Consider the following 56,198-nt stretch of genomic DNA (forward strand, 5'->3'; position numbering starts at 1 on the left):
TCGAGGCCATTCCCGCCGAGGTTCGCGAGGCAGCGGCCTGTTGCGGCCTGTCTCCCTGGAAGGCGCTGCTGCGCGTGGAGTTGCCCCTGGCCTGGCCCGGCATCCTGACGGCCATGGTGCTCAGCTTTGCTCATACCCTGGGAGAATTCGGCATCGTCCTGATGGTGGGCGGATCCATTCCAGGTGAGACCCGGACCATCGCCATTGCCATCTATGATCGCGTCCAGGCCTTCGACGACGTGGCCGCGGGCCAGATGTCGGCGCTGCTGCTGGCCATCTCGCTGGCGACCATCGCGCTGACCTTCGCCTTCTCCCGCCGCCTGGGGCGCCGCCTCGGATGACGACGGAAGGTGGCCTTGCCGTCTCGCTGCACCAGCAGGCGCCGATTCCGCTGGCCGCGGACTTTGCCTGTGCGGCGGGTGAGGTGCTGGCGCTGGTGGGGCCTTCGGGCAGCGGCAAGTCCACCATCCTGCGGTCCATCGCCGGCACCTATCGTCCCCAGGCGGGCCAGGTGCAGGTGAATGCCGAGACCTGGCTGGATTCGGCACGCGGGCTCAACCGTCCCGCCCATCACCGTGCCGTGGGCATGGTTTTCCAAAGCTATGCTCTCTTCCCGCACATGACCGCGCTCGGCAACGTCATGACGGCGATGGCGAAGGCCGGGCGGGAAGAGCGGCAGCGCCGCGGCCGCGAACTGTTGGAGATGGTGCATCTCTCGGGGTTGGAATCACGCTATCCCGCGGAATTGTCCGGCGGACAGCAGCAGCGTGTAGCCGTGGCCCGGGCTCTGGCGCGGCGGCCCAGGGCGTTGTTGCTCGACGAACCCTTCTCGGCGGTGGACAAGGCCACCCGCCAGCGGCTCTATCGCGAGATTGCCCAGCTGCGCCAGAACCTGGACATGCCGGTCGTGCTGGTGACCCACGACCTGGATGAAGCAATCATGCTGGCCGACCGCTTGGTGGTGCTCCATCGCGGCCGAACGCTGCAGAGCGGCCCGCCCGAGGAGGTGATCAACAGGCCCGCTTCACCGGACATTGCGCGACTCGTGGAACTGCGCAACCTGTTCGAGGGACGGCTGGTCTCGTTGGAGGAAACAGGCCGGCAGGGCGTCCTGGACTGGGCCGGCCTGCGCATGGAGGTGCAGGTGCCGGCCGGCATCGGGGTCGGCGATCCGGTCGACTGGGTCATTCCGGACGGATTCGTCGTGCTGCACCGGCGCGACCGTCCTTCGCGCGGAGAGCACGAGAACCCGGTTCCCGGCGTGATCGGCCAGGCCCTGAAGGTCGGGCAGACGGCCCACATAACGCTATATCCTGACCATGCGCCGAACCTGCCGCTGCATTTCTCGGTTCCACAGCATGTGGCCGAGCGCAACGGCATCGAGGCGGGCGTAGGGGCGGCCGTCTCGCTGCTGACCAAGGGCATCCATCTGATGCCGCGCTTCAGCGAGCGCGGACAGGGCGAATAGAACTCAAGGCCAGGCCGCGAGCGGTGGCAGGGACATCAAGATAGCTTCCACATTGCCGCCGGTCTTGAGGCCGAACTGGGTGCCACGGTCGTAGATCAGGTTGAACTCGGCATAACGCCCGCGCTTGAACAGCTGGTGCTGGCGTTGCTCCTCGGTCCAGGGTCTTTGCATGTGGCGGCGGACCAGCTGGGGATAGATGTCCAGGAAGGCTTCGCCGACATCCTTGGTGAAGGCGAAGTCGCCCTCGTGGTCCCCGCTTTCCAGGTAGTCGAAGAAGATGCCCCCCACGCCCCGGGCCTCGCCCCGGTGCGGGATCATGAAGTACTCGTCACACCATTCCTTGTAGCGGGGATAGTACGCGGGGTCGTGACGGTCGCAGGCGTCCTTCAGGGCCTTGTGAAAGTCCGCTGTGTCCTTGTCGTCAGGGTACATGGGGTTGAGATCGGCGCCGCCGCCGAACCAGCTTTTCGTCGTGACGATGTGCCGGGTGTTCATGTGCACGGCCGGGACCAGAGGGCTCTGCATGTGGGCCACCAGGGAAATGCCGCTGGCCCAGAAGCGCGGGTCCTCTTCCGCGCCCGGGATCTGCTTGGCGAATTCGGGCCGGAACTTGCCATGGACACTCGAGATGTTGACCCCGACCTTCTCGAACACGCGCCCGTGCATGAGGGACATGACCCCGCCGCCGCCGGGCGTGCCGTCGTCGTCCTGGCGGTCCCAGGCCTTGCGTTCGAAGCGCCCTGGCGGTGTGTCGCTGAAACGTTCGGCGTTCTCGCCGGCGAGTTCGTCCTCCAGGGCCTCGAATGCCGCGCAGATGCGATCGCGCAGGTCGGCGAACCAGCGGCTGGCTTCCTCCTTGCGGGCGCTAACCTCTGTGATGTCCTGAAAAGCCGTCATCCGTCCTGTCCTTGCGTGCGGGGAAAGTTGTCGGTCTGGCGCAGAGCCTCGCCCAGTACCATTGCACCGGCCACGGCCACGTTCAACGAACGCTGGCCCGGGGCCATGGGAATCACGAGTCGTGCGGCGGCGGCCGCATGGACCTCCTCGGGCACACCGGCGGATTCGCGGCCCAGAAGCAGTGTGTCGCCACTGTCGAAGGTGAAATCGCTGTAGCGGGTATCGCCGCGGGTCGTCAGCAACACCAGCCGGCCAGGCGCGCTTTCGCGATAGCGCTGCCAGCTGGCGTGCCGCGTCACCAGGGTGCTGGCAATGTAGTCCAGGCCTGCACGACGCAGCCGGCGGTCGTCCCAGACAAAGCCGCAAGGCTCGATGATGTCCACAGGCACCGCGGTGCAGGCGGCCAGGCGCAGAAGCGTGCCCGTGTTCTGGGGAATGTCGGGTTGAAAAAGCGCCAGGCGCATGGCGAAGTGGTCCGCGTTGTGAATGAGGAAACCGCACGGCCATGAACGTGCCTGTCTGGAACACGGAATAAATTCTTGGCAGGGAGCAGGTGTCGTGGCCTTTACTTTGGGGCGGAATTTCCTCTATATGCAGCCGGTCATGCAAGGTGACCAGTGCGCCTCTGCGGCGATGCGCCGCAAGGACCGTGACAAATCGGGGGTATGGCGGGTTTATTTCGTTCCTCACCTTCGGTAGATATGATCCCGGTCGCCCCTATGCGACCGTGGCCGGTCATCGAGCGGTAACGACGAGGGGATACGGAGAGACATGGCAGACAGTGCGAATGCCGGGCAGGGTGGTGCCGGGCACGATGACGAGGGAACGTCGCGGCGCGACTTCCTCTATCTGGCGGTTGGAGCCGTCGGTGCAGTCGGAGCGGCCTCGGCCGTCTGGCCGCTGATCGACTCCCTGAATCCGGCAGCGGACATCCGCGCGCTGGCAACGAGCCGTGTAGACCTGAGCCCGATCGAGGAAGGCCAGGCCATCACGATCACCTGGCAGGGCAAGCCGGTTTTCATTCGCCACCGCACGGCAGAGGAAATCGAGACAGCCGAAGAGGTGCCTCTGGACGACCTGATCGATCCCGAGCCCGATGCCGAACGTGTCATCGAGCCGCAATGGCTGGTGATGGTCGGGATCTGTACGCACCTGGGCTGTATTCCGCTTGGCCAAAGCTCCAGTGATCCCAAGGGGGATTTCGGCGGCTGGTTCTGTCCCTGCCACGGGTCGCACTACGACACCTCCGGCCGGATTCGCAAAGGCCCGGCACCTCGCAACCTGGATGTGCCCACCTATGAATTCGCCGACGACACCACGATCGTGATCGGCTAAGGGATAATCGAAGCATGAGCGGTCTCAAGACAAACAACCGCGTGATCAAGTGGTTTGATCACCGTCTGCCGGTCTTCTCGTATGTCAACGAACACCTCGTCGACTATCCGGCCCCACGCAACCTGAACTACATGTGGAATTTCGGCTCGCTGGCCGGAATCGCGCTGGTCATCATGATTGCCACGGGGCTGCTGCTGGCCATGCAGTATACGCCGCATGTGGATCATGCCTTCGATTCCGTCGAGCGCATCATGCGCGACGTGAACTTCGGCTGGCTGATCCGCTACATCCACATGAACGGGGCTTCGTTCTTCTTCATCGTGGTCTACCTGCACATGTTCCGGGGGCTCTATTACGGATCCTACAAGGCGCCGCGCGAGATACTCTGGGGCCTGGGTGTGATCATCCTGCTGCTGATGATGGGCACCGCCTTCATGGGCTACGTGCTGCCCTGGGGTCAGATGAGCTATTGGGGCGCCACGGTGATCACCAACCTCTTCTCGGCCATACCCCTTGTGGGTGACAGCATTGTCAGCTGGCTGTGGGGCGGTTTCTCCGTCGACAACCCGACGCTGAACCGTTTCTTCGGCCTGCACTACCTGCTGCCCTTTGTGATTGCCGCGGTGGTTTTCCTGCACCTCTGGGCCCTGCATCGCTTTGGCTCCAACAATCCGCTGGGCATCGATGCCAAGGGGCCGCAGGACAAGATCCCCTTCCACCCCTATTACACGGTGAAGGACATGTTCGGTCTGGGGATCTTCCTGATCCTCTTTGCGCTGTTCATATTCTATGCGCCAAACTACATGGGGCACCCCGACAACTACATCGAGGCCGATCCGCTGGTGACGCCGGCGCACATCGTGCCCGAATGGTACTTCCTGCCCTTCTACGCCATGCTGCGTGCGATCACTTTCGATATCTCGATCCCCTTCACGGGCATCGTTCTGATCGATGCGAAGCTGGGCGGCGTGCTGACCATGTTCGGCTCGATCCTCCTGCTGTTCTTCCTGCCGTGGCTGGACAGTTCACCGGTGCGCAGCTCGCGCTTCCGTCCGCTGCACAAGCAGTTCTTTTGGGTGCTGGTGGTGGCCTGCCTGGTTCTGGGGTATGTCGGTGCCAAGCCGCCGGAGCAGCCTTGGGTGACCATCGGCCAGATCGCGACGGCGTACTACTTCGCGCACTTCCTGATCATCCTGCCGCTGTTGGGCCGTCTGGAGCGTCCCAAGCCTCTGCCGGCCTCGATCAGCGATCCGGTCCTCAAGTCAGACGGCAGTGGTGCCTCTCAGGCCAAGCCGATGGAGAAAGCCTGATGAAGAAGCTCGCTCTTTCCATAACGGCCGCAATCGGCCTGCTGCTTTCGGCCGGCGCGGCCACTGCCGCCGAAGGCGTCGAGATTCCCGAGCGGGACTGGTCCTTCCAGGGATTCTTCGGGACCTATGACCGCGGCGCCTTGCAGCGGGGCTTCCAGGTTTACGACCAGGTCTGTTCGTCCTGCCACAGCCTGCGGTTCGTGGCTTTCCGCAACCTGTCGGATCTCGGTTACGACGACGCGGAGATCCGTGCCATTGCTTCGAAGTACTCTGTCGAGGACGGTCCCGACGAGAACGGCGAGATGTTCATGCGGGATGCCGAGGCTTCGGACAAGTTCCCGCCGCCCTTCGCAAACGAGGAAGCCGCGCGTGCCGCCAACGGCGGCGCCTATCCACCGGATCTCTCGCTGATGGCGAAGGCCCGGCCGGCCGGACCCGACTACATCTATGCGCTGCTGACCGGCTATACGGAGGCGCCCGAGGATGTCGAGCTGATGTCGGGCATGTACTACAATGAGTACTTTTCCGGCCACCAGATCGCCATGGCGCCGCCCCTGAGCAACGGCATCGTCGAATATGCCGACGGCACCGAGCCCACGGTCAGCCAGATGTCGGCCGATATCAGCGAGTTCCTGATGTGGGCGGCGGAGCCCAAGCTGGAGGACCGCAAGCAGATGGGGGTCAAGGTGATCCTGTTCCTGCTGGTCTTCACGGGCCTGGTCTATGCCGCCAAGCGCAAGCTTTGGGCCAAGTTGCACTAGGCCTGGGGTATGCAGTAACGAAACCGGGAAAGGGCCGCCTGCGAGCGGCCCTTTCCTTTTTACCGCAGCCATTGCATGAGCTAGGCTGCGGCCTGCTATCGGGGCGCAGATATTATTTCAGGTACGGGGGGGGATGGAGATGAGCGAATCCGTGTCGTCGCCGGTCGTCGGCATAATCGGGGGCAGCGGCGTCTATGATATCGAGGGCCTGGAGAGAACCGAATGGCGGGAGGTCGAAAGCCCTTTCGGCCGTCCGTCCGATGCCCTGCTTTGCGGTGAACTGGACGGTCAGCCGGTTGTCTTCCTGCCCCGTCATGGCCGGGGTCATGTGCTGTCGCCCAGCGAGGTCAACTATCGCGCCAATATCGATGCACTCAAGCGACTGGGCGTAAGCGAGATCCTGTCCTTGAGTGCCGTGGGCTCCCTCAAGGAGGACCTGCCTCCCGGACATTTCGTGCTGGTGGACCAGTTCATCGACCGGACCTTCCAGCGCCAGAAAAGCTTTTTCGGCGAGGGCCTGGTCGCCCATGTCTCGCTTGCGCATCCGGTTTGCGGGCGCCTGGGGGACGCATTGGCGCCGGCAGCGGAAGAGGTGGGCATACCCTTTGGCAAGGGCGGCACCTACCTGGCCATGGAAGGCCCGCAATTCTCGACCCAGGCCGAATCCCAACTCTACCGCAACTGGGGCTGTGACGTGATCGGTATGACCAACATGCCGGAAGCCAAGCTGGCCCGCGAGGCGGAGCTTTGCTATGCCAGTGTTGCCATGGTGACGGATTACGACTGTTGGCACCCGGACCATGACCACGTCACGGTGGAACAGGTCGTCAAGATTTTGATGCAGAATGCCGAGAAGGCCCGCGCCCTGATCAAGGCGGTCCTGCCGCGTCTGGCCGAGCGCAGGCAGCCCTGCACGCAGGGCTGCCACAGGGCCCTGGACAATGCGCTGATCACGCAGCCCGAGCGGCGCAATCCCGAAACCTGCGCGCGTCTGGATGCCATAGCGGGCCGCGTGCTTGCCGGGGAGGCGAACTGATGAAGACGGCTGTCGAGGCACTGGATCACGCACTGATCGGCGTTGAAGATCTGGAAGCTGCGCGCAGCGGCTGGGAGCGCCTGGGTTTCACCTTGACGCCACGGGGGCGTCATGCCGGCTGGGGCACGGCCAACTACTGCATCATGTTCCCTTACGATTACCTGGAGCTGTTGGGCATCGTGGATGCGCAGCAGTTCACCAACAACCTGGACCGCTTCCTGGCCGAACGCGGCGAGGGCATGCTTTCCCTGGCTTTTGCTTCCTCGGATATCGAAGCCTCCGCCCGTCTGCTGAGCGACCAGGGTGTTGATCACGGAGGACCGAAGGACTTGAGCCGCGGCCTGGAGTTGCCCGAAGGCACCGTTGAGCCGGCCTTTCGCCTGCTGCATCCGGCCCCCGAGGCCAGTCCAGCCTTTCCCGCCTTCATCTGCCAGCATCTGACGCCGGAAATGGTCTGGCAGCCGCAGTGGACCAGCCACGAAAATGCGGCCACGGCTGTTCGCGAAGTCCAGGTTGCCTGCGCGCAACCAGGCGAAGCCGCCATGGCCTATGCGGCTCTGCTGGGAAGCGAAAACCTGGAGATATCGGATAGCCGGGCCATCTTGACCTGTGGCCAGTGCCGTATCCTCTTGCTGCCCCAGGCCGACACACCGGAGGCCCGCGAAGGCCTCTGCGGGCTGTCCCTACTGTCGGCGGACCTGAAGCGGACCGAGGCCTGCCTGCGGCGCAATGGGGTCACCTGTACCCTGGATGATGCAGGCATTCACGTTCCCCGCGAAGAAGCCACGGGCGTGCCCCTGAGTTTCGTCTCACACTAAGGCCGAACCTCACCAGTCCAGGGCGCGCCAGGCAATATCCCGCCGGTAGTAGCCCCCCGGCCAGTCGATGCGAGCGATGGCCGCATAGGCGCGGTTGCGTGCCGTTGCCAGGTCCGCACCCAGGGCGCAGACATTCAGAACACGCCCGCCGGCCGACAGGACGCTGCCGTCCGGTCCTTCGCTGGTCCCTGCATGAAACAGGGTCACGCCTTCCATGGCTGCTGCCGCATCCAGGCCTCTGATGGTCTCGCCCTTGGCATAGCTTCCGGGATAGCCCCTGGCGGCCAGAACCACCGTGATGGCGCTTTCCGGCCGCCAGCGGATCTCCGCATTGGCGAGCCTGTCTTGGGCGGTGGCCATCAACAGCTCGGCGAGGTCGCTTTCCAGGCGCAGCATCAGGATCTGGCATTCCGGGTCGCCGAAGCGCACGTTATATTCCAGCAAGCGGGGTTCGCCCTCGGGTGTGACCATGAGGCCCGCATAGAGCACACCCTGATAGGGATAACCCTCGGCGGCCATGGCGGCGATGGTGGGTTCGATGATTTCGGCCATGACACGGGCCTGCAGGGCGTCCGTCATGAGGGGCGCGGGAGAGTAGGCGCCCATGCCACCGGTATTGGGACCCGCCTCGCCATCATACGCACGCTTGTGATCCTGTGCCGATGCCAAGGGGCGTGCGGTCGTACCGTCGCAGAGGGCAAAGAAGCTGACCTCCTCACCCTCCAGGTATTCCTCGATCACCACTTCCCCCCCGGCGTCCCCGAAGCGACCGCTGACCAGGGTTTCTTCCAGCGCGGTCTCGGCTTCCTCCAGGGTCATGGCCACGGTCACGCCCTTTCCGGCCGCCAGGCCATCCGCCTTGACGACGATGGGCGCGCCCTGGCGATGCAGGTGGGCACGGGCTTCTTCCAGGTCGGTGAAACGTCCGTAAGCGGCAGTGGGAATGCCGTGCCGCGCACAAAGATCCTTCATGAAAGCCTTGGAACCCTCCAGCCGCGCCGCGGAAGCCGAGGGGCCGAAGGCGGCAATGCCGGCGGCCTTCAGGCGGTCGGCCAGTCCGGCGACCAAAGGCGCTTCCGGTCCGATCACCACCAGGTCGATGGCCTGCTTTCGGGCATAATCGACCAGCTCTTCGACCCTCTCGGCCGCAATCGCCACCGATTCGGCGCAGGCTTTCGTGCCTGCGTTGCCGGGTGCACAGTAAAGCGCGGTGCAGGAAGAGGACCGGGCCAGGGCCCAACAGAGTGCATGCTCGCGACCACCGCCGCCTATCACCAGAATCCGCATTTTTTCCAACTCGTCCCTTGTTCGCCGATCACCGTCTTGTAGCATGGAGCCTGGACCCATGAGTGATTCACGATCCACCAGACCCACCGCGCCCCAGGCTGAACTGCAAGGCAATCTTCCCGAGTTCAGCGTCTCGGAGATCAGCGGCGCCATCAAGCGCACCCTGGAAGGTGCCTTCGAGCGCGTACGCATACGCGGGGAAATCTCCGGATTCAAGCGCGCCGCCTCTGGCCATCTCTACATGACGCTGAAGGATGCCGATGCCGTCATCGACGCCGTGTGCTGGCGCGGACTGGCCGGGCGCCTGACCTTGAAGCCCGAGGATGGCATGGACGTGGTGGCCACGGGGCGCATCACTTCCTACCCCGCCCGCTCCAAGTACCAGCTCGTGATCGAGTCCCTGGAGCTGGCCGGCGAAGGCGCCTTGCTGAAGCTGCTGGAGGAGCGCCGGCGCAAGCTGGCCGGCGAAGGCCTGTTCGAAGCCGAACGCAAGCGCGCCCTGCCCTACCTGCCCCAGGTCATCGGTGTCGTCACCTCACCCACCGGTTCCGTGATCCGCGATATCCTGCATCGCCTGTCCGAGCGCTTCCCCCGGCATGTCCTGGTCTGGCCGGTCCTGGTGCAGGGCGAGGGTGCGGCCGAGCAGGTGGTGCGTGCCATCGAGGGGTTCAATGCGCTGGAACCCGGAGGGCCGGTGCCGCGGCCGGATGTTCTGATCGTCGCCCGGGGCGGGGGGTCGCTGGAGGATCTCTGGGCCTTCAACGAGGAAATCGTCGTGCGGGCTGCTGCGGCTTCGCAGATTCCCCTGATTTCAGCCGTGGGCCATGAAACCGACACCACCCTGATCGACTACGCTTCGGATCGACGGGCCCCCACGCCCACGGCAGCGGCTGAAATCGCCGTACCCGTCCGCGCCGAACTGGTCAGCATAACCCTGGATCTGGAGCGCCGCCTGCTGGGTGCGGCCCATCGCTGGACGGACGAACGCCGCCAGCGTGTCGAGGGCCTCGCCCGCGGTCTGCCGGACCCACGCCGCCTGCTGGGCGAAAAGCAGCAGCAGCTGGATGACCGGGCAGAACGGCTGGACGTCGCTGTGCGCGGACGTGTCAGTGGCCTGACAGCCGATCTGCGCGAGTATGCTGGCCGCTTGCCCCACCCGCGCCAGCAACAGCGCTTTGCTGCCCAGAGCCTTGGGGCGGTTGGCGAAAGGCTTGAGCCGGCCTTTCGCGCTTTTCTGACGGAACGCAGCTATACCTTGCAGCGCATGGCCCTGACGCCGCCGCGTCAGGAGTTGAAACAGGGGCAGCAGGCGCTTGGCCATCTCAGTGAACGGCTTGCCCCTGCAGCCGAACGCCGTGCGGCGGATGCGGCGGCTCAACTTGATTCAGTGGGGCGCCTTCTGGAAACCCTGTCCTACAAGGCCACGCTGGAGCGCGGCTATGCAGTGGTGCGGGGGGATGACGCAATCGTGACACGAGCTGAGCAGGTGACGGTCGGCCAGGAGCTGGAGATCGAGTTTGCCGACGGGCGCGTGCCGGTGGCAAGCGGTGCGGGGGGAGAATCCCCGGCTGGCAACGGTCCTTCTGGGGCCTCAAGCGGGAAAGGCAGCTCTGGTGCGAATAGCAAGGCCAAGGATAGAGGCACACTTGGCAAGGGCGAGACCGGGAGTGGGGAAGTTCGGCAAGGGCGCCTGCTCTAGGCGCCGTATGTCAGGATTGGCGCAGGGGGTCGAAGAAAACCTGCATCAATGCCCGGGCATCCTCGGGCATGGAGTAGCTTTCCGGGGCACTGAGGTAATCGGTAAAGATTCCGACCATATAGTTGTGGAACGCCAAGGCCAGGATGCCCCCGGAAACTCTGCTGCGGATTTGGCCGCGCGCCAAGAGTCGTTCGAAAAATGAGGTCAGCGCTGTGGTCAGTTCCTGGCGTGTCTGCCGATTGCGTTCACTGAGCGCTTCCATGCTGCTCGATTTCTCGCATTTCAGCAGGATGACGGTATAGACCTTCCTCAGACGCTCTTCCTCGTGGACCCTCGTCAGGGACTCCACACAGAAATTCTCGAGCTCATAAAGACTATCTTCACGATTTCCGTCCTGAATCACGCGAAAGAACATCTCGCGCATGGGCAGGTGGACTCGCTCATGCATCTCGGTGAAAAGATGCAACTTATTCTTGAAATGCCAGTAAATGGCGCCACGTGTCACGCCGGCTTCGCGTGCAATCATGTCCAGGGTGGTATGCGCCACGCCGCGTTCGTAAAAGACGTTTTCCGCAGCAGAAAGGATTTTCTGGCGCGTCTCTTCAGCTTCTTCCTTGGTGCGGCGTGCCATCGGTCTATCTTGTCAGTGAGAATTTTGAGCGTTGCAAACGATCGTGTATGTATGTAAAAGCCAATCGCAAGGCTGTTGCAAGTGTAAACTTCCTGTTATGCACGGGCTGATGGTTACGGGGGCAACCTTCAGACAATCCGGTGATCCGGCATTCAATATTTAAGAAAGACTGAGGCATGCGCACTTCAGCGATAGCGAGTGGTTTCCTAATGCGTGGATTGGCAGTGACGTTCCTGTCCGCTTTCCTTGCGGCCTGCGGCAACGAAGACAATGCGGGTGCCCAAGGTGGCGGTGCCGGAGAGCGCCCGCCGCCACAGGTCATGGTGGTCACGACGGAAAGCGAGGACACCGAGATTGTCCAGGACTATGCCGGCCGTGTGCGTGGCTCGCGCGAGGTCGAGGTTCGTGCGCGCGTCGAGGGCATCCTGCAAAAGCGCCTCTATGATGAAGGACAGATTGTCGAAGAAAACGACGCGCTCTTTGCAATCGATCCCGAACCCTTTGCCCTGTCGCTCCAGGCGGCCCGTGCCGACCGTGAGCGTGCCGAAGCGGAAGTGCAGCAGGCGCAGCGCGAGTGGAATCGTGTCTCGCGCCTGTACAACCAGAATGCCATCAGTGAACGCGAGCGTGATTCCGCCCTGTCATCGCTGGAACTGGCCAAAGCCTCCCTCGCTTTGGCCACGGCCCAGGTCGATCAAGCACGCCTGAAACTGGACTATACAGATGTGGTGGCACCGATTGCTGGTGTCACCAGTCTGGAAGCCCAGTCAGAAGGCAGTCTGGTCGAACCCGGCGCCTTGCTCAGTCGGATCACACAATTGGATCCGGTGCATGTCCGCTTTGCCCTGCCCGAGAACGATGCCGGCCTGCAGCGGCAGGCACGCGAGGCCATGAGCAAGGGGAATGGCGACAAGCACCGACGGGACGCCACCCTGATCCTGCCCGGTGGAAAGTCCTACGAGCGCAAGGGGCATATCGACTTCACGGCCAGCACCATTGACCCACGAACCGGCACGGTCTCGGCGCGCGCGATCTTTCCCAATCCGGACAATTCCATCGTGCCCGGTCAGTTCGTGCGGGTGCGTATTCTGCTTCGGACCCTGGAGGATGCCATTGTCATACCGCAAAAGGCTGTCGGCGAGAACAACCAGGGTGCGCGGGTCTTCGTGGTCGATGGCGACGGCGTGGCGCATGCCCGTACCGTGGAACTGGGGCCGATCGTCGAGAACCAACAGGTGGTGACTTCGGGGCTGAAAGCCGGCGAGAAAGTGATCGTGGACGGACAGGTTTCCGTGCAGGATGGCATGACCGTCAATCCGCAGGAGGCTTCGAACGATTCGTCCGGCGGACAGAAGGCTGAGCAAGAGGACGCCTCCGGGGAGGGCAACTGATGCTCCGCTTCTTTATCGACCGGCCGATCTTTGCCTCGGTCATTTCGATCATCATTGTCCTGTCTGGCTTGGCGGCCATCCGGATCCTGCCAGTCGAGCAGTATCCTGACGTTGTGCCGCCCCAGATCGTCGTACAGGCGAGTTATCCCGGGGCGAGCGCCCAGGCGATAGCGGACTCCGTGGCGGCGCCGCTGGAGCAGGAGATCAATGGTGTCGACGATATGATCTATATGGAGTCCACCAATACGGACTCCGGCAGCATGAGCCTGACGGTCACCTTCGAGATCGGGACCGACCCGGACCAGGCCACCATCAACGTGAACAACCGTGTCCAGGCGGCCATGGCCCGCCTGCCCCAGTCGGTGCGCGACCAGGGTGTGCGCGTCGAGGCACGTTCCAGCAGTATCCTGATGGTGCCGGTCCTGTTTTCCCCCGAGGGAACCTATGACCCGCTCTACATCAGTAACTATGCCCTTCTGAACGTCCTGGACGAGCTTGTTCGCCTGCCCGGGGTTGGCGATGCCTCTCTGTTCGGCGCGCAGGACTATTCCATGCGTATCTGGCTGCGCCCGGACAAGTTGGCGCAGTTCGACCTGACACCGGGCGACGTGGCAGCTGCCTTGCGTGAGCAGAATGCCCAGTTTGCGGCAGGCCTCATGGGCGCGGAGCCCTCGCCGGAGGACCAGGTCTTTACCTATTCCATCACCACGGAAGGCCAGCTTCAGAATCCTGAGGAATTCGAGAACATCATCCTGCGCTCGAACGACGACGGGTCCGTGCTGCGGCTCGGCGATGTCGCGCGCGCTGAACTGGGGGCCCAGAACTATGCCTTCTCGGCCACCTATAATGGCCAAGCGGCGGTGCCCATCGGGATCTACCTGCAGCCGGGCGCCAATGCCTTGGAAACCGCGGAGAACGTCAAGAGCCTTCTAACAGACTTGCAATCACGCTTTCCCGAGGATCTGGATTACGGCATTCCCTATGACACCACCGAATTTGTCCAGGCCTCGGTCGAGGAGGTGGTGACAACCCTTCTGATTGCGCTCGGGTTGGTGATTCTGGTCACCTATCTGTTCGTTCAGCGCCTGCGCGCCACGTTGATCCCGGTGATCGCCATCCCGATTTCCCTGATCGGGACCTTTGCCGGCATGCTGGCGCTTGGCTTCTCGATCAACCTTCTGACGCTGTTCGGACTGGTGCTGGCCATCGGAATTGTGGTCGACGATGCCATCGTTGTATTGGAAAATGTGGACAGGCTCATCAAGGAAGAGGGTCTCTCGGCCCATGATGCGGCGGTTGCCACCATGAAACAGGTGGCGGGGGCCGTGGTGGCTGCCACCCTGACCCTGATCTCTGTCTTTGCGCCAGTTGCCTTCCTGAGCGGCATGACGGGCGAGCTCTACCGCCAGTTCGCCGTCACCATTGCCGTTTCGGTCATGTTCTCGGGCATCGTTGCGCTGACGCTGGCACCTGCGCTGTCCGCATTGCTGCTCGGCAAGGCGGAATCCAAAAAGGAATCCTGGTTCTTCCGCTATTTCAATGCCGGTTTCCAGAAGATATCGAACGGCTACGCCAACACGGTGCACTGGTTTCTGCGCCATGCCGTGCTGGGCATCCTGGTCTTCGTGGTCGTGCTCGGATCCGTTGCCTTCCTGATCAACCGTCTGCCTCCGGGCCTGGTGCCCCAGGAGGACCAGGGCGTGGCCCTGGTGGCCTATCAGCTGCCACCCGTTTCGGCCCTGGGCCGCACGGAAGCGGTCCGGGACAAGGTCTCCCAGATGCTGTTGTCCATGGACGAGATCGAGGATTACACGACCTTCGCGGGCTATGACATCATCGCCAGTTCACAGCGTACTTCGGCAGGTGTCGGCTTTGCCAACCTTACAGATTGGGACGAACGCCAGGGTCCGGGCCAGGATGCACAGTCGGTGGCCGGAAAGATCATGGGGGCCGGGGCACAGGTGCCTGAGGCCACGGTTATTTCCTTCCTGCCGCCTCCGATCATGGGATTGTCCCTGACCGGCGGTGTCGAAGGCTATCTTCAGGTTCGTGGTGAAACCACCCCGGAAGAAATCCGGGCCCTGGGCAACAAGCTTGCCGGGGCGGCCAACCAGCGTCCGGAGCTGACCAATGCGCGGACCACGCTGGAGACCGATATACCGCGCTATGAGGCGAATGTGGACCGTGAGAAGGCCAAGGCCGCCGGGGTGCCCATCAATTCCATCTTCCAGGCCATGCAGAGCACCTTCGGGTCCATGTATGTCAACGACTTCACGTACCAGGGCCGGAACTGGCAGGTGAATCTGCAGTCGGAAGGCGAGTTCCGCAGCAAACCCGAAGACCTGCGTCGCGTCTTCGTGCGTTCCGAGGAAGGGAACATGGTCCCGCTGAGTTCGGTGGTGGATCTTGAGCGCCAGCCCGGCCCAGACATCATCAACCGTTTCAACGTCTATTCCGCCGCCAAGATCATGGCCGATGCCGCGCCCGGCTACACAACCGGCCAGGCCAAGGATGCCCTGGAGGAGGCCGCCAGCGGCATCCTGACGCCGCAAAGCCAGCTTGGCTGGACCGGCGAGGCCTACCAGCTGGATGCGGCCGCCGGGTCCGGGCAGACCGCCTTCCTGATGGGCATGATCATGGTCTTCCTGATCCTGTCGGCCAAGTACGAACGCTGGGCCCTGCCTATCGCGGTCCTTACCGCCGTTCCATTCGGTATTCTGGGGGCGGCCCTTGCGGTCTTCCTGAGCGGCCTGCCCAACGACGTCTATTTCCAGGTGGGCCTGCTGGTCCTGATCGGCCTGTCGGCGAAGAACGCAATCCTGATCGTCGAGTTTGCCGACCAGAATCGCAAGGAGGGCATGGAAACGATGGACGCGGCCATGGCCGCCGTTCGGCAGCGCTTCCGGGCCATCATCATGACGTCGCTGACCTTCATTATTGGCACGATGCCCCTGGTGTTCTCCACCGGAGCCGGTGCGGCCAGCCGGGTCGAGATCGGCACGGTGGTGGTCGGCGGCATGATCGCCGCCAGTTCCCTGGCGCTCATCTTCGTGCCGCTGTTCTACAAGCTGATTGTCGACGGTTCGGATCGCCTGTTTGGCCGCCATAAGCAGACCGGCAGCAAGGAAGGAAAGACCGAGAATGCATAAGAAGCTGCATCTGCAGGCCCTGTCGCTGCTTGCGGCAGCCTTTCTGACGGGCTGTGCAATGGGGCCGGATTACGAGGCGCCGGAAATCGACCTTCCACAGGAGCTGCCAGAGCACAGCCTGCTTTCGGAGGCAGAGCGGGAAGGCTGGGAAGACTGGTGGACGCGCTTTGGCGATCCCACGCTGAGTCTCCTGGTGAACCGGGCCATGGACCAGAACCTGGACATCCGCCTGCGCGCGGAGCAGATCCAGGAAGCGCGGGCACGTCTGGGCCTGGCCGAGGCCAATCGCCTGCCGACCCTGGACGGGCAGGCCGAAGCGACACGCCAGAGCCCGTCGGAACGCTCCACCATCCCGCCATCGACGGGAGAAGCCCAGAATCTCTATCAGCTTTCGGGGCAGCTTGGCTACGAAATCGACCTCTGGGGGCGCCTGGCCCGCAGTGAGGAGGCGGCGGAAGCCTCGCTCGAGGAATCGGTCTTTACCCACGATGCCATCGAACTCGCCACGATCACCGATGTGGTGACCACCTATACCAACCTTCGTGCGGCCCAACGCGAAGTTTTCATACTGGAAAGCACGATCGAGAGCCGCGAGGAAACCCTCTCGCTGGAACAGGCCCGCTATGACGCCGGCCAGACCGATGCGCTGGTGCTGCGCCAGGCGGAGTCCGAACTGGCGACGACGCGTGCACAGCTTCCGGGGGCCAAGCAGCGTGTGGAACAGTTGCGCAGCGCCCTGGCGGTGCTGGTTGGCATGACGCCGCGCGAGCTCATGGAAGAGTTGCGGTTTGGCCCGGGTGAATTGACCGACCTGAACCTGCCAAAAGAGGTGCCCTCCCTCTTGCCTTCGAACCTGCTTAAGCGGCGTCCCGACCTGAGATCGGCCGAAGCCAGCCTAAAAGCGGCAACGGCCCAGATCGGTGTGGCCGAGGCTGAGCGGTTTCCTCAGCTGAATCTGAGTTTCCTGCTGGGCAGCACGGCCATCGAGTTCGCCGATATGCTGACGGCACCGGCCACCACCTGGACCCGGGGTGCTTCGGTCTTGGGCCCGATCCTGGACTTCGGCCGCGGGGCGGCGCGCGTGGATACCGCCGAAGCCCTGCGCGATCAGGCAGAGACGCAGTACCGCATGACGGTTCTGACGGCTTTCCAGGAAGTGCGCGACGCCCTGACCCTCTATCAGACGTCCGCGGACCGCGTGGAGAGCGTGCGCCGTCAGGTCGAAGCCATCGAGGATACGGTGCGCATGGCGCAATTGCGCTATGACGAGGGCTTCGTCGGTTTCATCGATGTGCTGGACGCCCAGCGCAACCTTCTGGATGCCGAACTCGCACTGGTGGACGCCATGCGCGCCCGCCTGAACGCGACGGCATCGCTGTTCAAGGCCCTGGGTGGCGGTTGGGAGGAAAATCTCTCGCCGGTGGCCGGCGGCCAGCCAGAGGCGAACTGACAGCTCCGGCCCGTCTACTGACGACCGATCAGGCGGCGCCTGAGAAACCCGGAGAGGCTGTCGATCGAGGCGACGGCAATGATGATCAGGATGATCATCAGGCTGGCCTGACCGAATTCGTAGACGCGCAGGCGATCAGCCAGCTGGTAGCCGATTCCGCCGGCCCCCACGATGCCCAGGATGGTCGCCGAACGGGTGTTGGACTCCCACATGTAGAGCGTGGCCGAAAGTATGTTGGGCAAGACTTGAGGAAGAATGCCCAGGCGGATGCTGTCGAGCCAGGTTCCGCCGGCCGCCTGCACGCCTTCGGAAGGCTTGCGGGACGCGTTGTCGATAGCTTCCGAGTAGAGCTTGGCCAAGGTGCCCAGATCCACCACGGCGATGGCAAGGATGCCGGCGAAGGGACCCAGACCGATCGCCCGCACGAAAATCAGTGCCCAGATCAGGTAATCCAGGCTGCGCAGGGAGTCCGAGAAGCGGCGGAAGCCGAACTGCAGGATGCGGATGGGAAAGGTCGTGCGCGCGCAGAGGAGAGCCAGGGGAATGGCCATTAATCCGGCAAGCAGTGTGCCCAGGAAGGCCATGGCAACGGTTTCCATCAGCGCCCAGAGAAATTCCGGAAGGTGCTGAAAGCCCGAGGGAACCAGCATCATGAGAAAGGCATCACCAAGTTTCGGCAGACCGGTGAAGAGCTTCAAGCTGATGACGCCAGAGGCCCAGGCGGAGTAACCGAGCAGGGCGGCCGCTACTAGCCAGAATGCGAGCCGGCGTAGCCTGTCGGCGCGCGGGGGCGAGACGAGGTTCAGCAGGTCCTGGCTTCTCGTCTCCTGCTCGGCAGAAGCCTTGTTTTGCTCGTTGAATGCCATCGGTCGCTTCCTGTTCAGGCGTGATCGGACGAAATGCCGGCGAGCTTCAGACGGGCCCACTCGCTGAACATGTCGATCAACGCGACAGTGAGGAAGACCAGGATCAGGATGGCGCCGGCATCAGAGAAGTAGTTGAGGCTGATGGCCTGGTAGAGCTCCATGCCAATGCCTCCCGCGCCCACGAAACCCATAACCGTGGCGGTGCGCACGTTGAGTTCGAAGCGCCAGAGGGAGTAGGAGGTGAAGTTGGGCAGCACCTGGGGCAGGACGCCCAGGCGAATCTCGTCGAGCCAGGTGCCCCCCGAGGCTCGGATCCCCTCCAGCGGCGCCATGTCGATATTCTCATTGACCTCGGCGAAGAGTTTGCCTTGTGCGCCCAGGGTGTGCAGTCCGATGGCCAGGACGCCGGGCAGTGGCCCCAGTCCGAAGGCAAAGAGGAACAGCAGGGCCCAGACAAGGTCTGGAACGCTGCGCGCGATTTCCATGACGCGGCGCACCAGGAAGACGGTCAGGGGTGCGGCGCCGAGGTTGCGCGCGGCCAGGAAGCTGAGGGCGCTGCCCAGGGCAGTGCCGGCCGCCGTGCCGAACAGCGCCATCATCAGGGTGGTCCACAGCAGCGCGAGCCACTTTTCCAGCCCCCAGAACCACTCCGCAAGGTCGCTGTCGAGAGTTGCCCAGTGCAGTTCCGGCACCATGCCACCCAGGAACTCCGTGATCCTGGGAAGACCGGTGATCAGCCGCCAGAGATCGAACTGGCCGACGTAGAGGGAGAAGGCGAGGGCCACCAGGAGAAGCAGCCCGCCCAGGCTGCCCTGCCGGAGATTGGCCGCTCGGCGTTTCCGCCATTCGTGGCTGAAGCTGTCGAAGGGGGTGCTCGTCATGCGGCCCTGCTCTTGCGCAAAGTGGCCCCGCCGGCGAAGCCTCTCGGGCCCGCCGGCGGGGTCTCAGAAGTGGGCTTAGTTGCTGGTTCTGAGTTCGCGCATGGTCTTGCGCATCTGGATGGTCGGTTCGTAAACCGAATGATCGACTTCCACGAAGCCCTGGGTTTTGCCCTTGGCGACGGATTCGGCGAGCTCCATGTTCTCTTCGTGCAGTGTGAGGAAGAGGTTTTTCACGTCCTCTTCCATGTCTGTGGGCATGTTCTGGTGGGCGACTACGGGCGGCGGGGGAACGAGGTCGGAGGTCCAGATCACGCGGATGTCTTCGCGGTCCAGCATGCCCTTGTCCATCATGGTGCGCAGCTGGCCGTAGCCATCATCCTCGGTGGTCCAGGTGAAGGCGGCATCGTAGGTACCATCCAGAACGCCCAGGACAGACTGGGTATGGCCACCCGAAACCGGTGAGTTGAAGTATTCGTCGATCGGCTTGTCCATCTGGTGGAACTGCACTGTGGGGACCAGGTAGCCGGACTGGGAGTTGGGGTCCGTGCGGGCGACGGTCTTGCCCTCCAGGTCCTCATAGGACTGATAGGGGCTGTCGGCCTGGACGATCAGCACGGAGTTGTAGCCAAGGTTCCCGTCCTTGTCGGTGGCGGTGACCAGGGGCTTCAGGCAACCGTCGCAGTCGAGCCAGGACCCGGAGTAGGCCGAGGGGCTGGTCCAGGCCATGTCGATCTGTTCGGCCACCAGGGCGTTGTTCACGCCGACATAGTCGGACGCCGTGAAGATCTCCACCGGAACGCCCAGCTTGTCCTCGGCATAGGCTGCGAACTCGTCCATGGTGTCGGTGGTCTCGGTCTGGGTTTCCACGGGGATGACACCGAAACTGATCTCGTCCCGGCTGTCGCGCCAGTCCTCGGCAAGGACGGGGCTCGCGAGAATGATCGTGGCTGTGCCCGCAAGGAGCGCTTTCTTCATCATCAGACTTTCTCCTGCTCAATAGTTGGCCAGTTGCATTTCCGAGGTGCTTCAGGCCACCTCGAGGACCTTCTTCTCCTCGGTCTCGGGCGTGCCGCCGTAGACCGTGGAGAGACTCTCGCCCGTCAGTTCCGCCACGTTGCCCTCGAACTCCAGACGTCCATCCTTCAGTGCCACCACATGGTCGGCATAGCTTCTGGCGAGTTCGAGGCTGTGCAGGTTGCAGAGCACCGTTATGCCGCGTTCCCGGTTGATCCACTTCAGGGTATCCATGACCACGCGCGTGTTCTGCGGGTCCAGCGAGGCGACCGGTTCGTCAGCCAGGATGATGCGTGGGGATTGCATGAGGGCGCGGGCGATGGCCACGCGCTGCTGCTGGCCGCCGGACAGTCGCTCGGCACGCTCCAGCGCCTTCTCGACCATGTCGAGATCATCGAGAATGGAGGCGGCCCGCAGGCGTTCCTCGCGAGTGTAGATGCGCAGCAGGCGGCGGGCCTGGGGAATTTCGGTGCTGGCGCCGATCAGGACGTTGGTCAGCACGTCCAGGCGCGGGGACAGGTTGTAGCCCTGGAAGATCATGGCCGCCTGCGCGCGCCAGCGCCGCAGGGCGGCACCCGACAGCCGGGTGATCTCTTGATCGTCGAAGGCAATCGTTCCGGCGGACGGTTCGATCAATCGGTTGAGCAGACGCAGCAGGGTCGATTTGCCGGCGCCGGAGCGTCCGATGACAGCAATCATGCTGCCGTGGGGGATCGTCAGTGAGAGATCGTCCAGGGCCAGTGTCCCGGCGTATCTCTTCGTGAGATTGCGAATCTGCAGCATGCTGTGTGTCCCCCGAAGGGTCAGTGGGTGTAAAAAACGTATAGACGTCTAATTCAAGCAAATGACAGCGCCGCGAAACCGCGATTAAGAAGAGATGAAACTTGTATGACCAGGAGAAGCAGTCCGGCGGGAACAGCCTTGTGTCTCAGGCCGCGCCGCTAAAACCCAGGTCCGGGCCTTGGGCCTTGGCGGCGGTCGGTTCGAGGGGCGCGAGGTTGCGTAGGAACAGCTCGGCACAGGTGGTCCAGGAGTATTTCAGTGCGTGTGTCCGGCAGCGGGCGGGCGGTATGGCCAGCGCATGACGGATGGCGAAGCCCAGGTCCTCGCTGAGTACTCCCGCCCCGGAGCCCTCGATCACGTCCAGCGGGCCGGGCACGGGAAAGGCGGCCACCGGCAGGCCGCTGGCGAGCGCCTCCAGCATGACCAGGCCGAAGGTGTCGGTCCGGCTGGGGAAGACGAAGACATCGGCCGCGGCATAGTGTCGGGCCAGGTCTTCATCCTTTTGCGCGCCGGTAAAACGGACTTGGGGATAGCGCGTCTGCAGGCCGGAAAGCTGGGGCCGTCGCCCACCACCACCTTCGTGCCTTCCTGCAGCTCCAACTCCAGGAAGGCCTCGATGTTCTTCTCCACGGCCACGCGTCCCACATAGAGATAGATGGGCCGTGGCAGGCCCTCGAAGGGGCTGGGCCGGGCCTGGGCAACCTCGGGGTGGAAGAACTCCGTATCCACGCCGCGCGTCCATTCCGCAATATTGGCGAAGCCGCGGGCGTTCAGCTCCTGCCGAATGCTGTTTGTGGACACCATGACCGCGCGAGACGGCCTATGGAAATGCCGCATGAGGGCATAGCCCCAGGACAGCGGCACCGGCAGGCGGGCCGAGAGGTATTCGGGAAAGCGGGTGGCGTAGCTGCTGGTAAACGGCAGGCCGCGCTGCACGCAGTAGCGGCGGGCGGCGAACCCCAGGGGGCCTTCGGTGGCGATATGAATCGCCTCCGGCGCGAAAGCCTCGATCCGGCGGACCAGTTGTCGGCCCGGCCGCACAACCAGGGGAATCTCCGGATAACCGGGACAGGGCAGGCTGCGGAAGCCTTCGGGCGAAATCACCTCGACCAGATGACCGCGCCTGTGCAGTTCCTCGCATATGCGCGTGAAGGTGCGGACCACGCCGTTGACCTGCGGTGCCCAGGCATCGGTGATGATGAGAATGCGCATCAGGCCGCCGCTCCCATCTGTTTCTTTTCGGCATCGGCAGCAGACGGAGCGACCTGGGGAAGCATCGCCAGGTTGCGCAGCGCGGCCCAGTGCAGGATCTCGAGTTCGCCGTCGAAGTGTTCCACCAGTGCGGTACAGCTTTCCACCCAGTCCCCGTCATTGAGGTAGAGCACCCCGCCGATGGTGCGCATCTCGGCCTGGTGGATATGGCCACAGACGATGCCGTCCACCTTGCGCCGGCGCGCCTCCTCGGCCACGGCCTCCTCGAAATGGGCGATGTACTGCACAGCGTTCTTCACCCGGTGCTTCACATAGGCCGAAAGCGACCAGTAGCCGAAGCCCAGCCGTCGGCGCAGCAGGTTGAACCAGGTGTTGGCGGCCAGCACGACGCCATAGGCCCAATCCCCCAAGAGCGCGATCCATCGCGCGTAGGAGACGATGCCATCGAAGGCATCGCCGTGCATCACCAGGAGACGACGTCCGTCAGCAGTCTCATGGATGGTGTCGTGGCGGACCTCGACGCCGCCGAAGTGCTGGCCGGTGTAGTCGCGCAACACTTCGTCGTGATTGCCCGGCACATAGATCAGGCGGGTTCCCTTTCGCGCCTTGCGCAGGAGTTTCTGAACCACATCATTGTGAGCCTGCGGCCAGTACCAGGAACGGCGCAGGCGCCAGCCGTCGAAGATGTCGCCGACCAGATAGATGGTTTCGGCTTCGGTATGCCGCAGGAAATCGAGCAGATGATCCGCTTTGCAGCCGCGCGTGCCGAGGTGGATGTCGGAGATGAAGATCGTTCGATACCGCAGAGCAGTCGTTTCATCCGTCATGACCATCAGCTCCAGTCAAGACTTGTGATCGGAAGGGAAATCTGATTTCTCTGAAGCCATAGCAAAATGTCTTGGAGTCTGTTAAGTAGAAAGCTATTGTGTATTTGAAAATACACAATAGCTTCATTGAAGTGTAATAATCATAAATAATTATTACTTGGGAAAATGTTCTTAGGTATCCAGTCCGAAACCACGAACTACCTGAAAACCCGGCCTGGGCCGTTGCGCCTGGCGGTGATCTACAATCCGGCCGCCGGGTTGCGGAAGCGCAGGACTTACGCGGGCATCCTCGAGCAGCTGAAGCTGGACGGCTGCGAGGTCCTGGAGCTGCCCACACGCCATGCCGGGCATGGCGAGGAAATCGCTCGCCAGCTCACTCCGGATGTCTGCGACCGGGTGGTGGCTGCCGGAGGGGACGGAACGGTCAACGAAGTGGCCAATGGTCTACTTTCGAACGCAGTCGGCGGACGCACCCTGCCCCTTGCGCTGCTGCCCCTGGGCACGGCGAACGTGCTGGCGCGCGAACTCGGGATGTTGCGGGGCAGGCAGGCGACTGCGGAGTGCATCCGCGGCGGTCAGGCTCGAACGGTGACCGTGGGTCGGGCCAACGGCCGGCATTTCCTGTTAATGGCCGGCGTTGGCTTCGACGCCCATGTGGTGGCCGGCCTCAGTCTGCCCCTGAAACGCCGGGTGGGCAAGCTGGCCTATGTGGCGGAAACATGCCGGCAGCTCTTCGTTTATCGCTTTCCCGGCTTCCGGCTTTATGTCGACGGTCGGGAGCATCATGCCTGCTCGGCCATCATAGCCAATGCGCACTACTACGGAGGGCGCTTCGTGGTCGCCCCGGAGGCGCTGCTGGAGGCACCGAGCCTTCAGATCTGCCTGTTCACACACAGCGGCCGGCTGCACGCCATGAAGTACGCGGTGGCCCTTGTGCTGGGGCTGCTGCCGCGGCTGCCCGATGTCAGGTATCTGGACGCGCGGCGCATCCAGGTGCTTGGTCCCGAGGAAGATCCCGTGCAGGGGGATGGCGATATCCTTGCCGCGCTGCCCTGCGAGGTTTGTGTGTTGCCAGATGCCCTGAATCTGGTGTTCCCCCAATAACCTGCTTTTCTATTGTGCAGCGCAAAAAGCAGGGCGCCGGTCGGTTATGCGATACTATTGCCCCTAGAGTCGGTTATTCTTGACCCGTCTTGGCTGCTTCGGTCAGGCTTTCCTCCAGCTTTACTCTTTTCCGGTCGCTTTCATGGTCAGCGCTCTCCTCCCGCTTTTTGCGCTTCTGCTTTCCGTTGCCCTGCTGTTCCTCGGCAACGGCCTGTTGGGCACTCTCCTGCCTGTGCGCGCCCAGTACGAGAGCTTTACCGATGTGATGATCGGCTCCATGGGGTCGTTGTATTTTCTGGGCTTCGGCCTGGGGTGTGTCCTGGGGCCGTTCCTGATCCGGCGGGCTGGTCATATCCGCACCTTTGCGGCACTTGCCGCCGTGGTGGCGTCCATTCCCTTGTTGCACACCCTGTTTCCAACGCCATGGATCTGGATGACCTTGCGCGTCATTGCGGGTCTTTGCCTGGCCGGCCTCTACACCGCTATCGAGAGCTGGCTGAACCAAGGGTCGTCCAATGAAACGCGGGGACGTGTCCTGTCCATCTATGTCATGGTCAATCTGGCGGCCGTGACGGCGGGCCAGTTCCTGCTGAATCTGGATTCGCCGCTCAACTACCGGCTGTTCGCCCTGATCACCATCGTGATGGCTTTGTCGGTCGTCCCGGTGGCCCTGACACGGACAGTGGCGCCCACGCCGCCTTCCTCCGTCAACCTGCGCCTGTTGCGTCTCTATCGGCTTTCGCCGGTGGGCATAGTGGGCGCCTTCCTGATCGGCGCCGCCAACGGCATCTTCTGGAGTGTTGCGCCGGCCTATGTCAGTGCGCTGGGCCGTGACACGGCCACGGTTGCCAATTTCATGGCGCTGGCAGTGATTTCGGGCGCAGTTGCCCAGTGGCCGTTGGGCCGGCTGTCCGACATCATAGATCGGCGCTGGGTGATGGTCATTGCCTGTCTTGGAACGACATTCGGCAGCATCGGGCTTTGGCTGTTCGGGCAGTTTCCGCTCTGGCTGATGATCTTCGGGTCCGTCTTCGGGGCCATGGCCCTGTCGCTCTATGCCCTCTGCATAGCGCATACCAATGATCATGTTGAATCGGCCGACTCCGTGGAAACCTCCAGCAGCCTGCTGTTGACCTTCGCTGCGGGTGCCGTGATCGGACCCTTTACGGGATCCTATGTCATGTCGCTGATCGGACCGGGTGGCCTGTTCCTGACGGCCGGGACCTTCACGCTGATACTGGCTGCCTTCGCTTTCTACCGAATGCGCATGAAGGCCCCTGTGCCGGCCGACGAACGCGAGAACTTCGTCTACGTGGAGCCGCAGACCAGCGCCGTGGTTTATGAGTTGGATCCGCGCAGTGAGTATTCCGGCGATGACGAAGCAGGCGCCGATGAGGACTCGACGTCTGAAGGAAGGGATCTGGACGATCCGGACCTGGACGGGGCTGCCGATCCGGATGTGGCCGAAGAGACCCTGGCGGATAGCGCAGAGAAATCGACTTCGGACCGCCCCGTGGAGACGACCGAAGAGACCGATCCGTCGCATGACAGTGGATCAGAGCGTCCAGAGTCGAGTAAGCCTGAAGCAGAGTCGGATCAGCCTGAAGACGACAGGAATCGCAAGACCTGAAACGTGTCAGCTGCGCGGTGCGTACTTGGCCAGGATGCGCTGCAGGGTGCGGCGGTGCATGCGCAGGCGCCGGGCGGTTTCCGAAACGTTGCGATCACACTGTTCATAAACCCGCTGGATATGCTCCCAACGCACGCGGTCGGCCGACATGGGCTGCTCGGGTGGCGGCGGCAGGCTGCCTTCCCGGGCCAGCAGGGCGGATTCGATCTGGTCGGCATCGGCCGGTTTGGGAAGGTAGTCGGTGGCCCCCGCCTTGACCGCGGCCACAGCGGTCGCGATGTTGCCATAGCCGGTCAATACGATGATGCGCGTATCCCCGCGCGCGGCCCGCAGGGTTTCCACCACGTCCAGGCCGCTGCCGTCGCCCAGTCGCAGGTCCACCACGGCATAGGCCGGCGGACGCGCACGGGCTGCCTCCACGCCTTCTTCGACGCTGGCGGCTGTCTCCACGGCAAAGCCGCGCTGTTCCATGGCTCGTGCCAAGCGCCTGCAGAAGCGTTCGTCGTCATCGACGATCAGCAGGCGCTTGTCGGAGGCATGGGAAAGGTTCTGGTTGGTCTGTTCGGATGACATCTCTTGAGTCCTCTGCTGACCCTATATAATGGAACGCGGCCAGGTAATGGCAACCTGTGCGCCACCTTCGGAGCGATTGGTGAAGGAGACTCTCGCCCCCAGGCGGGAGAGCAGTGTGCGGGCGATGAAGATACCCAATCCCATATGGTCCTCGTCGGCCCGTTCGTCACGTCCACTGGTCGAGACATAGGGATCTCCCAGGTCGCCCAGCACGGCTTCGTCGAAGCCAGGTCCGTCGTCCTCGATATGAATGCGGATTTCCGAATCGTCCCAGTCCAGCGTGACCGTGACCTGCTGACGCGCGAACTGCAATGCGTTCTGCAGCAGCGTGCCCAGGCCGTGCATCAAGCCGGGGTCCCGCGGCAGGAAGGGTTGCTGTTCCGGGCTGTAATCCGGATCAACGGCCGGCTCGGCGTGAATCCGAAAGTCGATGTCGTCACGCAGGAAAGGAGCTGCAGCGGCCTCGATCAGGCCGGTCAAGGGAAGGAGATGATAGGGTGTGTCCTTGTCCTCGTCGGGCCGACTAGCAAGTTCGCTGAGAATTCGCCGGCAGCGTTCGCTCTCCAGACGCAGCAGCGAGACATCTTCGCGCAAGTGGTCGGATTCACTGCCGCTCGGCAACTCGCGTTCCAGTTCCTTGGCGACCACGGCGATGGTGGCCAGCGGACTGCCCAGCTCGTGGGCGGCGGCGGCAGCCAGGGCTCCGAGCGAGGAAAGGCGCTGTTCTCGGGCAAGCGCCAGCTGTGAGGCGCCCAGGGCATCGGCCATGCGACGGGCTTCCAGGGCCAGTGAGGAGACATAGGCGGCGATGAAGACCACCGCCAGGATCATGGCGATCAGGATTCCCGCGACGTAGAGCGAGGGCAGGTAGAACTCTGGATAGGGCCATGGCAGGGGCAGGTACCAGATGCCCAGAAGCATGATGCCCAGTATGGCGACCACTGCCAGCTTGATGGTGCTGCGCCGGGACAGGGTGGCGGCCGAGACCACGACCGGTGCCAGGATCAGGATGGTGAAGGGGTTCTGCAGCCCGCCTGTGATGGCCAGCAGGGCGGTCAGTTGGATCAGGTCGCCGATCAGGTAGAGCGAAGCCACCCCGTCGCCCAACCAGACCGTGCCCCGGTGGCGCACGGCGGTCAGCAGGTTCATGAAGGCCAGCGCACCGATGATGAGCGCGGCCGGGACCAGAGGGACGTCGAAGCCCAGGCCGGCCTGGACCACCAACAGGGCCAGGGTCTGGCCCAACACCGCCACCCAGCGGATGAAGATCAGGGTGCGCAGGCGCACGCGTCCGCCGGTCACGGTCATGCCCGAGAGCAGGTCGGGACTGTCCGGTACGACCGGGGGCATTCGGCTTTCGGGCGCCTCTTCGCTCATGCAGAAGCTCCATAGCGCAGCAGGCTTTTTCCCTCACGCCGCAACCAGGCGCGGGCGGATTCGAAATCGCTTTTCATGTCCTTTACCAGGCGCCAGTAGGCGCGGGAATGATCGAGATGGACCAAGTGGACCAGTTCGTGCACCACGACATAGTCGAAGACCTCCCTGGGGGCAAAGACCAGGCGCCAGGAGAAACTGAGATTACCACTGGATGAACAGCTTCCCCAGCGGCTGGTGGTGTCGCGAACCGTGATGCGGCCCAGAGGCCGCGCTTCGGATGGAAGTTGATGGCTGCGCTGGCGCGCCTCCTGGATCAACTGCTGGCGGGCGTGTGTCCTCAAGAAGTCCTCGATTCGTCGGGGCAGGTGGTCACGATGCCCAGAGACATTCAGGATCCCCGGTTCCAGCCAGACCCCTCGACGGGCGTGCGGGCAGTGTCGTATGGCATGCAACTCACCCAGGATGGGCAGTTCCTGGCCGGCGGCGAAGGGCACCGGCGCGGGCAGCGTGGCGCGGCGTTGTGCGATCCAGCCGCTCTGGCTCTTCAGGAAGGCCTGGACCTGCCGGGGGCTGACACTTGGGGGTGCGGTGACCTGCAGACTGCCGTCGCGCGCGGCCAGGCGCAGAGTGATTCGGCGGGCCCGGGGCGAGGTGCGCAGGCGATAGGTGAGCTGCTCCCCTGACAGCTCGATCTTGCCGGTCTGCGTGTCCCCTCTTCTCATGCCGGGAAGGTAGGCCAGCCGCGCCGTTCGGGCAACGACAACCGCGCAAGGCCCCGGTCAGTCGGCACCTGCCTCCTGGCGCAGCAGGCGGCGCTTGCGCGCAACGCCCCAGCGGTAGCCACCCAGTCCGCCGTCGCTGCGCAGGACACGATGGCAGGGGATGACAAGCGAGACGGGATTGCTGCCGCAGGCGCGACCAACGGCCCGCTGGGCCTTGGGCAGGCCCAGGCGTTCGGCTATCTCGGCGTAACTGCGGGTCTCGCCGTAGGGAATGGCCACCAGCTCGTTCCAGACCCGCCGTTGGAAAGCCGTGGCCCGGATATCGAGCGGCAGCTCGAAATGAGGCATCTGCCCCTCCAGGTAGGCCAGTACCTCCGCAAGCGGCTCCTCGACGGCAGCCTGGTCGCGGCGTAGTTCGTCGGCGCCGTGAAACTCTGCGCGCAGTTCCTGTTCGAGGCTCTGCGAATCGGCGCCCAGGGCGATAAAGCAAAGCCCGTGCTCCGTGGCGGCCAGGAGCAGCTGCCCCAGGTCGGAGGGCGCGAGCCCATAGACGATTCGGGCACCGCGGCCCCCGCGGGCGTAGGTTGCCGGTGTCATGCCGAGCGCGTTGTCGGCGCTTTCGTAGAGACGGCTGGAAGATCCGTAACCCGCTTCATAGAGGGCGCGCGTGACGTTGCCGGTGCGCCGCAGCTCGCTGCGCAGGCGTCCCTCGCGAAGCGCCTGGGCATAGTCGCGGGGTGTGACGCCGGTAACCCGCTTGAAGAGGCGGTGCGTTGACCAGGGACTGAGCTCAGCGATGCGGGCCAGGTCCTGAAGCGGCACGGGCGTGCCCTCCGCCGATTCCAATTCGGCACAGAGGCTTTCCACCAAGCGGGTCTCGACGCCATCCTGGTCGCTCGGAGTCTTGTTCAGCGATAGTTGTGGGCTCTGCATGTTTCTATCCCATTTTCGCAGTGAAGGCCCTCAGGGCTTCATAGTGCCGTCTGTTGACTTCAGGCCAGAATAGCCCGTTGGGGCGCCCGCAGGCTATCCGCTGTTTGCAGTGTCTGCGAAATGGCTGGAAGGCTTGACCGAGCCGGTCATTCGGGGAAAGGTGACCCACAGGAATTCACTGGGAAATGGCCGGTTGGTTGTTTCCATGAAGAGACAAGAGGTTTTTGCATGACGGCGCTACCGCCCTTCCATCTTGCATTTCCCGTTGCCGACCTGGAGCAGACCCGCAGCTTTTACGTCGATGTGTTGGGCTGTTCGGTGGGGCGGGAATCCGATCGCTGGATCGATTTCAACTTCTATGGTCACCAGATCACGGCGCACTTGCGCCCCGAGGAAACAAAAGCCGTCAGCGCCAGCGAGGTGGATGGCAAGGCGGTTCCTGTTCGACACTTCGGCGCCATCCTGGATTGGGAAATTTGGCATGAACTGGCCGAGCAGCTGAAGGCCGCCGGTATCGATTTCGTGATCGAGCCCTATGTGCGCTTTCCCGGGGAAGTGGGCGAACAGGCGACCATGTTTTTCAAGGACCCCAGCGGAAATGCCCTGGAATTCAAGTCCTTCCGCGACATGAGCCAGGTTTTCGCACACTGACCGGCCAGGCTGGCAGATATTATAGTGAAGGAAGCATGAGCGAGGGGGCATGGATCATGGATTCCGATGAAAAGGCCATCGAGGAAACTCTGGGCAAGCTGCTGGAAGGTTTCCGGCGACGCGATGCCGAGCTCTTCAAGGAAGTCTACAGCGAGGATGCCGACTGGACCAATGCCTTCGGCCGGACGCTGAAGGGCCGCGATACCATCGTCGATTATCTGCGCGAACTCTTTGCCGATTCCAATTTCTCGGACGGCGAGATGAAGGGCGCACCCGAGGTCGATGTCCGGCAGGTCAGCGAGAACGTGGTCCTGGTCAAGACCTATATGGAAATCGCCGGACAGAAGACCGTGCAGGGCGGCACCCTGCCGACCCGACGGAATCACTCCCTGAAGGTGCTGCACCGCGCGTATGACGGCAACTGGCGCATCGTCTCGGAAATCTACATGGACGCGCGCGACGAGGTTACCCACCGGCACTGAGGCCTTTTGCCAGTGGCTTGGGCAGGCCACTCATAACAATAACAAGGAAGACACATGAAGCCGGTTGCAGGAAGGCTTGCCTGGTCCAGACTGTTACCGGGCCTTGTTGTTTTGCTGTTGCTTCTCGCAGCCTGGACTTCGCTTTCAAACATGGTTCTGCCGGGCCGCATTGCCGGTCTTCTGGCTTTGGTGATCACCGTGGGCGCCATTCTCAGGCACAAAGATTTTGTGCGCTGGATCGCCCTGTTTCTGGGGGGAAGCGGGGTGATTCTGGCCTATCTGCGCGATGATTGGATCGCCGTGCTGGATGGCCTCGCGCGCGCGGCCATCTTTGCCTCCTTCCTGGCCTGCCTTTACGGCTTGCGCAGTTTTGTCCAGTCCGCCCCGCGGCTTCGGGAAGTCCAGGATGCCTTCGTTGCTTTCCGCCCGGCGTCTCGGCGTGGCGCCGTTCAGTTCCTGGGGCTGGTCTTCTCGGTGCCGCTCGCGGTGGGAACGGTCAGCGTCGTTGCGCCGCTGATTGCCCGTCAGAAAGAACCGCAGGTGCGCGAGGAGACGGCGAGTTGGGCACTCAGGGGCATGGGACTGGCGGTGCTGTTTTCACCATTCACCGTGGCGATGGGCGTTATCACGACGGCCCTGGGTGAACGCCTGTCTTTCGGCCTGCTCATCGGCAGTGGCTTCCTGCTCGCCCTGACCCTGGCGGCTGTTCCGCACGTTCTGGGAATTTGCCGTTTCCCTCGGCGTCTCTCGCCACAGTTCTGGCAGGCCCTTGGGCGGGTGCTTTTGCCCGTCCTCTTGCTGATCGCGGCCAACCTGACCCTGGTTTTCAGTTTCGGTTTCTCGCCACCCGAGGCGACGATCCTGCTGGTGCCCCCCATGGGGCTGCTTCTGGGCTGGATCCGAGGCGCAGGCGCGCGGGCCCAGATGATTTCCGTGACGCTCGATGCCTGGCGACGCTTTGACAGCGAGGTGTCGATCTTCGTCGGGGCGCTGGTCTTTGCCAGCGTCATAACCGGGGTTCCCGAGATTGCCAGCCTGGTAGAGCGCGTTGCCGGCGATTTCGGACCCGGCGCCCTGATTGCCATTGCCATGGTCGGCATTGCCGTGCCGACAGCCCTGGGACTTCACATGGTGGTGACGGTCACCATCCTCCTGACCGTTTTTGCACCTGCCATGCCCGACAGTTTGCATCTCGTGCTGCTGGGACTGGCCGGGCTCTTGGGCTGGGCTTTCGGGGCGATGGCGGCGCTGGGCTCCATTGCCTTCCTTGCGGCGACGCGCATCTTCGAGGTCTCGGCCTACCGACTAGCGCTTGGCAGCAACTTTCGCTTCATGACGGCGGTCATGCTGCTGCTGATCGTGATTTCGCTAGTCATCGGCTAGGCAGGATGGCTCCATGCGCGCTCCTGTCTCCGGCCATGATTTCGCCAGCGCAGCCTGAGATGGACCTGCTCGGTCATCTTGCCCATGATAGAGGGGCCAGCGCATTTGCAAACGGCCCAAGACGTCCAGCACATAATGGTAGAGGAGTTCCAGCATGACGGCCATCACCCTGCCTGAGAAAGCCCTTGTCACCGGTGCCACAGCCGGGATCGGCGAGGCGACTGCGGCGGCGCTTTGCGAGGGAGGCACCCGGGTCCTGGCCCTGGGGCGCCGGAAGGCGCGGCTGGAGTCACTGGCACAGCGCTATCCCGAACGGCTGATACCGGTGGAACTGGACCTGGGAGCTCGCGAGAAGACTCGCAGTGACCTGATGGAACTGGCCGAGGCGCATCCGGACCTGGATCTCCTGGTGGCCAATGCCGGCCTGGCCCTGGGGCGCGGTGCCGCCCAGGACACCCCCTTCGAGGACTGGGAGCGCATGGTGGACGTCAACGTCCACGGCCTGATGGCGACAGTTCATGCCTTCCTGCCCAAGATGGTGGCCCGGGGGAAGGGCGACATCATCATGGTCGGCTCCACCGCGGGTGAGTATCCCTATCCGGGCGGACATGTCTATGGTGCGACGAAATCCTTCGTGCGGCAGTTGGGCAGCAACCTGCGTGCCGACTTGCTGGGCACCGGTGTCCGGGTCACGGTGCTGGAACCCGGTATGACCCACACGGAGTTCTCGGAAGTACGCTACAAGGGCGACCGTGACACGGCCGAAGCGGTCTATCAGGGCACGCGGCCACTGGAGGCCGACGACCTGGCGGAGAGCATCCTTTGGCTGGCCAGCCGTCCTGCGCACGTCAACGTGACACGCCTGCAGATGATGCCCACCGACCAGGCCAATGGTCCCATGCGCGTCCATCGCCAGGAATGAAGCCGCGCCTTTGCAGGAGGCGTGGCAAACTCCAGGAAAACCTTGCCTGGACAGGTGCTCGTGAACTACCTCTTAGGGCGGCCGGAATAACCTAAAGGGGAAGCAAGTGCCGGAAAGGCAGCCAGGACGGGCAGGCAGGGACGGAAGACAGTGCATTTGTCGTTTCTCGGACTCGATTGCATGGCTGCAGCGGGCCGGGTTCTGAGACGTCATGGAGCTGTTCGCCACCTTCTTCGCTGGCCTGGGCCTGCTGTTCATCGGCATCCACTTCATCGGCGATAACCTGAAACGCCTGACCGGACGCAACTTCCGTCGTCGGGTCACGATCGCCACGAAGAGTCACTTTTCCGCTGCCAGCGTTGGTATTCTGGCCGGCGGCCTGACCCAGAGCAGCAATGCCGTCACCCTGATCGCCATCAGCATGATCCAGGCCGGCCTGGCCGGTGTGTCGGCCGTGATGCCCCTGGTGGCCTGGTCCAACGTGGGAACGGCCGGCCTGGTGCTTCTCTCGGCTGTGGACCTGCGCGTGATGGTCCTGTTCCTGCTTGGTATGGTGGGCCTAGCCTATTACTTCAACATCGACCGATCCCTGAAATATCGCCACGTTGCTGGGGCCCTGCTGGGCATCGGCCTGCTCTTCTTCGGCCTTCAGCTGATGAAGGAGGGGGCGGCACCCCTCACGGGGATGGACTGGGTGGTGGACCTGCTGCAGCTGACCGCCCGCCACGACCTGCTGGAATTTCTGGCCGGCCTGCTGTTTGCGCTGGTGCTGCAATCCTCGGCGACGGTCACGATCATCGCCGTCTCCATGGTCTCCTTGGGTATCCTGACTTTCGACCAGTCGGTGCTGCTGGTCCTGGGGGCGGGGCTTGGCTCCGGCATCGGTGCCGGGCTGACGGCCTACAATCTTGAAGGCACGGCGCGCCAGCTGGCGCTTTCCCAGGTCCTCTACAAGTTCCTGGGTGCCATCTTCATTCTGGCGCTCTTCTACCTGGAACTCTATACGGACGTGCCCCTCCTGCGGGCGGCTGTGGAACGGGTGACTCCCGAGCTCGGGATGCAGCTGGCCCTGATCTTCCTCATCATACAGGTCTCCAGTGCCCTGTTGGGTTCGTTGCTTCAGCATCCCCTGGAGCGCCTCTGCGCCCTGGTCTCGCCCGTGGCGCCCCATGAGGAATTGGCAAAACCTCGCTATATCTACCAGCAGGCCCTGGATGACCCCGAATCCGCGCTCGATCTCATCGAGCGCGAGCAGCAGGATATTCTGGCGCGGTTCCCCGGCTTGTTGCCCGTTGAAGGAGAGAAGGCCCCTCGACCGGAGCAAGGGCAACGCATACTGGACGCCACGCGCAGCCTCTGTACGGAGCTGGAGAACTTCCAGTCGGAATTGCTGGAACGGCGTGTCAGTGGCCATGTCCTGGAAAGCGCAATGACTCTTCAAAATCGCAATGTGCTGTTGGTGGCACTATGCGAGGCGCTCGAAAATTTCCTGCACGCCCTGGACAAGATGGTCGATCCGGAGCGCTATGAACAGGCCGTGCTGGAAGACCTCGTCAGGCAGGAACGGGAACAAGGGGTCGGCCTGGTCGATACCCTGGTCGAGGTTTTGCATATGCTGCTGGAAAGCCTGCGTGATCTTGGTGTGGATGGGGACGAGCTGGATCGCACGCTCCTGCGCAGCATGACGGGAGATCATTCGGAAACCATGGAGAGCATCAGGCGCCGCATGCTGCGCGAAGAGGCAGGCATGGAGCAGGAACGCCGTGAACAGCTTTTCGAGACAACCCGTGTGTTCGAGCAACTGGTCTGGCTGATCCGCCGCTATGCCTCATCGATCAGTCCTGCCGAGGGCCGGGAGGCTTCCTGATGACGATCGCGAGCAGGCTTGCCGCCTTGGCCAGCGGACTCTACCGTAGGGTAGGTGTGTTGAATCCTGTCCTGTTCACCAGAGCGGTTTCGGGGGCACAGAGGCGGCATCGCTCTTCATGATCCATCGTATCCTTCCCTTCTTCATGCTCATCATCGCCTTCAGTCTGGGGCTGGGGGCCTACATGAGCTATGAAGCCGTGCGCTCTTCCTTTCTGGGCACGCTTTCGCAGCGCATGCAGACCGTGGGTGACCAGATCGCCACCGCCATTCGCAGCAGCCAGTCCTTCGGTATTGAATTGGAGGAGCAGACGACCCTGCCGGCCCTTCTGCAGAGGGAGGCCGTGGCCGTGCGCTACCTGAAGCGGATCGATGTGGTCACCGCGCATGGCGAGGTGCTCTACAGCAGCCAGCCCGAGCAGGTGGGGCGCTCGCCGGAGGGTGACGCGCGCTGGACTGTGGAAACCGGCCTCTCGAATGACCTGGGCGAGACGATAGGCAGTGTTGTTGTCCGGATGGATGCCCTGGCCGCGCAGGCGACCATTCGGCAATTGGCTGGTGACCTGGCCCTGCGCAGCCTGCCCATCGTCCTGGCCGCACTCCTGCTGGCGGGCCTGGGGTTGCTGCTGATCCTGCGTGCCCTGAAGCGCCGTGCCGAACACCTGGCGCCGCCAAGTGAGCCGCTGCGCGCCGCGCGGCCGCAGGTGCAGGAACTTGAGGATACCTATCGGCGTGCTGCCGCCGAGCTCGACGGTGGAAGGACCTGAGGGCTATGCCGGGAGTGTCCAGGCTGCGCGCTCAAGCGGTGGGGATCCGCACCCAGATCGCCCTGCTGCTCGTGGCTGTTCTGGCGCTTGGCTATACATCGGTGACGCTGGTTTCGGTCCAGGTGGGCGAGCGCCTGCTGCTGCCTGAGGTCAAGCAGAGTGCCGAAATCACGGCCCAATCGCTCGCACGTCAGGTCGAAGGCGCCCTGGAGCTGGGCGTTCCTCTGCGCGAACTGGTGGGCGTCGAGGAGTCTTTCAGCGAACGCCTGGAGGACAGCCAGGCCTTTGCCGCCATAGCACTGGAAGCGCGTGATGGTGGCGACGACTTCAGGATATCCAGCGGCCGCTCAAGGGACTTTGAAACACAGGCCACTGCACCGGTGCTTCAGGGTGGCAGCGTCGTTGCCCGGGTGATGGTGACCGTGGACGAGCGCTTTACCCAGCGCCTGGTACGTGACCTCTGGATCAACCTGGGCATCATCCTGTTGATCACCGTGCTGATCGGACTGGAGCTTTACAGCCTGATCTTCGGGCGGCGGATGGCGGCAAGCCTGGATGGACTGGAAAGCCGGCTTCAGGCTCTGTCCCGGGGTGACCTGCGGTCCCACCCCCCGGTTCCCGAGGAGGACAGCGCGCCCAGCGGAACCCCCGGCCATTACGTTTCGCGCATCGATAGCGAGCTGGGGCGGCTGCATCGGCGCCATCAGGAAATCCGCCAGCGTATTCGCGGTGACAGCCAGCTTGCCGCCCGTCTGAACCGCCTGGCAGAAAGCTTTGGCCTGGCGGCACGAACCAGTGCGGGAGCAGAGCGGGCACAGGCCATTCGTCCGCCCCTGTTCTTCTTCATGTTCGCGCACGAGATGACGCGGCCCTTCCTGCCTGCGCATGTGGAGCGCTTGGCGGCGGGGCTTGCTTGGATTTCGCCGGAATTTGCCGTCAGCCTGACCCTGGGACTGTTCATGGCAGTGGTGGCCGCCCTACAGATTCCCCTTTCGCTGATGACGGCGCGCTGGGGGCGGCGGCCGTCCTTCCTGGCCGGCGCGGCCGTGGCCGTCGTCGGCTATGGGTTGGGGGCGCTGTCTCCTGGCTTCATAAGCTTCTCCCTGGCCTTCGCCCTGGTCGCCGTCGGTTTCGCCCTGGTCTTCGCCGCCTCGCAGGGCTTCATTATCGACCGGACCGAAGGGCGATCGCGCACACTTGGCATGACAGTCATGGTGGGGGCCATCATGGTGGCTGCCCTCTGCGGACCGCCACTGGGCGGCCTGCTATCCGATCGGCTGGGCTCGGTGGCGGCCCTCTGGGTCATTGCCGCGCTGACACTCCTCAGCTTCTGGCTGTGCCTGGCCGGCCTGCCGCGGGATGAGGCGAGGAAGGCGAAGGAGGAATCTGCCTCCCGGGGGGCGAAGGCGCGCGGGCGCTGGCGGCGCCTTCTGGGCACGCCTGTGTTCATGACCCTGCTTGTGGGGTGCGCATTGCCGGCCAAGCTGGTGCTGACGGCGCTCTGCTTTTACCTGGTGCCCGTGCATCTGTTGTCCGTCGGTGCCAGTGAGGCCGAGATCGGGCGGCTACAGATGATCTATCCCGTGGCGACGGTGCTGCTGGTCCCGCTGTTCTCGCGCCTGGCCAGCCGCGACAATCGCGCCCTGCCCTATGTGGTGGGCGGACAACTCCTGACCGGACTGGCAAGCCTGATCGTGCTGGGCGGCAGCCATGAACTGGCCATTGCACTGCTGCTGCTGGTCTTCGGGGTGGCCCAGGCCATGCTGATCACGCCACAGGCCAGCCTGGTCGGACAGCTTGCCGCCAGTCGTGGCGAGAAGCTCGACGAGGATGCAGCCTATGGTTTGTATCGCTTGCTCGAGCGCAGTGGCAGTGCCATCGGACCGATCCTGGCCGGCCTGTTGCTGGTCAGCGTCGGCTTCGTCCCGACAGTCCTGGTTCTGGGGGGCATCTCCGTGCTGGGCGGCCTGTCCTTCCTGGCCGCCCATCGTATGTCATCTTAAAGGGTTTTTTGTGACCCAGGAAAGGCTTATGCTACCAAGGCGTTTGTCGCGTCCTGCGGGGCGGCGATTCTTTCGGGGAGGCCAGCATGAAGGATAGTGCGCACAGCGACTGGCATCTCTGCCTGATCGATGGCGGGATGACGCGCCGCCGTGCCCTGAAACTGGCCGGCGCCGGAACGCTGGGCGCCATGATCGCGGGCAACGGATCCGCCCGCGCACAGCAACGTCCACATATCTACATGGTCACCTATCGCGGTGAGACCGATGTGGAGCGCGGCTTCTTCGATTACCTGGAAGCCCAGGGCCTGGATGCCGACTTCACCCGCCGCGATATCGACCGCGACAACGACCGCCTGCCGGAGTTGGTCGAGGAAATTCGCGCGTTGCAGCCGGACCTGGTCTACACCTGGGGCACCTCGGTGACCCTGGGCATAGCGGGCCGCCATGACAGCGACACGCCGGAGCAGCATATCCGCGATATTCCCATCGTCTTTGCCCTGGTCTCGGCCCCGGTCCAGTCCGGCATCATTCCCGAACGCACGGCGCCGGATCGCAATGTCACGGGCGCCATTCACGTGGTGCCGCCGGAGACGCAGCTGCGTGCCATGCAGGCCTACCGCCCCTTTGAGCGCCTGGGCGTGCTCTATAGCCGGAACGAGGAAAACTCCGTGGTCATTGTCCAGGACCTGGAGAAACTGGCCGAGGAGATGGGGTTCACCCTGCTGGCCCAGCCCTTTGTGGAGGATGACCGCGGGCGCCCCACGGCCGAGGGCGTCGAGGATCTGGTGCAGAGCCTGAAGGACCAGGGCGCCGACTGGCTCTATTACCTGCCGGACACCTTCCTGGGAACGATCTATGATCGTGTCTCGCCCGCCGCCTTGCAGGCCGGCCTGCCCACCTTTGGTGCGGCCGAGCTGGCCGTGCGCGAAGGGGGCGCCCTGGTCGGGCTGGTCAGCCGCTACTACTCGGTGGGACAGCTGGCGGCGTCCAAGGCGATTGCGGTCTTGCGCGATGATGCGGATATCGCCGGGATTCCGGCGGAAACCCTCAGCCGCTTCTCGTTGATCATCAACATGCAGGTGGCCAAGGAGCTGGAGCTCTATCCACCATTGGCCATGCTGAACTACGCCGAGGTTCTGACATGACGTCAGCGGCCGGTGCCCTGCAGGCCGAAGGATTGACGACCCGTCGCTTGGGCCCGGCCGATGCCGATACCGTACTGGCCCTGCATCGGCACGCCTTGCAGGCCATTGCCGATCCGCAGTGGGTCAGGCCCGAGAACCCGGAATTCTTTCATGAAGTCCTGGGGCCAGGTGGCAGCGGCATTGGCGCATTCGATTCCGAGGACAGTCTGGTGGCCTATGCCCTGATCCAGACAGAGCTGGAGGCCGATGACCTGGCAAATCTGATCTGGACCGACGGACGGACCGAGGGCGTTGCCAAGCTCTGCGGCTCCGCTGTCGCCCCGGAGTGGCGCGGCCGCAACCTGCAGCAGGCGCTATCGGTCGAACGCCTGCACCTGGCGAGCTCCCTGGGCCTTGACCGCCTGTTTGCCACGGCGGCGCCCGGCAATGCGGCCAGCTGGATCAGCCTGATCAATGCCGGCTTGCAGATCGCCAGGCTGGGTCTACGGTATGGCGGGCGTCTGCGCTACACCCTGGTGCGCGACGAGATCCATCCTCTGGAAGAGGCTGTACCGGCCCTGCGGGAGTTGCAGGACCTGGAGGGCCAGAAGGAACTGCTGGCCGAGGGCTGGCGGGGTGCAAGGCTTGTGGATTCCGACCAGGGTGCACGCCGGCTGGAGTTCCGCCCATGTCCCTGATGTCGGCAAGTCCGGACAGCCAGGCGCTCACCCGCCGGCCAGCAGCGGCCCGCGCCGTAGTTCATATCGACCTGTCCGCCCTGGTGAGGAACTATCGGTCCCTCTGTGCGCAGGCGGTGAACTGCGAGGTTTCCGCGGTGGTTAAGCGTGATGCCTATGGCCTGGGGCTGGACGCGGTCGGCAGGGCCCTGTCCGGGGCCGGGTGCCGCAGTTTCTGGGTCGACGATTACGAGGAGGGGCTGCGCCTGCGCGCCTGCCTGCCGAAGGACAGGCGCATCCTTGTGATGGAGGGCCTCTTTGCCCGTTCGCCATCGGACTATGCGGACGCCGGCCTGATCCCGGTTATTGATCAACCGGAGGAGCTTGAGGCCTGTGCGCGTTTCGGCGCCGGCGAAAGGCCCTTCCCCCTGGTCCTGAACCTGGACACGGGTCTGGCCCGCACGGGCATGCCCGAGGCGGAGCTGCGCAGGCTTGCGGAAAGGCACGATCTGCTGGAGCGGATCTCCCTGGTCATGGTCATGACGACCCTGCGCGATTTCGAGCAGCCGGCCAATCCGGTCAATGCCACGCAGCTTTCAAGCTTGAAGGCGCTTGCTAAGCTGTTGCCCGAGGCGCCCTTGAGTGCGGCTACCTCGTCATTCGTCTATCACGATGCCAATTGGCACCTGGACATGGCACGGGCGGGCAGTGCGCTCTATGGCGTGCATAGCGCGACGCTGACGAACTATCACTGCGCGCCGGTGGTCACGGTTGAAGCCCCTGTGCTTTCGGTGCGCGAGATCGCGGCCGGCCAGGCCGTCAGCTATGGCGGTCCGCGCCTGGAGCAGGCCTTGCGTGTGGCGACCCTGGGCATCGGCTATGCCGACGGCTTGCCGGAACGCTTTTCCCAGACCTGTCGCGCTTTCCTGGGCACGCAGGCTCTGGATTTCCTGGGCAGCGAGGCCATGACGCTCAGCACGGTGGATGTCTCGGCCCTGCCCGTCGGATATCCGCAGCGTGGTGCGATGGTTCAGATTGTCGGGCCGCAACAGGACATCAATGCGGTAGGCCATGCTCTGGGCCTCAATCCCAATCGGGTGCTGACGGGCTTTGGTTCACGCGCGCGGCGATGCTATTACCATGACGAGAAGCATTCGGGGGGTGACGCGATCATGGACGGGCAGCAGGCGTGCGCCTCGATGGAGGGGGCGACGTCCGCAGAGGAGGTCATCGCGGGAAAACGGGGGCAACGTGAAGATCACGCTGGAGAATAGCCTCTCGAACCTGGATCGCCTGGAAGCAGAGGTGGAACGCTTCTGCGAAGCCGAGGGCATCGCGCAGGCGGATGCCCTGCAGTTGAACCTGGTTCTGGAAGAACTCTTCACGAATATCGTGTCCTATGGCTATGACGACGATGCCGTGCATCAGATCACAATCACCCTGGAATCCGGATCCGAGGGAATCCGGGCGCAGGTGGTGGACGATGCCAAGGCCTTCAATCCTCTGGGGGTCGATGCGGCCGACACCACCTCTCCGGTGGAGGAGCGGGGGATCGGAGGGCTGGGCATCCATTTCCTGAGGAAGATGACCCGGGATCAGGATTACCAGCGCAAGGATGGCCGAAATCATCTGACATTCGTCAAACCGGTCGAGACAGGCTGAAAGGAGCAGGTCGTGGATATCAACGAGTACAGTAACAAGAACGTGCATGTCATGGCGGTGAGCGGACGGTTGGACAGCAATACCTCGAAGCAGTTCGAGGATGTGATCTGCGAGCGCATGCAGGAGCAGCCGGCCCTGGTGGTGGACCTGGAGCATGTGGACTACATCAGCTCCGCTGGTCTCCGGGTCCTGCTGAAGGCCGCCAAGATCGCCAAGTCGAACAGTCACAATTTGGCTCTGGGAGGACTGAAACCCCAGGTCCAGGAGGTTTTCGACATCAGTGGCTTCACCTCCATCTTCTCGATCCATCCAAGCAGCAAGGCGGCTTGCGACGCCCTTCAATAGGAATCGTAATCCTCGGTGGGGGTAGTCCGACGGTTCATGATTCGGGGGGAATAGGGTGCTGCAGAATGCGTTGAGATGGTTGCGCGCGCGGCCCGTGGGACAGCTACGTGAAAAACCCGAGGAGCTTCTCTACGGATTCGAGGAGCGGCCGCCTCTCAATATCCTGCTGGTGATCGGCTTTCAGCACACCCTCCTGGTCATGATGCTGCTGATCTACGCCGTCGTGGCGGCGCGCTCCACCGGCATGGATGCAGCGGGAACAATGACTTTTGCCACCAGCACCCTGTTCGTGCTGGGGATCAGCGCCATCCTGATGGGGTTGCGCACGCGGCTGACACCGGGTGTGCCACTGATCAACATACCCAGTCCGGTCCAGCTGGCCACTTACATCGCGACTGTTTCGCTGTACGGCCTTGGCGCGGCCATGGGGGCGATCATCGTCTCGAATGTCCTGCTGATCTTCCTGGTTCCCTACCTGCCGCGCCTGCGCGCCTTTTTCCCCCCCGAGGTCATTGGCGTGATTGTCCTGATGCTCGGGATCGAGCTGATCTCCGGAGGCGTGTCCCGCAGCGTGGGCTTGAGCAGCGGCACGGAGGTTTCCCTGGATGCTCTTCTGGTGGCGCTGGGGACACTGGCGGGCATCATCGTGGCTTCGGTCTGGGGATCCACGCGGTTGCGCATCATGGCGGTCCTGCTGGGCGCCGTGATTGGTGTCCTGCTGTCCGGATTTCTGGGATTCATCGATTCCGATAGCCTGGCCACGATTTCCGGGCAGGCCTTCTTTGCCGTTCCGTTGGTTGGCCTGGACCTGCCGATGCCGGAATTCGTGCCCATGGCCATCCTGCCTTATCTGCTTGTCGAGCTCATGGGGGCCATGGAGCAGATGGCAAGCAGCCTGACCATCGACAAGATCAGCAACAGGAAATGGCGCCGCGCCGACATGTTCCTGGTCTCGCGCTCGGCCCTGACCATCTTTGTCAGCAATATCCTGCACGGAGCCGCGGGCCTGACGTCCTGTTGCTCCTCCTCGGCCAACATAGGCCTGGCACATGCCAGCGGAGTGATGTCGCGTCACGTTGCCTTTGTTGCCGGGATCATGATGATGCTCATTGCCTTCCTGCCGGTGATTGCCGGCCTGGTGGTGCTGACGCCTGAGCCGGTTGTTGGCGGCATCCTGGTCTATACGGCGGCCTTCATGATCGTTGCCGGCATGGAGCTGATCCTGTCGCGCATGCTGGACATGAAGCGCAGCTTCACGGTGGGCCTGTCCATCGTCATCGGTTCATCCCTGCTGATCCTGCCGAACCTGGCGGAGGATGCGCCGGAATGGAGCCGGACGATACTGGAATCGGGTCTGATCGTGGGTTCACTCTGTGCAGTTGGCCTGAATATCCTGTTTCGCATCGGCATCAAGAAGACGGCGCGCACAGAGCTGGAAAGCGATCATCCTGGCGCGGAAATCTCGGAGTTCCTGGAGCATCACGGCAAGGTCTGGGGCGCGCGGGAGGAGGTTATCCGGCGTGCCGGCCTGGCTGTCGGAGAAGTCATCGAGATCCTGCGGGATGCCCAGGCCGTGAAGGGTCCGGTTACACTGACCGTTCATTTCGATGAAGTCGATGTTGTCTGTTCCCTTTCCTACCAGGGACAGATGCTCACTTTGAACCAAGGGGGGCAGGTGGACCTGGATGCGCTCCTGGAGGATGAGGACGATACGGCTCTGGAGGCCAGCATGATGCAGGTCTCCTCGACGATGATCACCCGATTGGCGGACCGGGTGCGCGCCTTTGAACGAGGAGGGACGGCAAGGGTTGTTCTGCACTTCGAACACTGAGGGCTGCCTCTGCGTGCCGTTGTCCGGGCCGGTGAAGCGACCCTGTGATGGGCAGGGGGCGTGATGGCAGGTATCCTGAAATGGCTGCTCACGCCGCCGCCGGAACCCGAGCGCGTCCAGCCAGAGGAAATCATCTACAGGCTGAACGACAGGCCACCCGTGAAGGTCCTGCTTGCCGTTGCCGGCCAGCACAGCCTTCTGGCCTTGATGCTGATGGTCTATGCCCTGCTGGCCGCGGCGGCGCTGGATCTGGGATATGCGGAGACCATTTCCTTTGTCAGCAGCAGCCTGTTGATCCTGGGGCTCGGGACCTTCTTGCAGGGGCTGCGCAGCCGTATTACGCCCGGTGTGCCCCTTGTCAGCATTCTCAGTCCTGTGCCGCTTGCGACCTATGTCACCATTGCCAGTCTCCATGGCCTTGGTGCGGCGATGGGGGCGATCATCGCTGCCAACCTGATCCTGATGCTCCTGGCGCCCTACCTGCCGCGTCTGCGCGCCTACTTCCCGCCTGAAGTCATCGGTGTCGTCATCCTGCTGCTGGGCATGGAACTGGTGTCCAGCGGCGTATCGCGCAGCGTCGGCCTGAATGAGGGGACTGAGGTCTCCGGCGCCCAGGCCCTTGTGGCGCTCGGGACCCTGGTCGGCATTATCGCAGCCTCGGTCTGGGGGTCGATGCGATTTCGCATCATGGCGGTGCTGATCGGGACGGTGATCGGCAGCCTGCTCAGTCTATGGCTGGGCCTGTTCGATTTCCAGGCCCTGGAACGGCTGGAGGAGCAGGCCCCCCTGGCCCTGCCCTGGCAGAGCGTCAGCTTGCCGATGCCGGAGCTCGTGCCCATGGCTATCCTGGCCTTCCTTGTTGTCGAGCTGTTCGGTGCCATGGACCAGTTGGCGGTCAGCCTAACCATCGACAAGCTGAACAACAAGAAATGGCGGCGCGCGGACATGAACCTGGTCTCGCGGTCGGTCATGACCAACTGTTTCCAGAATATGCTGCTGGGTGCTGCGGGCCTGATTTCAGGGGGTGCTTCCAGTGCACATGTCGGCCTGGCGCACGCCAGTGGGGTCATGTCGCGCTATGTGTCCCTCATGACGGGCACCATCATGATGGTGCTGGCATTCATTCCTGCGATTGCCACACTGGTTGTGCTGACGCCGGAGCCTGTGGTGGGTGGTGTCCTGATCTATACGGCCGCTTTCCTGATCGTTTCCGGGATGCAGCTCATCTTTTCGCGCATGCTCGACATGAAGCGCAGTTTCACGGCCGGCCTGTCGATCGTGGTCGGCATGTCGCTGTTGATCCTGCCACGCATCACCGAGCAGGCGCCGGACTGGAGCGAGACGATCGTCGGCTCCGCCTTGATGGTGGGTTCGCTTTGCGCCATCGGGTTGAACCTGCTGTTCCGCATCGGCATCAAGAAAACGGCACACACCGTTCTGGAGAACGATCACCCCGGCTCGGAGATAGCGGAGTTCCTGGAGCATCACGGCAAGATCTGGGGGGCACGCGAAGAGGTCATCCGGCGCGCCGGTCTGGCAATCGGCGAGGCCGTTGAGGCCCTGCAGGGCGCTGAGGTCGTCGCGGGGCCCGTGACACTGACGGTGCGCTTCGATGAGGTCGACGTGGTCTGCGCCCTGTCCTATGAAGGCCGGAAGCTCAAGCTGGGCCAAGGCGGGCCGGTGGACCTGGAAGCATTGCTGGAGGATGAGGACGATGCAGCCCTGGACGCCAGCATGATGCAGGTCTCCTCGACGATGATCATGCGCCTGGCCGATCGTGTGCGTGCGTTCGAGCGGAAGGGCCGCGCCAATCTGGTGCTGCAGTTCGAGCATTGAAGGACAAGAGGGGAAGTGGGCAGGCATGATTCGATCCGGTCGGCACAGCGGGACAAACCTTCCAACGGGACGTGGGGGACAGCATGCGACTTGAACTGCGCCAGGGCCTGATACTCGTCCTGTCGGTGTTGCTGGGCCTGGCCGTGATCTTCGCCGTGACCCAGACACTGCTTTCCCAGCTTTCGCGCAGCCAGCAGGAAGCGCGGCTGGAGTTCCAGCTGGACAACCTGCGTGCCGACATCGAAGCGAACCTGCAGCTGGGGTTTCCCATCGACGAAATCACGCCGGCGCAGGACTTGATCGAGGAAGCCCGGCGCAATGACCCGACCCTTCTGGCACTGGACATCTTCACGCCAAATGGCATTTCGCTCTACAGCACGGACCGCGGCGTGATCGGTGAGCCGGTGCCATCGGCCTGGCTGGAAGCCATCGCCGAGGCCGATACCGAGGGGCGCTGGACCCATGACAGCCGGGGCGAGATGCTCCTGGGGCTGCCGATCCGGAATGACCTGGGTGAAAGCGTGGCACAGATCGTCAGTGTCACCTCGGCGCAGCAGATGGAGGCGCGCGCCAGCGGTCTGCAGCGCGCGCTGATCCTGCACGCGCTCTGGATTGTGCCCTTGGCGGCTGTGCTTGCCATCCTGCTGTCTGTTTGGCTGACGCGTCGTGAGTCCTGGCGTTTCCGTCAGGCAGCGGTCCGCTTGCACGGCGGAGACGCGGTGCAGCCCCCGGGAACGGACCTGGAGCACAAGGCGGCGCGCGCGAAGCGCGAGAGCGAGCAGGCGCTGGAAAGCCTGCATGCGGCCGGCCGTCGGCTGGAGGAGGTTGGCGATGGCCTCTGACAGCCGGATTCACAGCCGGATTCAGCGTATTCTTGCGACTCGGCGCGGCTGGCGGGCTGCGGCCATTGGCCTGGTCTTCCTGCTGGTAATTCTGGCCGGCCTGCCGGTGATCTGGCTGGGCCTCGCTCACATGGAGCGAGAGTTGGCCAGCGAGCGCGCGGCCTCCCAAAGGGCCATGGGCGATGTCATGACGCGCGAGATCGGACAGGCGTTGTCCTATGGCATTCCCCTGTCGGCCATTCCCGATTTGGAGAGCTATCTGTCCGAAACACGCGAACGCCTGCCTGTCGTGGCTGCCGTTGAGGTGCGCCAAGACGGCCAGGCGGTCGCGGGTGCCGGGGCCTCAGAGGCCCTGGAAAGTGATGAGGTCATGACGCTGCCCTTGCGGGCCAACGGTCAGCAGCAGGGCGAACTGCTTTTGGCTCGTCAGCCGGGAGAACTGGACCAGGCGCTGGGCCCCTTGAGCCAGAGCCTGTTACTGGCGGCCCTGGTGGCGGCCGGCCTGGCGACGTTGGCCGGTTGGTTGCTGACCTGGCGCCCGCAACAGGCTGCGGAAGCGGAGCTTGAGCAGGAACTGGATGCTGTCAGTCAAGGCGACTTCACGGGCGCCGAGCCCAGGCACAGGGGCCTGCCCAGCGATTTGACCCTGTCGGCCCTGCGTGAGCTGAAGGGCCGTGTGAACGCACGCTATTACCTGGTCTGGCAGCAGGCCGCTGGACTGCGGGCCATTGATTTCGACGAAAGCCTGACGGAACCGGTTTCCGCGGTCATGGAACCCTTGGAGCGCGCGCGTCGTTTTCGCAAGGAGGCGCCGGAACTGGGCGGATCGGTCGATCCAGAGGGGAGGCTGTGATGCTGTTGCGCACACGCATTTCCCTGATCTTCCTGGTGGGGCTGGTCATCCTGGCCCTGGGACTTCTGTGGGCGGCCGACCTGCGCGAACGCGAAAGCCAGGCCCGATTCACCGAGGTTGCTCTGACCGGGCAGGAGGCCCTGTGGCAGCAGCTTGTCGGACGTGAAAGCGCCAGGCTGGCTGAACTGCAGGCCCCCCTCCAGTCGGATCGGCGCCTGGCCATGGCAGCGGCCGAGGGGACACGCTCGGAAACCGGACTGGCCTTGCGCGCCGTATTGCGGCAAAGCGGCCTGGCCCCTGATGTGGTTGAGGTCGCCGCCGCGGATGGCAGTGTGGTCCATTCCAATCGCATGGAGGTCAATGCCGGGCGTGTCCTGGACCTGACCAGCCTGGCCGAGGTCGCAGCCGGTACAACTCTCAGCGGTCTCTGGCAGGATCGCAGTGATCGCTTCCTGGTCGTTCATGCCTTCCCGCTTTCGGCAGATACCGGCGATGAAGAAGAGTCCCTCGTGGTGACGCTGGGCAGCAACGCGGAGAATTTGTTACAGTCCTTCTCCCGAACCCTGGAGGCACCGGCTTATCTGGTGAATCCGCGCGGGCGCATGGTGATCGGCAGCGATGCGGAGCTGTGGGACCGGCTGGAACCGGAATTGCCGCTGCGCCAGGCCAGTATGGAGACTCTGCCGGCGGGCAACAGTCTCTATTCCCTCAGCAGTGTGCCGGTGGAAGACCTGAATGAAGGGCAGGCCGGACTGTTGGTGACCCTGCGCGATGCGACGGCGCCCCTGTCCCGTCTGCGCAGCATCGAGTTGATGACCCTGCTGGGTGGTTTGGCCTTCCTTCTGTTGACGGCGCTGGGGATGCATCTCTATCTGCGCAGCTCCTTCCGGCCCCTGGAGCAGTCCATCGATACGCTGAACGCCCTGGCCCGACAGGACCAGCGGGATGGACAGGGCCAGGCAGGCGGCGACGAGATCCATCGCATCGGCATTGCCATCGGGCAGTTGCGGCGCAGCCTGCAGAGCTTGAGTGACCTGCGCTTGCAGCGTGAGCGCCAGCGCCGCCGACAGGAGCGCCTGATCCGCACCCGCCTGCAGGAATTGGCAGGCGCCCTGGATTCCGATTCCCGCAATGAGATCATGGAGATCCTTGAAAATGCCGACCAGGCTCAGGACACCAAGGGCCTGGCCGACAGCGCGGCCCAGGATCACGACCTGGTCTTCCTGGCCAACGTGCTGCAGCTGCTCTCGCGCCGCGTCACGGAACAGCATCAGCGCCTGAACGACCTGATTGCCGAGTTGCGCGATGCGCTGATCACCAAGACCAAGCTGGCCGGTATCCAGCAGGAGCTGGACATTGCCCGGCGCGTGCAGCTGGCGCTGGTGCCCACCGACTTCCCGAAATTGCCTGGAGCCGAGGTGCAGGGCGGCATGACGCCGGCCAAGGAAGTGGGTGGCGACTTCTTCGACTTCTTCCAGATCACGGAAGACAGCTATGCCCTGATGGTGGGCGATGTCTCGGGCAAGGGGGTGCCGGCAGCCCTCTTCATGGCGATCTCGCGCACCCTTCTGCGTGCCACGGCGCGTTACGAGCGCGATCCCGCGCGCTGCGTGAAGAGCGTCAACGACCTGCTGGCCAGCGAGAACGAGCAGATGCTATTCGTGACCTTGTTCTATGCCATCATCAACATCCGCACGGGCCGCCTGGACTATGTGAACGCCGGGCACAATCCGCCGCTTCTGGTGGATGACGCCGGCAAGAGCCGCTATCTGCCGTCCACCGGCGACATGGCGCTGGCCGTCATGGACGACGTGGGCTTCACCAATGAAAGTCTGGAGGTGCAGCCGGGCGAAACGCTGCTGGTCTTTACCGACGGCATCACCGAGGCCTTCAATAGCGAGAACGAGGCCTATGGCGAAGATCGGCTGCAGGTTGTCGCCGAACGCCTTCAGAAGGCGGATGGCAGCGTGGCCGACTGGGTCGGTGGCCTGATGGCGGATCTTGAAGACTTCGTCGGCGAGGCGGAACAGTCCGACGACATCACCTATCTGGCGATACGCACGCGTTCCGGGGAGGTCTAGCGGCGTTCGGACTTCAGCGGGCTTCTGGGGGCGGCATTCCGTTCGTCCGATTGGAGAGTCTGTTCTGGAGGAAGCGAGGCAGTCGGCCGTCAATGACGGCCAGGCCGAGGGCGATCAGGCCCATGCCGGCGAAATGCTGGGGCGCCAGGCGTTCGCCCAGTATCAGGGCGCCCAGCAGGATGGCCGTCACCGGGACCAGGAAGGTGACCAGTTGCACGTTGGTAGCGCCTGCCAGTGAGAGGATCCGGAAATAGAGGATATAGGCCAACGCCGTGGACAACAGCGCCAGCGCTACAATGGCCAGCCAGATTTCCGGCGTCGGTACGTCCAGCGTAAAGGGGCGGTCGACCAGGAAGGCCAGCGGCACCAGGATCAGGCTGGACATGGTGACTTGGCCCGTGGCCGTCATCACGGGATGGACACCTAGGTCCCTGAAGCGCCGGCCGAAGACCGAGGCGCTGGCATAGGACAGAGCCGCGCCCAGTATGGCCCCCTGGGCCAGGGCACTGGCCTCGCGCCCCATCAACACGGCGGGACCGATCATGACGGCGGTGCCGGCAAAGCCGACAAGGACGCCGGAGAGCCTGAGCGGGCTCATGCGTTCGTCCGCCAGGAAGACGCCAGCCAGGACCACGGTGAACAGAGGCGTGGTGGCATTGAGGATGGAGGCCAGGCCGGAGGCGATCTGGGCCTGGCCCCAGACGATCAGGGAAAAGGGGATGGCGTTGTTGAGCACCCCCATGACCAGGAAGGCTCGCCAGATCGCCGGCACTCGGGGCAGGGTGAAACCGCGCAGCAGGCAGAAGCCCCAGAGCGCTATGGCCGCCAGAGACAGGCGCAGGGCAACGATCGTCAGCGGCGGCAGGTCCTTTACCGCGACGGCGATGAAGAAGAAGGATCCACCCCAGAGAAGGGAGAGGACGATCAGCAGGCCCCAGGTCTTCGGGGTCATGGTCCTTTGGGTCTCGCTGTTTCGAGTCATCCCGCGTCCTGCTGCAGCCTATGGGTGTATCGTGCGAAGGAGAATAGCCTGTCCGAACCCACTCTGCCTTCCCGTTTCTTGCAGGCCTGCCCTGCCGGACTGCAGGCCGTGAAAACGGTCCGCTTGATCCGCGTGCCCTGCGGACCAAATCCTGTCTAATGGATGTGCGCAGAAGAGACTTCTTGAAACTGGGGCTGACTGCCGGCGCTGTGGCGGTGGCCGGGCGCTCGGCCGGTGCGGAGTCCGTCAGCCTCGACCGGGCTGTCGGTGCGGCCAGGGATTATGAGCGACTGCACGGCCTGATCGTGGCGCAGGAGGGCCGCGTTCTTGTCGAGGAGGTCTTTCGCGGTCCGGCGCTCGACCAGCCGGTCAATGTGAAGTCCGTGGCCAAGACCGTGATCGCTGCCCTGGTGGGTGTGGCCATTCATGAGGGTGTCCTGAAGGGCGCGGACCAGCCGGTCGTGCCGTTGCTGGGAGACCTGGTGCCGGAGAACGCGGACCCACAGCTTCAGGAGGTGACGGTCGGCAACCTGCTGTCCATGCAGGCCGGGCTGGAACGCACCTCGGGCCAGAACTACGGCGCCTGGGTGACCAGTCCCAACTGGGTGCGGCATGCCCTGAGCCGTCCCTTCGTGGCGGAGCCGGGCGGCGAGATGCGCTATTCCACAGGCAACTCACACCTGCTTTCGGTCCTCCTGACCCGGGCCAGCGGGCGCAGCACGCTGGAGCTGGCACGGGACTGGCTGGGCGCACCGCTTGGCATCGAAATTCCGGCCTGGCAGCAGGATCCCCAGGGGTATTACTTCGGGGGCAACAACATGGCGCTGTCGCCGCGCGCACTGCTGCCACTGGGTGAACTCTATCGCCTGGACGGAACCATCGGGGGCGCGCGGGTCTTTGCCGGGGATTGGCCCGAGATTTCCTGGCGCCCACGCGGCCGCTCGCGCTGGACGGGGGATCGCTATGGCTATGGCTGGTTCATCCGCTCCATGGCCGGTCGGCAGGTTTACTATGGCTGGGGCTATGGCGGCCAGATGATCTATGTCTGTCCCGAGCTGGCGGCGACCCTGGTCATGACCTCGGATACCAGCCGGGCGTCAGGCGCCAGCGGCTATGTGCAGCGCCTGCACGACCTGGTGGAACGTGCGTTCCTGCCGGCGCTCGAGGGGGCGTGAGCCTGCCTGGCATCCTTCCTCAGTTGTGAACACGCAGCCGTCCGTCGAGGCTCAAGGCGCCCTGCTGCCCGCTTCTCAGTCCGACAAGGGCCGTGTCCTTCACCAGAAGGGCGGGTACGGGGGAATGGTCCAGTTCTTCCGCGACGATGCTTCCCAGCAGCAGGATGGCATCCGTCTGTCCCAGCACGAGGCCGGCGGGCGCATGACCGGCCGCGATCAGTTCCAATAGCACGGAGGAGGAGGATGACGAGCCGATGGCCCGCGGCAGGACCAGAAGGGTTCCGCTGACGTTCGCACCGCACTGCGGGTGGCGCGTGGCGATGATCTTTCCGTTGGCGGGATCGACGCCGCCCCAGAAGCTGAGCGGTTCCTCCAGGACGAGGAGCGGTCCCTCGGCCGCGCCGGCAATCAGGACTTCGCCTTGCAGATCGTGCGCATCGGAACGATCCATGGCTCAGGCGCTCCAGAGGCTCTCGTCGCGCACCAGACGGCCGGCCACCGCGCTTTCCACGCAGTCGGACAGACTGCCGTAAAGCACGCCGTAGCCCGTGTTGCCGGGGGCGTAGTGGGCGAACTTGCCGGAATTGGTCATCAGCACGCCCGAGAAGCCTTCCAGGATGGGCGTGACCACCACGCAGGTGTCCGCCACGATGTTGACCCCCGCAGCTTCCAGGTCTTGCAGCAGGTCCTCGGCCTCGAGTTGCGCAATGACATGCCGGCCGGTACAGGCATGGAAGGGCACCCGGCTCCTGCGGCCATCCAGCAGCTTCAGAAGCTGTTTGAATTCGGAATTCGAAAAATGCGGACTGCCCACGGCGATGGCATCGAGATGCGCGCCCTCCACGGTCGAGAGGCTGTCGCGGGCGGCCAGCAGGTCGGATGCGGCCGGTCGAAGAACCTCGGACGGTGCCTGTCCGCCCAGGGCCGTCTCGGCAGTCGGGGCCTCGGGGGTCAGGCCGGTCGCATGGAAGAGGGCCACGGAGCCACTGGAGGCGGCTGCTGCGCCAAAGGCCTTGAGAGCGTCCTCCGAAACAGTCTGCGGCAGGCCGTCGATGACGCCAATGGCCTCGCCCACTGCGCGCCCGTACCAGGCGCCCAGGACCGGATAGAAGGCACCGAGTTCCTTCAGGCGGTCGGGAATCGCGGAGGTATCGACCCGCAGAGTCGCACGCCGGTTTTCCGGCAGGTGCAGGCCGGTGGCCGGCGCCCGCCCGGTGATGGCGCAGCAGAGGTCGAGGAAATCGCCGTAGCGGTTGCTGCGCGCGCCCAGGACCGAGTTGACGAAGGCCACGGCATTGCTCTCGCCCCAGGCCACATCCTCTCCAACGGCCGGGCGGTGCCCGGCCTGATAGGGCGCGCAGGTCCAGGTGGCGCGGCAGCCCAGCGCCTCGTGAGCGCGCATGAGCCGGAGTGCCATTTCGCGCTGGTGGGGTTCCAGGCGAATTTGCTGTGGGCGCAGCAGGTCCAGGGCGCCGACGTTGAGTGTGGTTGGGACCGTCACCCTGGCACCGCCCTTGACCAGTTTCTCGGCAAAGGCAACACCGCTGTCGCCGTGATAGAGGCAGCCGTCGATATGGCTGGAGGCAATGGGAACCAGATGTTCCGCGCCCAGCAGGCGCGCGCTCTCCGCCAGGATGCGCAGGGCCATGGCCCTGCCGGGTCCGTCACGCCCCTGGGCTATGGCCTGTTCCTCGGCGGTGAGCGTGACGGTCATGAACGCTCGCTTATGATCCGGCCACCATCATGCCGTCCACGCGCAGGGTGGGCGCATCGATGCCGTAGATCATCTTCAGGTCACTGGCCGGTGTCAGATTCGCGAACATGTCCTTCAGGTTGCCGGCAATGGTGGCTTCGCTGACCGGGTGGGTCAGCTTGCCGTCCTTGATCCAGTAGCCCGAGGCGCCGCGGCTGTAGTCACCGGTGACACCGTTGACACCCATGCCGATCATTTCGGTGACATAGAAACCGTCCTCGATATCGGCAATTATCTCTTCCGGGCTCTGCCGGCCGGGTTCCAGGTAGACGTTGCTGGCCGAGGGTCCCGGCGGGCTGGAGGTGCCCCGGCTGGCATGGCCGGTGGGCTCCAGGCCCAACTGCCGGGCCGAGGACAGGTCCAGCAACCAGGTGGTCAGGCGTCCGTCCTCGATCAGGTTCCAGGTCCGTGTCGGCAGGCCATCGCTGTCGAAGGGACGTGAGCGCAGGCCGCGCTTGCGGTGCGGTTCGTCGATGATACGGATGCCTTCGGCAAAGACCGGCTTGTCCATGCGGTCCTTCAGGAAGGAGGTGCCGCGCGCGATGGAGGGGCCGGAGATGGCGCCCAGGAAGTGGCGCAGCAGGCTGTTGGCCACCCGGGACTCATAGACGATGGGCACGCGCCCGGTCTTCGGCTTGACCGGATTCAGGCGCCGAACCGCCCGTTCGCCGGCACGTCGGCCGACAACGGTGGGATCTTCCAGGTCGCTGGCGAAGACCTTGCTGGAGAAATCGTAGTCCCGCTGCATGTCCAGGCCTTCGCCGGCCAGCACGGAAACGCCCACGGAATGGCTGGAAACGCGATAGCTGCCGGTGAAGTCGTTGCTGGCCGCCAGCGAGACGCGAGTCATGCCCCAGCCGGCCTCGGCGCCCTCGGAATTGGTTACGCCCTCAACGGCACGGGCGGCCTCTTCACAAAGGCGGGCGCGTTCGATCAGGTCTTCCGGGCTGGGCTCCACGGGGTCGCAGGACTCCACATCGGGAATCTGGCGGGCCAACTGCTCCGGATCGGCCAGGCCACAGTAGGGGTCCTCCGGCACGACCCGGGCCATGGTTACAGCCCGCTCAACCAGTTCGTCCAGGGCCTTGGCATTCAGGTCGGTGGAGGACACGATGGCCTGGCGCTTGCCGATGAAGACGCGCAGGCCGACGTCCTGGCTTTCCTCGCGCTCGAGCTGTTCCAGCTCGCCCATGCGCTGGGCGTGGCTGAGCGCGGTGGAACGGGCCACCAATGCATCGGCGCTGTCGGCACCGGCCGCGCGGGCTTTGCGGATCAGGTCTTCAAGCAAAGCGGGATCTTGCGTTTCCGGAGTCATGTCACTTGTCTTTTGTGAAAAGGATACTGGCGAGTCTCCCTATCACATGGGCGCAGGCGCGCCAATGTGCCAGCCCCACGCAGGCTGGAAGGGTCTTCGTTAGCCCCCGGGCGGTCAGTTCATCTGTTGCGGCAGCCAGGTGGCGATTTCCGGGAAGACCACGACCAGGATGACCGAGAGCATCAGGATCAGGAAGAAAGGCAGGGCGGCCAGCGCCACCTTGAAGATGTTGCGCCCCGTCAGGCCCTGCAGCACAAAGAGGTTGAAGCCCACCGGCGGGGTGATCTGGCTCATCTCCACCACCAGGACCACGTAGATTCCGAACCAGATGCGGTCCAGACCGGCCGCGTCGATCATCGGCAGGATGACGGCCGTGGTCAGCACGACGATGGAGATTCCGTCCAGGAAACAGCCCAGCACCACGAAGAAGATCGTCAGTGCCGCGATCAGGGCATAGGGCGACAACTCCATGGCCGCAATCCAGCTGGCCAACTCGCGCGGGATGCCCGTGAAGCCCATGGCCACCGACAGGAAGGCTGCACCGGCCAGGATGAAGGCGATCATGCAGGAGGTGCGCGTGGCCCCCAGCAGGCCGTCCAGGAAGGTTTTCCAGGTCAGGCTGCCCGAGGACCAGGAAAGCAGAAGCGAGAAGAGCACGCCGAGGGAAGCCGCGTCTGTTGGACTGGCCACCCCGAAGTAGATCGAGGCGATGACTCCGAAGATGATCAGCAGCACCGGTATCAGGCGCCGCGAGGCCTTCAGGCGTTCCTTGAACGGTACGCGCGGTTCGGGCGGCGGTGTCCGTGAAGGATGGAGCGCGGACCAGAGCATGACATAGCCCATGAAGAGGCTGACCAGCATCAGGCCGGGCAAGACGCCGGCAATGAACAGCCGAGAGATGGATTCCTCGATGGCCACGCCGTAGACGATCAGGATGATCGAAGGCGGGATCAAAAGGCCAAGCGTGCCAGAACCGGCCAGGGTTCCGATCATCATCTGTTCATCGTAGCCACGTTTCTTCAACTCGGGCAGGGACATCTTGCCGATGGTGGCGGCCGTGGCGGCGGAGGACCCGGACACCGCGGCAAAGATGCCGCAGCCCAGGATGTTCACATGCATCAGACGGCCGGGCAGGCGGGCCATCCAGGGTGCAAGGCCCCCAAAGAGGTCCTCGGACAGGCGCGAGCGGAAGAGGATTTCACCCATCCAGATGAACATGGGCAAGGCCGCCAGCGACCACTTGGTGGACGCGCTCCAGGCATTGGTCGCAAGTGCCTGGCCAACCGGCACCGAAGTAAAGAGTTCGATGGCCAGGTAACCGACCGCCAGCAGGGAAAAGGCCACCCAGACACCGCTGGCCAGCAGGCCCAACAGGGCGATAACCAGAACGCCGGAGAGTATCAACTGATCCATTGTGTCTGTCCTGCGCTAGCGGGCTGTCGAGGTGGGGGTGGTGTCCGGCGGGTCTGTGGTTTCGTCCCGGGTCTGGTCGAGCAGGCCTTCGGCATCGGCATAGCTGGGCCGATGGCCCAAGAGCACCCGCAGTGTCTCGTCCACCAGGGCCAGGGTCAGGATCACCAGTCCGATCACCATCGAAACCTGGGGAATCCACAGCGGGACGGCGATCAAACCGCCCGAGACATCGTTGAAACGATAGGAGTCATGCACAAGCGAGATCATCTGCAGCGTGAAGTAGCCGGCCAGGATGGCGGCGACAGCGCAACACCAGACCTCGACCCAGCGCTGCACCCCTGCGGGCAGGTGCTGGACCACCAGGCTGACACGGATGTGGCTGCCTTCCTTGAAGGTGTAGGCCAGCGCGAAGAAAGTGGCGGCCGCCAGGAAGTAACCGGAGAAACGGGCATAGCCTGGTATCTGCAGGCCGTAGGCCTTGCCGATCAACACCGAAAAGATCTCGTCGATCAGGCCCAGGGTGACCTGGGTCAACACAACGAGAAAGATCGCGAAAAGGAAGAAGGCCGCTATATAGCCGCTGGCACGGTAAATGCGGTCAAGGGAACGGCGCATCGCCAATGTTCCTTGTGAGATGGCATGGAAGGCCAGGCTAGATACCCCTCAAGCCTACAGGCGTGGCAGCCGGTCGTGGACCGGACCGCCACGCCTGCCTGGCATGGGGTTTGGCTCCCGAATCAGTTCGCGAGGAAGGCGTCCAGGATCTTCTGGCCGTCTTCACCGGCACTTTCAGCCCATTCAGCGGACATGGTCTCACCGATCTCGAGCAACGAGGCACGCAGCTCCTCATTCGGCTCGTAGACCTCGATCCCGTTGTCGGCCAGCGCCTGGGTCTGGGTTTCCGTTTCCTCCATGGACATCTCCCAGCCACGGGCCTCGGCTTCCTCGGCCTCGGCCATGACGGCCTCCTGGACCTCGGACGGCAGGGCATCGAAACGGTCCTGGTTGACCACGATGATGTTCTTGGGCAGCCAGGCGCGGGTATCGGCGTAGTAGTTAAGGAAGTCCCAGGCCTTCACGT

52 protein-coding genes and 1 pseudogene (2 of these 53 only partly in view) are annotated in these 56,198 nt (G+C 63.7%); 31 read left to right on the top strand and 22 right to left on the bottom strand.

The window, feature by feature from the left end:
* Together modB and BP38_RS19150 are read left to right on the top strand one after the other, a co-directional pair.
* A protein-coding gene (gene modB, locus BP38_RS0105320; protein WP_026986891.1) for a molybdate ABC transporter permease subunit crosses the window boundary here: on the top strand, nt 1-341 show its 3' portion. 328 nt of this gene lie to the left of the window's left edge; 341 of the gene's 669 nt are visible here — the last part of the coding sequence; its start codon lies off the left edge, out of view; the stop codon is at nt 339-341.
* Complete coding sequence (locus BP38_RS19150; RefSeq protein ID WP_035723646.1) at nt 338-1,468, top strand: ABC transporter ATP-binding protein; 1,131 nt, start codon at nt 338-340, stop codon at nt 1,466-1,468. The genes modB and BP38_RS19150 overlap by 4 nt, the downstream gene beginning before the upstream one ends.
* Nucleotides 1,469-1,471: 3 nt before the next feature.
* Here BP38_RS19150 and hemF read toward each other — a convergent pair whose 3' ends face one another.
* Both hemF and BP38_RS0105335 read right to left on the bottom strand, forming a co-directional pair.
* On the bottom strand, nt 1,472-2,365 hold the full coding sequence (gene hemF / locus BP38_RS0105330) for an oxygen-dependent coproporphyrinogen oxidase (RefSeq protein WP_026986892.1): 894 nt from the start codon (nt 2,363-2,365) through the stop codon (nt 1,472-1,474).
* Nucleotides 2,362-2,829: a tRNA (cytidine(34)-2'-O)-methyltransferase gene (locus tag BP38_RS0105335; RefSeq protein ID WP_026986893.1), complete on the bottom strand. Its 468-nt coding sequence runs from the start codon at nt 2,827-2,829 to the stop codon at nt 2,362-2,364. The genes hemF and BP38_RS0105335 overlap by 4 nt, the downstream gene beginning before the upstream one ends.
* Before the next feature lie 307 nt (nt 2,830-3,136).
* Here BP38_RS0105335 and petA point away from each other — a divergent pair, with 307 nt between their 5' ends.
* The 5 genes from petA to BP38_RS19155 all read left to right on the top strand — a co-directional run bounded on the left by petA (nt 3,137) and on the right by BP38_RS19155 (nt 7,625).
* A complete protein-coding gene (petA, locus tag BP38_RS0105340) occupies nt 3,137-3,700 on the top strand; it encodes a ubiquinol-cytochrome c reductase iron-sulfur subunit (RefSeq protein ID WP_026986894.1) in 564 nt (187 codons plus the stop codon).
* A gap of 14 nt (nt 3,701-3,714) precedes the next feature.
* Complete coding sequence (locus BP38_RS0105345; RefSeq protein ID WP_026986895.1) at nt 3,715-5,010, top strand: cytochrome b; 1,296 nt, start codon at nt 3,715-3,717, stop codon at nt 5,008-5,010.
* Complete coding sequence (locus BP38_RS0105350; protein ID WP_026986896.1) at nt 5,010-5,771, top strand: cytochrome c1; 762 nt, start codon at nt 5,010-5,012, stop codon at nt 5,769-5,771. The genes BP38_RS0105345 and BP38_RS0105350 overlap by 1 nt, the downstream gene beginning before the upstream one ends.
* Nucleotides 5,772-5,910: 139 nt before the next feature.
* Nucleotides 5,911-6,807: an S-methyl-5'-thioadenosine phosphorylase gene (locus tag BP38_RS0105355; protein ID WP_026986897.1), complete on the top strand. Its 897-nt coding sequence runs from the start codon at nt 5,911-5,913 to the stop codon at nt 6,805-6,807.
* Nucleotides 6,807-7,625, top strand: coding sequence for a VOC family protein (locus tag BP38_RS19155; protein ID WP_051608996.1), 819 nt, complete (start codon nt 6,807-6,809; stop codon nt 7,623-7,625). The genes BP38_RS0105355 and BP38_RS19155 overlap by 1 nt, the downstream gene beginning before the upstream one ends.
* 9 nt (nt 7,626-7,634) lie before the next feature.
* Here the strand turns inward: BP38_RS19155 and purD are convergent, their stop codons facing one another.
* On the bottom strand, nt 7,635-8,912 hold the full coding sequence (gene purD, locus BP38_RS0105365) for a phosphoribosylamine--glycine ligase (RefSeq protein ID WP_026986898.1): 1,278 nt from the start codon (nt 8,910-8,912) through the stop codon (nt 7,635-7,637).
* A 58-nt stretch (nt 8,913-8,970) separates the two neighbouring features.
* Between purD and xseA the strand changes: the two genes are divergently transcribed.
* Nucleotides 8,971-10,611, top strand: coding sequence for an exodeoxyribonuclease VII large subunit (xseA, locus tag BP38_RS19160; RefSeq protein WP_081816465.1), 1,641 nt, complete (start codon nt 8,971-8,973; stop codon nt 10,609-10,611).
* 10 nt (nt 10,612-10,621) lie between these two features.
* Here the strand turns inward: xseA and BP38_RS19165 are convergent, their stop codons facing one another.
* Nucleotides 10,622-11,242 (bottom strand): TetR family transcriptional regulator, encoded by a 621-nt coding sequence (locus tag BP38_RS19165; RefSeq protein ID WP_035723649.1) that lies wholly within the window; start codon nt 11,240-11,242, stop codon nt 10,622-10,624.
* A 224-nt stretch (nt 11,243-11,466) separates the two neighbouring features.
* Here BP38_RS19165 and BP38_RS19170 point away from each other — a divergent pair, with 224 nt between their 5' ends.
* From BP38_RS19170 to BP38_RS0105390, 3 genes are read left to right on the top strand one after another with little or no spacing between them, the layout of a single operon-like run.
* Entirely contained in the window at nt 11,467-12,633 is a 1,167-nt protein-coding gene (locus BP38_RS19170) for an efflux RND transporter periplasmic adaptor subunit (protein ID WP_211250228.1), read from the top strand.
* The gene (locus tag BP38_RS0105385; RefSeq protein WP_026986899.1) at nt 12,633-15,782 is read left to right on the top strand and encodes an efflux RND transporter permease subunit; all 3,150 of its coding nucleotides are present in this window, start codon (nt 12,633-12,635) and stop codon (nt 15,780-15,782) included. The genes BP38_RS19170 and BP38_RS0105385 overlap by 1 nt, the downstream gene beginning before the upstream one ends.
* A complete protein-coding gene (locus BP38_RS0105390) occupies nt 15,775-17,232 on the top strand; it encodes an efflux transporter outer membrane subunit (protein WP_026986900.1) in 1,458 nt (485 codons plus the stop codon). The genes BP38_RS0105385 and BP38_RS0105390 overlap by 8 nt, the downstream gene beginning before the upstream one ends.
* Before the next feature lie 14 nt (nt 17,233-17,246).
* Here the strand turns inward: BP38_RS0105390 and phnE (BP38_RS0105395) are convergent, their stop codons facing one another.
* The 7 genes and pseudogenes from phnE (BP38_RS0105395) to BP38_RS0105420 form a co-directional block, all read right to left on the bottom strand.
* A complete protein-coding gene (phnE, locus tag BP38_RS0105395) occupies nt 17,247-18,098 on the bottom strand; it encodes a phosphonate ABC transporter, permease protein PhnE (RefSeq protein WP_035723651.1) in 852 nt (283 codons plus the stop codon).
* Nucleotides 18,099-18,112: 14 nt separating this feature from the next.
* Nucleotides 18,113-18,979, bottom strand: coding sequence for a phosphonate ABC transporter, permease protein PhnE (gene phnE, locus BP38_RS19175; protein WP_035723653.1), 867 nt, complete (start codon nt 18,977-18,979; stop codon nt 18,113-18,115).
* Nucleotides 18,980-19,054: 75 nt separating this feature from the next.
* Nucleotides 19,055-19,957 (bottom strand): phosphate/phosphite/phosphonate ABC transporter substrate-binding protein, encoded by a 903-nt coding sequence (gene phnD, locus BP38_RS19180; RefSeq protein WP_051608998.1) that lies wholly within the window; start codon nt 19,955-19,957, stop codon nt 19,055-19,057.
* Between the two features lie 48 nt (nt 19,958-20,005).
* Nucleotides 20,006-20,776 (bottom strand): phosphonate ABC transporter ATP-binding protein, encoded by a 771-nt coding sequence (gene phnC / locus BP38_RS19185; protein WP_051608999.1) that lies wholly within the window; start codon nt 20,774-20,776, stop codon nt 20,006-20,008.
* A gap of 145 nt (nt 20,777-20,921) precedes the next feature.
* Nucleotides 20,922-21,518: a glycosyltransferase gene (locus BP38_RS23250; RefSeq protein ID WP_322098941.1), complete on the bottom strand. Its 597-nt coding sequence runs from the start codon at nt 21,516-21,518 to the stop codon at nt 20,922-20,924.
* 35 nt (nt 21,519-21,553) lie between these two features.
* Nucleotides 21,554-21,988 (bottom strand): annotated as a pseudogene (locus BP38_RS23255) (glycosyltransferase); the annotation flags it as partial.
* On the bottom strand, nt 21,988-22,815 hold the full coding sequence (locus tag BP38_RS0105420) for a UDP-2,3-diacylglucosamine diphosphatase (RefSeq protein WP_026986902.1): 828 nt from the start codon (nt 22,813-22,815) through the stop codon (nt 21,988-21,990). The pseudogene BP38_RS23255 and the gene BP38_RS0105420, both read right to left, overlap by 1 nt.
* 165 nt (nt 22,816-22,980) lie before the next feature.
* On the opposite strand from BP38_RS0105420, the gene BP38_RS19195 reads away from it, so the two are divergent.
* Together BP38_RS19195 and BP38_RS19200 are read left to right on the top strand one after the other, a co-directional pair.
* A complete protein-coding gene (locus tag BP38_RS19195; RefSeq protein ID WP_051609000.1) occupies nt 22,981-23,919 on the top strand; it encodes a diacylglycerol/lipid kinase family protein in 939 nt (312 codons plus the stop codon).
* A 142-nt stretch (nt 23,920-24,061) separates the two neighbouring features.
* Nucleotides 24,062-25,549, top strand: coding sequence for an MFS transporter (locus BP38_RS19200; RefSeq protein WP_155992211.1), 1,488 nt, complete (start codon nt 24,062-24,064; stop codon nt 25,547-25,549).
* A gap of 6 nt (nt 25,550-25,555) precedes the next feature.
* Here the strand turns inward: BP38_RS19200 and BP38_RS0105435 are convergent, their stop codons facing one another.
* Genes BP38_RS0105435 through BP38_RS19205 form a run of 4 tightly spaced genes read right to left on the bottom strand, consistent with a single transcriptional unit; the run spans nt 25,556 to nt 29,154 of the window.
* Entirely contained in the window at nt 25,556-26,122 is a 567-nt protein-coding gene (locus BP38_RS0105435) for an ActR/PrrA/RegA family redox response regulator transcription factor (protein ID WP_026986903.1), read from the bottom strand.
* 21 nt (nt 26,123-26,143) lie between these two features.
* Nucleotides 26,144-27,499 carry an ActS/PrrB/RegB family redox-sensitive histidine kinase gene (locus BP38_RS0105440; protein ID WP_245602326.1) on the bottom strand — a complete coding sequence of 452 codons (1,356 nt, stop codon included), beginning with the start codon at nt 27,497-27,499 and terminating at the stop codon, nt 26,144-26,146.
* Nucleotides 27,496-28,221 (bottom strand): M48 family metallopeptidase, encoded by a 726-nt coding sequence (locus tag BP38_RS0105445; protein ID WP_051609002.1) that lies wholly within the window; start codon nt 28,219-28,221, stop codon nt 27,496-27,498. The genes BP38_RS0105440 and BP38_RS0105445 overlap by 4 nt, the downstream gene beginning before the upstream one ends.
* A gap of 57 nt (nt 28,222-28,278) precedes the next feature.
* Entirely contained in the window at nt 28,279-29,154 is an 876-nt protein-coding gene (locus tag BP38_RS19205; RefSeq protein WP_051609003.1) for a methylated-DNA--[protein]-cysteine S-methyltransferase, read from the bottom strand.
* A 228-nt stretch (nt 29,155-29,382) separates the two neighbouring features.
* On the opposite strand from BP38_RS19205, the gene BP38_RS0105455 reads away from it, so the two are divergent.
* The 17 genes from BP38_RS0105455 (at nt 29,383) to BP38_RS21645 (ending at nt 48,479) form a co-directional block, all read left to right on the top strand.
* Nucleotides 29,383-29,805 (top strand): VOC family protein, encoded by a 423-nt coding sequence (locus BP38_RS0105455; RefSeq protein ID WP_026986906.1) that lies wholly within the window; start codon nt 29,383-29,385, stop codon nt 29,803-29,805.
* 35 nt (nt 29,806-29,840) lie between these two features.
* Nucleotides 29,841-30,287, top strand: coding sequence for a YybH family protein (locus BP38_RS0105460; protein WP_026986907.1), 447 nt, complete (start codon nt 29,841-29,843; stop codon nt 30,285-30,287).
* 150 nt (nt 30,288-30,437) lie between these two features.
* On the top strand, nt 30,438-31,670 hold the full coding sequence (locus BP38_RS0105465) for a hypothetical protein (protein ID WP_155992213.1): 1,233 nt from the start codon (nt 30,438-30,440) through the stop codon (nt 31,668-31,670).
* 154 nt (nt 31,671-31,824) lie between these two features.
* Nucleotides 31,825-32,592, top strand: coding sequence for an SDR family NAD(P)-dependent oxidoreductase (locus BP38_RS0105470; RefSeq protein ID WP_035723658.1), 768 nt, complete (start codon nt 31,825-31,827; stop codon nt 32,590-32,592).
* Between the two features lie 211 nt (nt 32,593-32,803).
* A complete protein-coding gene (locus tag BP38_RS0105475) occupies nt 32,804-34,459 on the top strand; it encodes a Na/Pi cotransporter family protein (protein WP_026986910.1) in 1,656 nt (551 codons plus the stop codon).
* Between the two features lie 118 nt (nt 34,460-34,577).
* Complete coding sequence (locus BP38_RS0105480) at nt 34,578-35,225, top strand: hypothetical protein (protein ID WP_026986911.1); 648 nt, start codon at nt 34,578-34,580, stop codon at nt 35,223-35,225.
* 5 nt (nt 35,226-35,230) lie between these two features.
* Nucleotides 35,231-37,228, top strand: a complete 1,998-nt coding sequence (locus BP38_RS0105485) for an MFS transporter (protein ID WP_026986912.1) — start codon at nt 35,231-35,233, stop codon at nt 37,226-37,228.
* Nucleotides 37,229-37,314: 86 nt separating this feature from the next.
* Nucleotides 37,315-38,373, top strand: a complete 1,059-nt coding sequence (locus BP38_RS0105490) for an ABC transporter substrate-binding protein (protein ID WP_051609004.1) — start codon at nt 37,315-37,317, stop codon at nt 38,371-38,373.
* Nucleotides 38,370-39,050 (top strand): GNAT family N-acetyltransferase, encoded by a 681-nt coding sequence (locus BP38_RS0105495; protein WP_026986914.1) that lies wholly within the window; start codon nt 38,370-38,372, stop codon nt 39,048-39,050. The genes BP38_RS0105490 and BP38_RS0105495 overlap by 4 nt, the downstream gene beginning before the upstream one ends.
* Nucleotides 39,041-40,303: an alanine racemase gene (locus BP38_RS19210; protein ID WP_051609005.1), complete on the top strand. Its 1,263-nt coding sequence runs from the start codon at nt 39,041-39,043 to the stop codon at nt 40,301-40,303. Before BP38_RS0105495 ends, BP38_RS19210 begins: the two co-directional genes overlap by 10 nt.
* Entirely contained in the window at nt 40,281-40,691 is a 411-nt protein-coding gene (locus BP38_RS0105505) for an ATP-binding protein (protein ID WP_026986915.1), read from the top strand. Before BP38_RS19210 ends, BP38_RS0105505 begins: the two co-directional genes overlap by 23 nt.
* Before the next feature lie 12 nt (nt 40,692-40,703).
* Nucleotides 40,704-41,036: an STAS domain-containing protein gene (locus BP38_RS19215; RefSeq protein ID WP_035723660.1), complete on the top strand. Its 333-nt coding sequence runs from the start codon at nt 40,704-40,706 to the stop codon at nt 41,034-41,036.
* 55 nt (nt 41,037-41,091) lie between these two features.
* A complete protein-coding gene (locus BP38_RS0105515; RefSeq protein ID WP_155992215.1) occupies nt 41,092-42,867 on the top strand; it encodes a uracil-xanthine permease family protein in 1,776 nt (591 codons plus the stop codon).
* Nucleotides 42,868-42,930: 63 nt separating this feature from the next.
* The gene (locus BP38_RS0105520) at nt 42,931-44,703 is read left to right on the top strand and encodes a solute carrier family 23 protein (RefSeq protein WP_026986917.1); all 1,773 of its coding nucleotides are present in this window, start codon (nt 42,931-42,933) and stop codon (nt 44,701-44,703) included.
* 83 nt (nt 44,704-44,786) lie between these two features.
* On the top strand, nt 44,787-45,545 hold the full coding sequence (locus tag BP38_RS0105525; protein WP_026986918.1) for a hypothetical protein: 759 nt from the start codon (nt 44,787-44,789) through the stop codon (nt 45,543-45,545).
* Entirely contained in the window at nt 45,535-46,398 is an 864-nt protein-coding gene (locus tag BP38_RS0105530) for a hypothetical protein (RefSeq protein WP_026986919.1), read from the top strand. Before BP38_RS0105525 ends, BP38_RS0105530 begins: the two co-directional genes overlap by 11 nt.
* Nucleotides 46,398-48,479 (top strand): PP2C family protein-serine/threonine phosphatase, encoded by a 2,082-nt coding sequence (locus BP38_RS21645; protein ID WP_051609006.1) that lies wholly within the window; start codon nt 46,398-46,400, stop codon nt 48,477-48,479. The genes BP38_RS0105530 and BP38_RS21645 overlap by 1 nt, the downstream gene beginning before the upstream one ends.
* Before the next feature lie 13 nt (nt 48,480-48,492).
* On the opposite strand, the gene BP38_RS19225 is transcribed toward BP38_RS21645, so the two are convergent.
* A complete protein-coding gene (locus tag BP38_RS19225) occupies nt 48,493-49,461 on the bottom strand; it encodes a DMT family transporter (protein ID WP_211250229.1) in 969 nt (322 codons plus the stop codon).
* 182 nt (nt 49,462-49,643) lie between these two features.
* Here BP38_RS19225 and BP38_RS0105545 point away from each other — a divergent pair, with 182 nt between their 5' ends.
* Complete coding sequence (locus BP38_RS0105545) at nt 49,644-50,636, top strand: serine hydrolase domain-containing protein (RefSeq protein ID WP_245602328.1); 993 nt, start codon at nt 49,644-49,646, stop codon at nt 50,634-50,636.
* 19 nt (nt 50,637-50,655) lie between these two features.
* Here the strand turns inward: BP38_RS0105545 and BP38_RS0105550 are convergent, their stop codons facing one another.
* From BP38_RS0105550 to BP38_RS19235, 6 genes are all read right to left on the bottom strand, one after another.
* Nucleotides 50,656-51,087, bottom strand: a complete 432-nt coding sequence (locus BP38_RS0105550; protein ID WP_051609009.1) for an aconitase X swivel domain-containing protein — start codon at nt 51,085-51,087, stop codon at nt 50,656-50,658.
* 3 nt (nt 51,088-51,090) lie between these two features.
* On the bottom strand, nt 51,091-52,350 hold the full coding sequence (locus BP38_RS0105555) for an aconitase X (protein WP_026986922.1): 1,260 nt from the start codon (nt 52,348-52,350) through the stop codon (nt 51,091-51,093).
* A 10-nt stretch (nt 52,351-52,360) separates the two neighbouring features.
* On the bottom strand, nt 52,361-53,704 hold the full coding sequence (locus BP38_RS0105560) for a TldD/PmbA family protein (protein WP_026986923.1): 1,344 nt from the start codon (nt 53,702-53,704) through the stop codon (nt 52,361-52,363).
* Nucleotides 53,705-53,818: 114 nt separating this feature from the next.
* The gene (locus tag BP38_RS0105565; protein ID WP_026986924.1) at nt 53,819-55,117 is read right to left on the bottom strand and encodes a TRAP transporter large permease; all 1,299 of its coding nucleotides are present in this window, start codon (nt 55,115-55,117) and stop codon (nt 53,819-53,821) included.
* Between the two features lie 15 nt (nt 55,118-55,132).
* The gene (locus tag BP38_RS19230) at nt 55,133-55,732 is read right to left on the bottom strand and encodes a TRAP transporter small permease (RefSeq protein WP_051609010.1); all 600 of its coding nucleotides are present in this window, start codon (nt 55,730-55,732) and stop codon (nt 55,133-55,135) included.
* 122 nt (nt 55,733-55,854) lie between these two features.
* On the bottom strand, nt 55,855-56,198 hold the end of the coding sequence (locus BP38_RS19235) for a TRAP transporter substrate-binding protein (protein ID WP_081816467.1). 652 nt of this gene lie beyond the right edge of the window; the window shows 344 of its 996 coding nt (coding positions 653-996); its start codon lies beyond the right edge, outside the window; it ends in the stop codon at nt 55,855-55,857.

The organism is Fodinicurvata fenggangensis DSM 21160, from assembly GCF_000686045.1.
Taxonomy (GTDB): domain Bacteria; phylum Pseudomonadota; class Alphaproteobacteria; order Kiloniellales; family DSM-21159; genus Fodinicurvata; species Fodinicurvata fenggangensis.

Excerpts from the sequence above, each read along its gene's own strand:
- BP38_RS0105440 (WP_245602326.1), bottom strand. The coding sequence starts at position 27,499 with ATGAGCGAAGAGGCGCCCGAAAGCCGAATGCCCCCGGTCGTACCGGAC.
- BP38_RS19195 (WP_051609000.1), top strand. The coding sequence starts at position 22,981 with ATGTTCTTAGGTATCCAGTCCGAAACCACGAACTACCTGAAAACCCGG.
- BP38_RS0105530 (WP_026986919.1), top strand. The coding sequence starts at position 45,535 with ATGGCCTCTGACAGCCGGATTCACAGCCGGATTCAGCGTATTCTTGCG.
- phnD (WP_051608998.1), bottom strand. The coding sequence starts at position 19,957 with ATGATGAAGAAAGCGCTCCTTGCGGGCACAGCCACGATCATTCTCGCG.
- BP38_RS19150 (WP_035723646.1), top strand. The coding sequence starts at position 338 with ATGACGACGGAAGGTGGCCTTGCCGTCTCGCTGCACCAGCAGGCGCCG.
- BP38_RS23250 (WP_322098941.1), bottom strand. The coding sequence starts at position 21,518 with ATGGACGCGCGGCGTGGATACGGAGTTCTTCCACCCCGAGGTTGCCCA.
- BP38_RS0105335 (WP_026986893.1), bottom strand. The coding sequence starts at position 2,829 with ATGCGCCTGGCGCTTTTTCAACCCGACATTCCCCAGAACACGGGCACG.
- BP38_RS0105445 (WP_051609002.1), bottom strand. The coding sequence starts at position 28,221 with ATGAGAAGAGGGGACACGCAGACCGGCAAGATCGAGCTGTCAGGGGAG.
- BP38_RS0105470 (WP_035723658.1), top strand. The coding sequence starts at position 31,825 with ATGACGGCCATCACCCTGCCTGAGAAAGCCCTTGTCACCGGTGCCACA.
- BP38_RS19230 (WP_051609010.1), bottom strand. The coding sequence starts at position 55,732 with ATGCGCCGTTCCCTTGACCGCATTTACCGTGCCAGCGGCTATATAGCG.
- BP38_RS19200 (WP_155992211.1), top strand. The coding sequence starts at position 24,062 with ATGGTCAGCGCTCTCCTCCCGCTTTTTGCGCTTCTGCTTTCCGTTGCC.
- BP38_RS0105465 (WP_155992213.1), top strand. The coding sequence starts at position 30,438 with ATGGTTCTGCCGGGCCGCATTGCCGGTCTTCTGGCTTTGGTGATCACC.
- BP38_RS19205 (WP_051609003.1), bottom strand. The coding sequence starts at position 29,154 with ATGCAGAGCCCACAACTATCGCTGAACAAGACTCCGAGCGACCAGGAT.
- BP38_RS19165 (WP_035723649.1), bottom strand. The coding sequence starts at position 11,242 with ATGGCACGCCGCACCAAGGAAGAAGCTGAAGAGACGCGCCAGAAAATC.
- BP38_RS0105520 (WP_026986917.1), top strand. The coding sequence starts at position 42,931 with ATGGCAGGTATCCTGAAATGGCTGCTCACGCCGCCGCCGGAACCCGAG.
- hemF (WP_026986892.1), bottom strand. The coding sequence starts at position 2,365 with ATGACGGCTTTTCAGGACATCACAGAGGTTAGCGCCCGCAAGGAGGAA.
- BP38_RS0105385 (WP_026986899.1), top strand. The coding sequence starts at position 12,633 with ATGCTCCGCTTCTTTATCGACCGGCCGATCTTTGCCTCGGTCATTTCG.
- BP38_RS0105475 (WP_026986910.1), top strand. The coding sequence starts at position 32,804 with ATGGAGCTGTTCGCCACCTTCTTCGCTGGCCTGGGCCTGCTGTTCATC.
- petA (WP_026986894.1), top strand. The coding sequence starts at position 3,137 with ATGGCAGACAGTGCGAATGCCGGGCAGGGTGGTGCCGGGCACGATGAC.
- BP38_RS0105455 (WP_026986906.1), top strand. The coding sequence starts at position 29,383 with ATGACGGCGCTACCGCCCTTCCATCTTGCATTTCCCGTTGCCGACCTG.
- BP38_RS0105565 (WP_026986924.1), bottom strand. The coding sequence starts at position 55,117 with ATGGATCAGTTGATACTCTCCGGCGTTCTGGTTATCGCCCTGTTGGGC.
- BP38_RS0105390 (WP_026986900.1), top strand. The coding sequence starts at position 15,775 with ATGCATAAGAAGCTGCATCTGCAGGCCCTGTCGCTGCTTGCGGCAGCC.
- xseA (WP_081816465.1), top strand. The coding sequence starts at position 8,971 with ATGAGTGATTCACGATCCACCAGACCCACCGCGCCCCAGGCTGAACTG.
- BP38_RS21645 (WP_051609006.1), top strand. The coding sequence starts at position 46,398 with ATGCTGTTGCGCACACGCATTTCCCTGATCTTCCTGGTGGGGCTGGTC.
- BP38_RS0105495 (WP_026986914.1), top strand. The coding sequence starts at position 38,370 with ATGACGTCAGCGGCCGGTGCCCTGCAGGCCGAAGGATTGACGACCCGT.
- BP38_RS19225 (WP_211250229.1), bottom strand. The coding sequence starts at position 49,461 with ATGACTCGAAACAGCGAGACCCAAAGGACCATGACCCCGAAGACCTGG.
- BP38_RS0105480 (WP_026986911.1), top strand. The coding sequence starts at position 34,578 with ATGATCCATCGTATCCTTCCCTTCTTCATGCTCATCATCGCCTTCAGT.
- purD (WP_026986898.1), bottom strand. The coding sequence starts at position 8,912 with ATGCGGATTCTGGTGATAGGCGGCGGTGGTCGCGAGCATGCACTCTGT.
- phnC (WP_051608999.1), bottom strand. The coding sequence starts at position 20,776 with ATGCTGCAGATTCGCAATCTCACGAAGAGATACGCCGGGACACTGGCC.
- BP38_RS0105435 (WP_026986903.1), bottom strand. The coding sequence starts at position 26,122 with ATGTCATCCGAACAGACCAACCAGAACCTTTCCCATGCCTCCGACAAG.
- BP38_RS0105550 (WP_051609009.1), bottom strand. The coding sequence starts at position 51,087 with ATGGATCGTTCCGATGCGCACGATCTGCAAGGCGAAGTCCTGATTGCC.
- BP38_RS0105420 (WP_026986902.1), bottom strand. The coding sequence starts at position 22,815 with ATGACGGATGAAACGACTGCTCTGCGGTATCGAACGATCTTCATCTCC.
- BP38_RS0105485 (WP_026986912.1), top strand. The coding sequence starts at position 35,231 with ATGCCGGGAGTGTCCAGGCTGCGCGCTCAAGCGGTGGGGATCCGCACC.
- BP38_RS19155 (WP_051608996.1), top strand. The coding sequence starts at position 6,807 with ATGAAGACGGCTGTCGAGGCACTGGATCACGCACTGATCGGCGTTGAA.
- BP38_RS0105350 (WP_026986896.1), top strand. The coding sequence starts at position 5,010 with ATGAAGAAGCTCGCTCTTTCCATAACGGCCGCAATCGGCCTGCTGCTT.
- BP38_RS0105490 (WP_051609004.1), top strand. The coding sequence starts at position 37,315 with ATGAAGGATAGTGCGCACAGCGACTGGCATCTCTGCCTGATCGATGGC.
- BP38_RS0105555 (WP_026986922.1), bottom strand. The coding sequence starts at position 52,350 with ATGACCGTCACGCTCACCGCCGAGGAACAGGCCATAGCCCAGGGGCGT.
- BP38_RS0105460 (WP_026986907.1), top strand. The coding sequence starts at position 29,841 with ATGAGCGAGGGGGCATGGATCATGGATTCCGATGAAAAGGCCATCGAG.
- BP38_RS19210 (WP_051609005.1), top strand. The coding sequence starts at position 39,041 with ATGTCCCTGATGTCGGCAAGTCCGGACAGCCAGGCGCTCACCCGCCGG.
- BP38_RS0105345 (WP_026986895.1), top strand. The coding sequence starts at position 3,715 with ATGAGCGGTCTCAAGACAAACAACCGCGTGATCAAGTGGTTTGATCAC.
- phnE (WP_035723651.1), bottom strand. The coding sequence starts at position 18,098 with ATGGCATTCAACGAGCAAAACAAGGCTTCTGCCGAGCAGGAGACGAGA.
- phnE (WP_035723653.1), bottom strand. The coding sequence starts at position 18,979 with ATGACGAGCACCCCCTTCGACAGCTTCAGCCACGAATGGCGGAAACGC.
- BP38_RS0105560 (WP_026986923.1), bottom strand. The coding sequence starts at position 53,704 with ATGACTCCGGAAACGCAAGATCCCGCTTTGCTTGAAGACCTGATCCGC.
- BP38_RS0105355 (WP_026986897.1), top strand. The coding sequence starts at position 5,911 with ATGAGCGAATCCGTGTCGTCGCCGGTCGTCGGCATAATCGGGGGCAGC.
- BP38_RS0105525 (WP_026986918.1), top strand. The coding sequence starts at position 44,787 with ATGCGACTTGAACTGCGCCAGGGCCTGATACTCGTCCTGTCGGTGTTG.